Origin of the sequence: Shimia sediminis, assembly GCF_003990645.1 — a bacterium.
Classification (GTDB): Bacteria; Pseudomonadota; Alphaproteobacteria; order Rhodobacterales; family Rhodobacteraceae; genus Shimia; species Shimia sediminis.
This window is the reverse complement of sequence record NZ_RYZK01000012.1, coordinates 1-57,207: the sequence shown is the minus strand read 5'-3', so window position 1 is coordinate 57,207 and position 57,207 is coordinate 1. Positions and strand designations below refer to the sequence as shown.

The window sequence follows — 57,207 nt, the reverse complement described above, 5'->3', positions numbered from 1 at the left end:
AATCTTAGCGAAGAGGTCTTCAAGAGACTTGGATACGCCGCCCGGCATGTAGAGCATGACAAAGATCAGCAGAAGACCAAGCAGGATCATCCAGCGTGGCCAGAGCTCTGCGAAAAAATCTGATGCGACCAGGAACACTGCCGACCCCAGAACAGACCCATAGATTGAGCCCAAACCCCCGAGAATGGTCATGAACAAAATCTGTGAGCTTGTTTCGAGATCAATGTTCGAGAGCGGTGCAAACTTCAACATGAAGGCATAAAGCGCACCCGCAAGAGCGGTGACAGAGCCAGAAAAGGCAAACACCACAATTTTGTAGAGCTTCACATTGTAGCCGATGGCCTCGGCGCGTGCTTCGTTTTGCTTGATGGCGGTCAGAACGGTGCCGAGTGGCGACTTTACCAGTCGCTGCATCAGCACGAACACCACGATGAATATAGCACCGGTCAGAGCATAAAAGCTGAAGTCGCTGTCAAACTCGAACTTGGCCACAAACGGGATCGAAAGCGCAGGCCGCTGGATATCAAGCAACCCGTCTTCGCCCCCGGTGATCGGTTCGGCGAGAAAGGCGATGTAGTACCCAAGCTGCGCAAAGGCGAGCGTCAGCATGATGAAGTAGATACCAGCCCGCCGGATTGCGAACACCCCGACCAGAATGGCAATCAGTGCACCAAGAGCCATCGTGATCAGTAGTGTAGGCACAATCCCAAGGTTGAGATGTATGGACATCAGCCCTGCAAAATATGACCCCGATCCAAAAAACAGGGCCTGCCCGAACGACAAAAGGCCTGTGTAGCCCAAAAGGAGGTTGCAACCGATGACCGCCAGGCCAAACAACAGGATCTCTGTCGCCAGGACATAAGATGGCAACAGCATCGGCAGCACGGCTGCGATCGCGAACGCGGCCAGAAAGTGAACGAAAAGTGGAGTTTTGGTAAGCATTGTTCAGGCCTTTCCGAACAGGCCATTTGGGCGCAATAGGATGATGAGAGCCATAACCGAGTAGATCATGACCTTGGTGCCCTCAGGCCACAGGATTGCCGTGAAACTTTGGACGAGGCCAACGATTAGCCCTCCGAGAAGGGCGCCGGAAAAGCTGCCCATGCCGCCGATCACAACGACCACAAAGGCGATGCCAAGGGCCTCATCACCGGAAAACGCATCGGCACCACGGATGGGGGCCAGAAGGGCACCTGCGATGCCCGCAAGGGCGACCCCAAAGACGAAGGTGAGTGCAAACAGCCTGTCGGTATCAACGCCCAACAAAGAGACCATCTTTGGATTCTCACTGCCTGCGCGAATCGTGATCCCAAACCGGGTGCGTTCCAGCAAGTACCAAACGCCAAGGCCGATTCCGGCGGAAATGGCAATGATGAACAGACGGTACTTAGGATACACAAAGTCTCCGAGAAAGATGACACCCTGCAGGATCGACGGTGTTGCGACCGGTTTGGGCACTGTTCCCCAGATTATCAGGATCCCTTCACGAATGATGAGCATTAAGCCAATCGTGATGAGGATCTGCACCGCATGATCTACGCGATAGAGTTTGGTGATCAGGATTTTTTCAAGAATGTAGGCCACAGCGCCAATCAGAATTGGCGTCAGGATCAGGCCAATCCAGTAAGAGCCGGTGACCTGGATGACCTGATAGCAAATGAATGCGCCGAGAGCATAGAACACGCCGTGGGCAAAGTTTACAAAGTTCATCATCCCGAAGATGATGGTTAGCCCAACGCCCATTAGGAAATAGATCATTCCCAATCCGACGCCATTGAGCAACTGGAATAAATATAAGCTCACAGCTGACCCCCAAAAGTCTGAGTTTGCAAGATTTCAAGACCGTGGATTATCCGTGTGCTGTTGCCGAGGGCAATCGGCTCGGGTCTTGGCAATATTTTGAGAGAGCACTCCGCCGGGCCCACCAGAAGGACCACTTGGGAACGCTCTCTCGGGGAGGGAGAACCCTTACTTTACGCAGCCAGCGTCAGCCGCTGACAGGAAGAATTTCCCTTTGGACACCACGTCCGCAAAGTCGTTTTCATCGGCCTTGCTGGCAGCGTCTTTTCCAAGAAGAAGGTAAAAGTTCTTCTCGACCTGGTTGTTGTCAGCAGCCACGGTTTCGGTCCCGGTGATGCCGTCATAGGAATAACCTGCCAGATGCGCCTTGAGAGCATCGGGATCCGCACCGCCGGTTGCGTTTACCGCGTCAATCATGATCTTCGTCATCTGATAGTACGACGCCAGAGGATAGTTCGGTGCTTCTCCGAGTTTCGCCTGGGTCAGCGCAACCAGCGACTGGTTCCCGGCTGCCTCTTCCTCATGCCAGTACTGCGCCCCAAAGTAGACGCCATCCGACACGTCGGATCCCAACGACTGCATTGTGTCGAGGCCGCTGCTCCAGACCATCAGGATTTTCATTCGATCCTTCAGGCCAAAGTTGACTGCCTGCTGCATCGACGCCGCTGCCTGCGAGCCAAAATTCAGAAGGATCAAGAGATCCGGGTTTGCTGCCTGTGCCTGAGCGATGAAACCTGAGAATTCCTTGTCCTTGAGTGAATGATAGCTGTTGCCGACGTGCTCGATGCCCTGCTCTTCCAGAACAGTCTTGGCGTTTGAAAGCATGGCCTCACCAAAGACGTATTGCGGCGTGATGGTGTAAACCCGCTTGATGTCTGGGTGCGCTTCCAAAACCGGACGCAGGCTTGCGTTGACCGCACCATAGGTGGGTGCACTCCAGCGGTACATGGACGCGTTACATTTCTCGCCCGTCAGCTCGTCTGCACCACCGCCATTGATGTAGACACCCCCTGCGTCATGCACGGCCTGGCCAACGGCCAAAGCAGTAGACGACAAGGTCGTGCCAACATAGATGCCGGGACCGTGTTCACTAAGATCCGCCTGGACTTTCCGGGCACCCTTACCGGCGTTGCTTTCCGTGTCGATCACCACCATGTTCAGCGTCATTCCGGCTGCTTCACCGGCTTCTTCAATGGCAAGCCTTGCACCCTTTTCCGCTTGCAGTCCGAAATTGGCAAATGCGCCGGACATGCTGGCGACGATGTTGATGGTCAGTTCTTTGTCTTCGGCCTGCACTGCAGGAGCACCAAGCGCCACCGCACTGGCACAGCCGATCAGGAATTTACTCAGAGTGTTCATGTCATCCTCCCTTTGGATTCTCGCTTTTGGCGTCAAAAAAGGAGTGTCGTGTTACGGGGCAGCTTCACACCGGATGTCTCCGGTTCCTCCGTCAGCTGCGTAACGCAAACTCCTTAAGCCCCTCCCTGTACAACACACATCCGCTTGTGTATAAAATACAAACTTTAAGAGCATACGTTTACAAAATGTATGAGAGGGCAATTTGCGGCTTACATATAAACAAGTTACCTACATTCGTGAAATCGCACGACAGGGCAGTATTACGACCGCCTGCAAGGTCCTCAACATCTCACAATCTTCATTGCTGGCCGCAATCGAGGCCGCTGAACAGGGAACCAAAACGCGTTTGTTCCACAAAAGACGCGGCCACGGTGTCGTGACCACGCCCGCTGGCCAGACCTTCCTGAAATCAGCGCAAAAGTTCCTGGCGGCGGGTGCCGAATTTGAAAAGACCATCGATGAGTTCTCCCAGGCGCCTCCTCAAACCCTTCGGCTGGGGTGCTTTTCGCCTTTTGGCGCGCTTCTCCTGCCAGCGCTCATCAAACGGTATTCGGAAATGTACGGTCCCAGTCAAATTCTTCTCCGTGAAGGGGACCAGCGCCAACTTCGCGCATGGTTGGCCTCGGGGGATGTCGATCTCATTGTGACCTACGATATCGGTGACGAGTTTGCCGGAGAAGTGACACCAATTTGCAAGTTTCCCGCCCACGCGTTGTTGAGCGTTGAAGACGAGCATGCGAGGGAAAAGACAATTTCAATGGCCGAGCTGGCGGAAAAGCCTCTTATCCTCCTCGACCTGCCGGAAACCCGCGAATACCTTTTGGCCTTGTTTGACCTGACCGCGCGCCGGCCCAGCATCGCGCTCAGAACGCATTCCTATGAAACGATCCGATCCTCCGTGGCAAGTGGCCTGGGGGCATCGTTGTTGAACATCTGCCCGTCCGAGGCCAGCCCAGATACCGACAACATTGTCCGCCTGCCAATTTCGGACCAGCTCTTGCAACCGACCTTGGTCGTGGCTAATCCGTATGGCCCGTTAAAGCCGGACTACGTGAGCCACTTTATTGCGATTGTTTACGACTACTTTCTGCAACTGGGCCCCGAGAACTTCGCGGTTGTTGTGCCAGAGTTTGGAGACAACATGATGTACCCGGATCCGGGCACCTAGGCACTCTGTCAGGCGTAAATGCCAAGACCGACTTTGTGATGCGCCCCGTAAATTTCGTTTGGTCACAGGCTGCAAACGCGGGCTTTTCAGTTGGCGGGCCAAGCGGGAAGGCGCAGTTCGACCAGACTGCTGAACCAGTTCACACCGGTTTCAATGGCTTTGTCGTCAAAGTCATATCGCGGATCATGCAGCATTGCGCTGGCACCATTTCCCAAAAACACCAATGCGCCTGGTTTAGCCTCAAGCATATAAGAAAAATCTTCGCTCTGTAGAAGCGGGAGGGCATTGTCATCCACCGCCAAAGCGACTTGTCGCGCTGCATCCAACGCTGCACTTGTTTGCGGCTCTGCGTTTTCCGCGATGGGATACCCGGCTGTCCAGATCACTTTGGCCTCGGCCCCAAAAGTTTGGGCAACACCCGTCACGATCTCTTCGGTGCGATCTTTCATGTGTTGGCGTGTTGTCCGGTCAAGGGTGCGAATAGTGCCTTCCATCCTTACGGTCTGGGCGATGATGTTGGATGCCTTGCTGTCGGTTGAGAACATCGTAACCCCCAATGCGGCGGGCGCGTGGGGGTCAATGTTTCGCGAAACTATGGTGTTGAGCGTCAGCAGCATCTGGGCGGCCACCATGGTGGTGTCCAGCGCTTTGTGAGGACTGGCCGGATGCCCTCCGCGCCCGCTCACGGTGATGACAAACTCGTCAGAAGTCCCCATGATCGGCCCGCTGCGCGTTGCAATGTGCCCAAGTGGCAAACCCGGCAAATTGTGAAGCGCATATACTTCATCAATCCCGAACCGCTCCATCAGACCGTCGTCCAGCATTGCCTTGCCGCCCGCTGCATCCTCTTCTGCGGGTTGAAAGATGACCACGACCGAGCCATTGAAGGCGCGCGTCTGTGCAAGGTATTTGGCCGTGCCCAACAAAATCGCGGTATGACCATCGTGACCACAGGCGTGCATCTTGCCCTCAATGGATGAAGCATAGGGCGCTCCGGTCTCTTCAAGGATCGGCAAGGCATCCATGTCCGCGCGCAGGCCAATGACCTTGCCGCTTTCGTGTGCAGCGCCCCGGATGACACCGACAACACCACTTTGACCAACGCCCTCCACAACCTCATCGCACTGAAACTGCTGCAACAACTCTGCAACACGTCGCGCGGTACGGGTCACGTCGTACCCGGTTTCGGGGTGCCGATGAAAGTCCTGCCGCCAGGCCGCCGCTTCTTTCAGAATTGCGGCAAGATCCGCTTGCTTTGTCATGACGCCACCTCGCGTGTGAGATCCAAGTGATGTGGACCGCCGTGATCATGCCTTATGGCGATCTGCCGAACACCCCACATCTATAGGGTCACGCCCGAGTAAGCGTCTAGTGGGTACTGCCAACCCGGCAGATGCCGGTGGGTCGCTTTCCGCCTTCAGCCGATTGGCATCGAAGCATCACGCAGATTGCGCCTCAACTCTTCTGGGGACATTTGCACCAACGCGGTTGTTGTCGCTGTGCGCGGCCCGTTCGCCAACTCCTGTCCCGTGGCCGCTGACGCAATTTCCAGAAAAGCCGAGGCCAGGGGGGTTGGCACCCCAAGCCAACTACCCAGAGACACCATAAATGCCAGTCCGATTGCGATGTCTTCCGAGATGTAGCGGTGCCCCCGGAAATCTATCTTTTCATGCGGCGGAGGTTGATCCGTTGGCAGATCCTGCCCCAGTTTTCCGTACATCCATTGGTCGGATTCGTAAAAATCGCGCAATGGAAAGTGCGGCGAGTCATATCCCAGTGCCGTACGGACCGCGATCCTCTCTGCATCAAGGGCATCCTGCACAAGACGAATGGCGGGCTGGGTTCCCTCTGCATGAATTTCAAAGCTGTCCTGCGCCTCAATGGCGCCGGCGTTCATGAAAACCAGAGGCGGATGCAGGATTGGCCCACAGTTCAGCAATGCCGCTGACAGCGCGTCCTCCACAGGTATCCAGGAAACGTCGGGAAAGGCGCTGGCCACGACCGAACGCGCCCGGTCTGTCTGAGACGCCGGATACGCCCCCAGGGGCAGCCGGTTGGCGCGCGTTGTCACGATCAGACGATCATCGTCCGTTTTTCGGGCGATCCAGGGTAGTGTTGCCGTTTCGGCAAAGACAAAGTCCGTGTTGTTACCAGCAGCCCGAACCGCCTGTGCCATGGTCAGGCTGCCAAAGCTTCCAGGCGCCAAAAGCACGACTTGGCCGTCGCCAAGATGGGGCGCCAGAACGTCAGCAATCTCGGACTGCGCAAAAGCGGGCACAGGCACAAAGATCAGGTCTGCTCGCTTGATCACAGACTCCAGATCGCTGGTCACTCGCGTCGGGACGGCGCGTGATCCCTGATGGTCCGTAAGAGAGATTTCAGGCGGACCGGAGCCACCTCGCCGCCACCAATGCACATCGTGACCGGCTTCGGTGAAATCAGCAACAGCAGCATAAGAACCGTTGCCACCCCCGAGAACTGCTATCTTCATGACGGATATCTCCTGTCTACGAGCGGTGTTAGGCGCGGGCCTGCCATTCGGCGATGCGGGCATCCAACTCAGGCGTATCAAGTTCCGGCGTCAGCACCACATTCTCTTGCTCGCGTGCGTCATTGCGGGCGGTGATGGCCATGACATTTTCTGACGAGGACAAGTTAAAGGCCACATGCGGGACGTCACCGGGAATGAAGCAAAAGCACCCGGGCTCCAGAACACCTTCATGTTCCAGTTTGTCACCCCAGAATAGGGCAGCTCTACCCGACACGGTGTAGATCGCGGTCTCATAGTCCTTGTGATAATGCGTTTTGGCACGACCGCTTGGGCCGAAAACGGTCACGTTGAGAGACAGGTTTTTCGCACCAACTGAGTTTTCGGAAACACCGAAAAACTGAGGAATGCCTTGAACCGCTGTTTGGGTGGTGTCCGGCTTGAAGATTTTGATTTCCGTACCATCGGGATTGGTCATTTTTTTCTCCTTGAACTGTATTTTTGTGGGTGGCGATGTCGTTCGCGTCCTAGCTGCCCGTTAACGAGCGCCATGATTCCCCGGTGAAAAGCCCGGGGCCTGATTCCAGACCAGAACCCTGTACCAAGGGCGCAGCCCGGCCTTGCAATAGGGATCCTGGTCAGCCAGATCCTGAGCTTCCTCGAGCGAGTCAGCAGTGATCATCCATAATGTGCCGCAAAACGCCCCATTTGGATCATTCTTGAGCCCTCCGGCATCCGCGATGCGGTGCTTTTGCGCGCTAAGATAGTCAAAATGGGCTTTGGTAATCTCTTCTTCCACGTTTTTGGGATCAAGATCATCCAGGAAAATAGCCACATATCTCATCCATTGTCTCCTGAAGTCCGGTTTCGGGAAAAAGTCAGTTCACGCCCACCAGCGAGACCCAGAGGCCGAAACATCAGGATCAAAAGCAAGCACAGGGCCATCACGATATCGCCCAGGCCGCCTGGGATTTTGAGATCAAACTGAAGGATCGGTACTCCCCGTTCCAACTGCCGAAGGATCTCTCCTAGCAGGGACAATGCCAGCGCGCCCATAACAGCGCCCGCCAGACTTTGGGACCCTCCGACAATCAGCATTGCCAGTAAAAGGAAGGTGAGTGAGAGGTAGAAAGACTCGATGCGAACTGTACCCTGCAAGTGAGCAAACAGCGCCCCGGCGATGCCAGTGACAAAGGCGGAAAGGACAAAGGCAATCCAGCGGTGGCGGGTGATCCGGATACCGCTCGCAGCAGCAGCAACGGGATCTTCCCGAGACGCGCGCAGCATCAGAGCACCACGGCTTTCCTGATAGATAAAGGCGATTACGATGGCCCCGATCGCAAAAAGCGTCGCCTGCGGAAGCTTGACATAACCGACAAGCCCCATCAGTGACCGCTGGCCACCGGTCACCGAGTCCCAATTGCCAAAAACAATGTAGACAATCACCATCAAAGACAGGGTCGCGATGCCTGCCGAGATGCCGGACAACCGCATCAGTGGTGCACCGATGACTGCCGCAATCAGCGCAGCCATGAACCCGCCCAGCATGATACCTGCCAGCGGCGGCATGTGCTGTATCGCCAGAAAAGCCGGAAGATCGGGCAAAAACGTGGATTTCATGTTTGGCGCCATCGTCACAATCGCCGTCGTATAGGCACCGATGGCCATAAACGCTGAACTGGCAAAGCTGAGAACACCTGAATTGCCAACAAAGATGTATAGACCAACAACAGCAACCAAATAGATCAACGCCAGAATGACCCGGCGCTGCATCACAATCGCCCCCTGGCTGGCGGCCAAGCCGACAAGTACAACAATTACGATCAGCGATACCAAAGGGATCAGCCGCTTACGGCGATCACCAATCCTGTTGGGTGACGATTTGGCCAGCAGATCCAAGTTCAGACCCTTTCTTTCAAATGGCGAGCGGGGAACAGCCCATGCGGCCGTACCAGCAAGATCAGAATGACAATGCCAAAGAGAAATGCTTCGCGGAATTCACGCAATTCGAGCGGCAGGAACGTTTGCAACAGAGTGGCAATGAACCCGATCAAAAAGCCGCCGACCATGGCGCCCGTCAGGTTGCCCAGCCCTCCGATCACCGTGCCCACAAAGGATATGATGACCAGCTGCAGCCCCAGCCTGGGTTGCACGAAGCCAACCTCGGCCACAAAGAGTACACCGACAACAGCGGCCAGGATCCCGCTCAGCGCAAAGGCGATCAGGATCACGCGATCGGCACGAACCCCCAGGTTTCGGGCCATCGAGAAGTCCTGGGATGCGGCACGCATTTCAAGTCCGAGCCGCGTGAACCGCAGAAAAGAGATCAACCCGACCAGCGTGGCACCACAAACCGCAATTGTTGTCAGCTTCACCATACTGACATCCGCTCCCAGAACCGAAACCTGTCGGGCAAGCGCAGGCAGGATATCGACGCCCTTGGCACGTGAACCAGAGAAAAACACAAAGATATTCTGAATGAGGATGCTAACAGCGAAAGACGAAACCAACATCGTCGTCTGATCCACATGACGCAAAGGACGGAAGGCCAGCCTTTCGGTCGCCATTGCGACCAGAACCGAAGCTGCGGCTGCCATGAACAGAACCAGCGGTAATGGCAACCCGACACCGATCAGCAGGGCATAGCCCGCCACGGTCACCAACTCCGCATGGGCAAAGTTCGCCAATCGCAGAACCGAGAACACCAAACCTATGCCCAAAGCCGTCAGGGCATAGATACCACCCAGACTTAATGCATCCGTTATGATCTGGACTGAGTTCACGTGCGGATCTCTCCGGATACACCGAAGTATGCCGCTTCGAAGCGGGCGGCATCCCCCATTTCAGCTGGCGTGCCAGACATGCTGATTTTCCCATGGTTGAGGACATGAACCTGATCGGCCACTTCGAAGCACCGGGCCGTGCTTTGCTCTACCACCAGAACGGAAATACCTCGTTTTCGCACGTCGCGGATCAGATCGTAGACCTGATCCACAACCAATGGCGCCAAGCCAAGCGAAGGTTCATCAAGCATCAGGAGTTTCGGCTTTGCCAGCAAGGCGCGGGCGATCACCAATTGCTGCTGCTCTCCTCCCGAAAGCATCCCTGCCAGCCCATCCCGCCGTTTTCCGAGAATCGGAAACAGTTCAAGAAACTCTTCAATTTCCTGCCGTGCCTGGACGCGATCCTTGCGGGTGGTGGCGCCCAGCCATAGGTTCTCCAGAACGGAAAACCCGGAAAACACGTGCCGCCCTTCCGGAACCAGACTTATTCCCAACCTGACCCGGTCTTCAGGTTTTACACCCAGCAGTGGGGACGTCAGGAATGTCATGTCACCGCTTGTACCACGTACGTTGCCCGCGATGGCATTGACCAAGGACGACTTGCCTGCGCCGTTTGGGCCGATCAACGCGACAACCTGACCTTCGGATATGGTTAAATCAATGTTTTCGATCGCCTGAATTGCCCCATAGCGCACACTCAGATTCTGAACATTCAGCAGATCACTCATGATGTGGCCCCTAAATAGGCGGACCGAAACTCTGGCAGACCCCAGATATCCTCAGGCGCGCCAACCGCCAAAGTCGCCCCCTGCACGATCACGTGCAAACGTTCACAAAGATCGGAAATCAGCCGCATGTTATGTTCGATGACCAGTACGCCGCAGCCAAAATCCTTGCGGATTGCGTGGATTAGAACACCGAGTTCATCAACCTCCGCGGCATTCATCCCCGCAGCTGGCTCATCCATCAACAGAAACCGAGGGTTCAGTGCCAGAGCCCGAGCAATACCGACCCGACGCTCATCAGAATAATTCAGCGCGCTGGCTATAGTGTCTCTCCGCTCGGCGAGTCCCAGGTAATCAAGAAGATCTCCGGCTTTGGCCCGCGCGCTGCGACGCGAATACCCTGCAACAGTCAATGCGGCCTCGATGTTCTCTGACACGGTCAACCCCATAAACAACCGAACCGACTGAAATGTACGAACCACCCCATTTGCCGGGAACCAATGGGGTGGCTGCGCCCTGACACTTTGCCCATCAATCTGCACGTCCCCTTCGGCGGGGCGTTGAAAACCGCTGAGCACGTTCACCAGGGTTGTTTTTCCGGCACCGTTTGGGCCGACCAGACCAAGGATCTCTCCCTGGTCCAGTCGCAAACTTACATCCGTGACCGCGCGAACGCCTCCAAACCGGACGTTGACGGATTGTGCAGAGAGGGCCATTGCGGTCGTTGCCAATCAGACGATCAATCCAGATTTCCGACCGAAGCCGCGAACCTGCCGACCGCAGAAAACTTGCCGTCCTGCGCCTGCATGACCAGCATCGGTCGTGTGGTTGCGATGTGCAGGTCCTCGTTGAAAGTTGTGTTGCCGATGACCAGAGGTTCTTCATCAAACTTGTTCAGTTCGGCAGAAACAGCGTCAGCATCCAGACTTCCAGCGCGGTTGGCGGCGGTCGCATAGGCTTCGATCATACTGTACCCACGCAAGGCATAAGACACATCCGCGCGCCCACCTGTGGCCGCCTCATAACGGGTAAAGAACCCGTTCACTGCCTCACTGGGGTCATCGCCATATACCGAGCCATAGTTGACGACATAAAAGTCCGAAAGATCCGGCACAATCCCGATCCAGTAGTCACCATCCAGGGACTCTCCGGTCAGCACCGGCGAAGTCACGCCCGCCGCACGCAGCTGCCGGATCGCACTTGGCCCGCCGGGGGCGTATGAGCACATCATGATTGCCTCGGGCTGCGCCTCCAGCCCCTTGATCCGCGTGACCTGGCTCGCGATAGACGCATCATCGTTGCGGAACCTGTCTTCACCCAAGAGGCTACCTTCGGGGGCAATCTCCTTCCAGCGTTTGGCAAAGCTGTCGCACAGAGAGTTAGTGTAGGAAATCGTATTGTCCAACAGAACATAGGCGGTGTCCCATCCCTGTTCGTTAAGCGCCCACTCTGCCAGCAGAGCGCCCTGAGATTGGGCTGCATTCGAGATCGAGTAAGCATAGGGTCCAATCCCCGTGACCCCAAACTTCGGGTCAGAGGCCCCTGACAAGGCAATGACGCCATTTTGCTGAGCAACAAAGGCACCGGGTGCGCCAAAGTCGAAGTCTGATGGCAACATGACGGCCGTGGCCCCGTTTCCAATCACCTCAAGCGCGCCATCCGCCCCCAGAGGTGGTTCGGATTTGTTGTCAAAGGGCAGAATTTCGATCTGACGACCCAGGATTCCGCCGTTTTCATTGATTTCGGCGACGGCCAGTTCAGCCCCCTTGATGGTGGCGGCATCAATCTGCTGAAACCATCCGCTATAGGACATAACGAAACCGATCTTGACTGTGTCTTCTGCCTGAGCAGCGGTAACCGATGCGGCGGTGGCCAGCACGGATGCTGCGACGAACGACTGCAAATTCTTCATTTGTTTCCTCCCGTAGTGGCGCCCCATGCGGACAGGATATCCTCCAACGCGCCGGCACCAGGATCTCCCCGAGCATGGGCACGGCGGAACGATTCCCAGTGTCCAGCAAGCTTAGTGCTGATTGTTGGGCCAGTGCAGACAGATTGTTGCTAATTCAGTATAATCAAATATTATAGCAAAACGAATATACTTCCGAATTTATGTGAGCGAGATGGTGACGCGAGATCAGGATATCACCCGAATGGTCAACCGGATTCTTACCCGAGTCCGGTTCCGACAACTGAGAATGCTGATTGCAGTGGGCGAGCACCGCAGCCTGTTGCAAGCGGCGAAAGAGCTGAACGTGTCGCAACCTGCGGCAACGAATATGATTAAGGATCTTGAAGCGGAATTCGGTGTCAGCCTGATTCATCGCTCGAACAAGGGGGCCGTTCCGACAAATCACGGGGAAGTGCTGATAAAAAATGCCAAACTTATTGTGGCGCGGGTGTCGGCAACGATCCAGGAATTGGATGATTTGAGTGGGGGCGGCAGCGGACGTGTAGCCGTTGGGGCTTTGCCTGCGGCATCTTCCCAGGTTTTGCCCATGGCCATCGAGAAAACCTTGGAAAAACGTCCAAACGTGACCATCAAGGTCGTCGAGGGCACCAATGAAGTGTTGTTGCCTGCCCTTCGATCCGGTGAGATTGACATGATCTTGGGGCGCCTGCCGACGCAGACCTATCACGAAGAATTGGAACAGATAAAGCTGTTTCGGGAACAGGTGGTCGCGGTCGTACGAAAGGGGCACCCCTTGGCACAGCACTCCAAGCTGAAGATCGAAGAGTTGATGCAGTTCGGCTGGATCTTACCGCCAGCCGAAGCCATCATCCGCCCCGAATTGAACAAGCTGTTTCAGGATCATGGCGATCTGCGCCCAACGTCGGTTGTCGAATCCTTCTCTTATCTGACCAACAGGCGACTGCTGCTGAAAACAGATCTGGTTGCTCTTCTTCCCGCCCATGTCGCGGCCTTCGATCTGACCGAAGGCTATCTGAAACGCGTCGATATCGCGTTGGATATTGGCACCATCTTTGTCGGCATATCCATTCGCAAGGAACGAGCATTGTCACCGGCGGCCCGGTTCTTCCTCGATGTCCTTCAGGATGTGTCCAAAGATGTTTGAGAGCCCCGAGGATGAGCCAAGGTAGCTCCTAGTCGCGGTTCGCTTCGTAGTCACCCGTGATGATTGCTTCCAGGTCCGGCCTGCGCTGGTACAGACCAAGAACGTTTCCCTGCATGCGCACAAGGGACGACAACGTGTCGAGTGTTGGTGTGGGAATGAACAGACGGCGCGCCAATTCCTGAACCGTGCAGACAAGGGCATCCAACTCCATGGGTCTGCCTTGTTCGACATCGTGGCGGGTTGAGGGTTTGTGGCCGACAATGTCGGCACCACCCTGAATGCGCCGTTCAATGTCGACGCTAAAGCGCGCACCAGCCGCTTGACCGACCGAGCGACATTCAATCATCGCGTCTCGGATCACCGACCGGCACGCATTGTCAGCGCCGATCATATCAAGGCTTGCACCAGTCAATGCAGACACCGGATTGAAAGAACAATTGCCCCAGAGTTTGATCCACAGCTCATCCCTGATACGTGGCTTTACCGGCGCGCGAAGCCCGCCTGCACCCATCAACCTGGACAGATGTATGGCGCGTTCTGACCTCTCGCCGTTTGGCTCACCCAATGTGAATCGATTTCCGCTGATATGTTGAACAACGCCCGGTTCCACCACCTGACACGCCGGGTAAACAACACAACCAATCGCCCGTTCCGGCCCGAGCCCATTCCAGATCCGACCGCCTGGATCGACGGTTTCCACCCATTTGTCGTCAAGTTCTGTTCCGGTTTGTGCCTTGTGGAAATACCACCATGGCAACCCATTGACCGCCGAGACAATAGCTGTGTTCTCTCCTAACAACGGCGCAAAACCGTCAACCACATTGCTGATGGAATGAGCCTTGAGGCAAATGATGACATAATCCTGTTCACCCAAGTCTGCGGGGTCATCACTTGCCGGAATCCGTATGGTCTCGCTGGTGCCGTCCATCTGCAATGTCAGGCCATTTTTGCGAATGGCCTCGAGATGCGCACCCCGCGCAATCACGCTGACTTCAGCGCCCGCCTTGTGCAGACAATGCGCAAGATAGCCACCGATGGCTCCGGCGCCATAAACACAGATTTTGGTCATTCTGCCGCTCCGATACCTAGCTTCTTGTGCAAACCAATACGCTGCAGCTTGCCGGTTGCGCCCTTGGGAATTTCATCGATCACCAGGATTTGCTTGGGCACTTTGAAATTGGCGAGCCGTTCAGTAAGGAAGGACCGGATTTGCTTGGTGTCCGGGGTCACGCCCTCTTTGGCGACGATGACGGCAGCCACCTCTTCGCCCAGTTTTTCATGTGGCACCGCAAAGGTAACTGCCTGTGCCACGACCGGATGATCCAGCAGCACTTCATCAACTTCGCGTGGCGAGATTTTTTCCCCGCCACGGTTAATGATTTCTTTCAGACGGCCTGTGATTGTCAAAAACCCGTCGGCATCAAAGATTCCCTGATCGCCGGTGCGGAACCAACTGCCATTGCCATCGGGATCATTCAGAAAGGACTCTCTATTGGCGGTCTCATTGGCTTCATAGCCAGCGGTTACATTGTCTCCCCTGATGACAACCTCACCCGCCATTTCTGGCTGTTGGGTGAACCCGCTGTCGATCAACAGTTGCACGTCGGGCCCCGCTGCCACACCGACAGAGCCCGGCTTTTGAGCTCCTCGAGCAATCGGATTACAGGTCATCTGATGGGCAGCTTCGGTCATCCCATAAGCCTCAACAACCGGGCACCCAAATGTGTCCTCCAGTTCGGCCATCACCTGAGGCGGCAGCGACGAAGACGACGACCGCACCAAGCGCAGGTTAAGACTCCCGATGGTGTCCAGGTTCCGCGACTTTCGGGACAAAATTGCCTGGTGCATCGTCGGAACAGCCGTGTACCAGGTCGGGTTGGCATCAGAAAGCCAGCCAAAAACCTTGAGCGCGTTAAAGCCCGGCGTGCAGTAGATGCTAGCACCCGCGCGCAACGACGACAAAACCGCTGCAATCAGACCATGTATATGAAAAAGCGGCATCACATTCAGGCAAACGTCAGTGGCTTTCAACTCCAGACTGGTTGCAACGTTGAAAGCGGAGCTTGCCACATTGGCCTGCGAAAGCGGCACGATCTTGGGGCGGGATGTCGTCCCTGATGTGTGCAACACCAAGGCTTCATCGGCAGGCGACGCGTCGTTCAGAGGCAAAATCCCTGAGTCGGGCAGGTCCAGGGAAAAAATGCCGGCTTCCGCATTGTCTGGCGTTGAAACCCTCGCAACAGCAACGCCAAGCGCTTTTGCCGCCTCGGCTGCAGGGCCTTCGATGTCATCCGTAATCAGCAGTGCTGCCTTCAGATCCCTGAGGTAGAAATCAAATTCATCCTGCTTGTAACCCGGGTTGAGCGGAGCCGCGATACAGGCATTGGCCACCGCAAGAAAAGCAGAAGCCATCTGCGGCCCATTGGGCAAAACGATCGCTACGCGTTGATCTCGGGCGACCCCATTTTGCCGCAGTTTGCCGCCGATTTCTGCAACAAAGCGGACCAAACCGTCATATTGCAATGGAGGTTGCTCAGGGGCACGCAACGCGATTGCCTCAGCAGACGCCGCACTGATTATTTCACCGATGGTTTTCACGGGATACTAACTCACTTTTATTACTTGCGGATCAAAGCCGGGGCGTCAGTGGCTGGCTTTCGGAATGTAGTGAAGAATTCTCTTCTCTGCATAGGAAACGACGGAATACAGGACCACGCCTATGAACGTCAGCAAGATGATTGCATTGAACACCATGGCTGCGTTGGCCTGCCCTTCGCCGTATGAAATCAGAAAGCCAAGCCCGACATTGCCGCCGACAATCTCACCGACAGTGACACCGATCACAGCAAGCGTCGACCCAATGCGCAAACCGGCAAGCAAAGATGGCATGGTAGAGGGGAACTCCACCTTCCAGAAAATCTGACCACGCGTCAGATTATAGGCACGCGCTAGATTAATGATGTCCTGATCAACGGTCTTCATCGCCTGCAAGACGTTGACAAGAATGGGAAAGAACACAATCAGGATCGTCACCAGAAGTTTCGGCCAGACCGTAAAGCCGAACCACATGATGAACAGCGGTGCAAACGCAACTTTTGGCGCGATCTGAAGACCCAGAATATAGGGCGAAAGCACCCGCTCCCAGAATGGCGACATTCCTAACAAGTAGCCAATAGCCGCACCCATTGTACTGCCTGCAACAAATCCGATCAACGTCATTGTGAACGTAGACAGGGTATGGCTTGCCAGATCATCAAGACGGATCATGCGAAGAAATTCTTCAAAACATTGCGAGGCCGTCGGAATGATGTATCGCGGTACATCAAGCAAAGGAGGCAAAAACTCCCAAAGAGCAATAAGCAGCATGGCCACAAAAAAGGTGGCTATCGTCGTTCTGTCTGCCATCAAAAAATCGCCTGTACTGTTCTATCTGTGATGCCATTATCTGAGCGCCGTGCCCGTAGGCACGGCACGTTGATTATTCACCCACAAACTGCGTGGTGTAGGTGTCTTCGATCGGCACTGCTGTCTTGATGATTTCGTTTGCCAGGTAGAAATCCTGCACCTTCTGCAGCCGCTCGGGATCAAACTTGGAAAAGTTTTCCAGATCCGTGCCATAGATCAAATCGATGTATGCACGCATCACGCCCTCCATGATTTTCTCCTTGCCTTCATGCTGCGGAACCGCGGCGACATATGCGACGGCAGACCCTTCGGGGTCATTGATCACATCGTGGAACGCCCGGGTTGTCGCCTCGATAAAGGCTGCAACCATTTCCGGTCGTTCCGCAATTGTGTCGTCAGAAGCCAGAATTGATTGTGCAAATGCAGGGAAGATATCCATGATCGGAATGGTAGTGACCTCAATACCGGCACCACGGATCGCGCCCGCCCATTCCGGAACGCCGGACATGGCCTGAATATCACCCGAGATCATCAACTTGATGATACCGCCCGGCCCCAGGGCCTGAATATCCACATCGCTTTTGCTCAGGCCAGCATCCGCCAAAACCGCAAGCAGATTGTAATAGGTTGTGTCCTGGAATGACAAAACGCCGATAGATTTGCCTTTCAGATCCGCAATGGTTTCAACACCGGAATCCTTTCGGATGTTGATTTGTGTCAACGCCTTGGTACCCAGCATAGCCACAGAGCGCACGGGCAATCCATTGGCCCTGACAATGATCGGCGTGTCGCCGATACCGCCGCCAAGATCAACATTACCTACAGCAACCTGCTTGGCCACGTCTGCGCCACCCTTGCCAATCTGAAAAGTGACGTCCAGACCGGCGTCCTTATAATATCCCTTGGCCTGCGCAATCTTGAAAGGAGCAAAGGCCGGCAGAAAATCCGGCGCAGGGAACAGATAGGTTACCTTTTCCTGCGCCGTCGCGACCGTCGCAGTGATCGATAGCAGTACCGCACAAGCGATGCTTTTAACTTTTCTAATCATGTTACTCCTCCAGGTTTTCGGTACGTTTTGTTGCCAAACATCACGCGATCTCTTCCGCTTCTGCCAGCTTGAAGAGATCAAACAGTTGGGCGATGTACGGCTGCGAGTCGGGATTGCGGCGACGGGCCGTGGGATTTCCACGGTCTGGCAAATCCACGACGATTTCTTCGATGATTTCCCCCGGCCTCGAGCCCAGCACCAGAATACGATCCGACATGTAGACCGCTTCGGTCAGGTCATGGGTAATCAGAAGGGTTGTTATCCCGTTTTCCTTGATCGTCTCACCAAAATTCCTCTGAATGATGATTTTGGTTTGGGCATCCAGGGCCGAAAACGGCTCGTCCAACAGAATGACATCGGGATCAATTGCCAGCGTTCGGGCCAGCGCCGCCCGCTGGCGCATCCCACCAGACAGTTGATACGGGTAGTAACTGCCAAATCCGCCGAGGTGGCATTCTTCCAGCTTCTCTGCGGCTTTGTGTTTGCACTCCGCTCTCGAGTAACCTCTCGCTTCCAGGCCGAACGCGACATTCTGTTCGATCGACCTCCAGGGCAACAATAGGTCTTTCTGCAGCATAAAGCCGACATGCGAGTTTGGTTTGGTTACCTTTTCGCCAGAGACATAGACCTCGCCCTGACTCGGGGCATAAAGGCCCGCCGCCATGTTCAGGATCGTGCTTTTTCCGCACCCCGACTGGCCGACGACGGCGACAAACTCGCCATCCGACACCGTGAAACTGATGTCCTTGATCGCGGTGATGGCGGGGGCTTGATCCGTCCCGCCGAATGTTTTTGTTACGGATCGGAATTCAAGCGCCATGCCATCAATCTTTCAGGTTCTCGGGGCTCCTCGGCCCATGGACATACCTATCTCAGGGCCTCAACACGGATAACTGTGGCAGCTAAGTCTTTCTCCAGCAATTGTTGAGTTGCTAATCAGGTATAAGCCACTATTATATCCAAGCTACGCCCGAAGGGGTATTTGGAGACCGCTATGCCACGGGACATCAACGTCAAAGTCCAACGGATTCTCTCCCGCGTACGATTGAAACAGTTGCAGATTTTGGTAGCCGTGGCAGAACACGGAAATATCCTGAGTGCGGCGCGGGAACTGAACATCTCCCAACCGGCAGCAACCAACACAATCAAACATCTCGAAGATGATTTTGGAGTTGAACTCTTCCGCAGGACCAATCGGGGGGTTGTGCCGACCGTGTTCGGCGACGTCCTGATCCGGAACGTGAAACTGCTGTTTGCCCGCTTGTCGACAACAATGGGAGAAATTGAAGATCTCAAGGACGGCGGTGCCGGCAGAGTGGTCGTTGGAACGTTGCCCGCAGCCTCGTCTCTTTTGCTTCCGCAAGCCATAAAAAGTACTCTGGAACAGCGTCCAAACGTGACCGTCAAAGTGATTGAAGGCAACAACGAGGTTCTGCTGCCCTCTTTGAAAGCTGGCGAACTGGACATGATCGTCGGCAGGCTGCCAGAGATGAACTACAGCGATGAACTGGAACAGATCAATCTGTTCGAGGAAGAAGTCATCGCCATTGTCAAAAACGACCACCCCCTTGCGGGGAAACCGGACATTGAACTGGAAGAAATGATGGCATTTGGCTGGATACTTCCACCTTCGGAAACGATTGTCCGGGCGCAACTTGCCCAGGCGCTTCGAAAATTCGGTACATTCTCGCCCAGCTCTATTGTTGAATCGTTTTCCTATCTGACGAACCGTCGGCTTATTCAGATGACAGATCTTATCGCGGTCGTTCCATCACATGTGGCCACATTCGATCTGTCCACAAATGCGTTGACCCGCCTGAACTTCGATTTCGAAATGGACACGAGCTACATCGGTGTTTCATTGCGAAAAAGCACCACGCAGTCCCCTGCAGCAGCCTTCTTTCTGGACGCGCTGAAACAGGTCGCCGCTAGCTCGTGATCTTTGGTGCCTCTGCAAAGCTGTGAATCGTCTGGATCACGCCGTCCAGGGACATGCCTTTTTCATCTTTCAGAGCAGCCGTCCGCATGCGTCTCATCCAATCGGCGGCATCATCCCGCCCAACGAGATGGGGCACCATCGCGGTAACCTTGTCAAACTTGGAATGTCCCCGGGCGTGGGTGTCGGAGTATCCCTTGATAAGACGCTGAGTGGACAGCACTTCTGCGGCCAGCCTCCTGTCCTGACCGCTGACAGATTTTGTCAATTCCATCAGCTTGGCCAGATGCGCCATCTCAACATCATGACGGCGCAGCCGCCGCCGCCAGCGCCGCAAGAGCGATACGATCCACAGCATGGTAAATCCGCCAATACTGTCTGTTCGCACCCGCCGACCCTTGCTCAGTTTACGGTCCAGCCAGCCCAGGATCGTCTTGCGACGCTCCAGCCATGCGGCAAGACCTTCTGGCAGCGTTGACAGAAACTCCTCAAGTCGCGGGTGAAAGTATTCGGTGACCAACAGCAGCTGATCTGCTCCAGTCCCCATATCAACGTGAATGCGCTCAAATCGGGCAGCCCGGGTTTTCAGGTCCGCAACCCGGATGATGTCATCATAACACATCGCGTTTGCGATGTATTTTGCGGCCGCTGCAGACAGCTCATACGGCGCTTCGTCCTGATCCAGCATTGTACCCAGATGAGCAAGATACTCGTCGCCATAGGTCATGTCCTGATAGTCCACCACCTTGGCCAGACCTTCAGCAGCAATATGTCCCACTTCGGCGGGCAGCTGGGACACTCGTTCGGTCAGCGTCGACCAGACCTTCTGGTCCCGTTTCGAAACTGATAATTGCCGGGTTTGCGGGCTGGCCGCGGCTTCAAGTTCAACCGGGTCTCCGGCCGTGGCCTTTGCAAAGGCCGCACCAAAAGCACGAAGCGAGGCATCGACCCCGCGCCCGGACTCGCGGATAACCGCTTCAAAGCTGTCACGCGAAAACGGAAGTGCCCCGGACCCGGCCAAGGCACCAAGCATCGACGCCGAAATAAATGAGCCCGCTTCCTTCGCGATACGCTCCATATCATAGGCGATCAGCTTTTCAGCAGCACCGCCAATGGCCTCTACGATTTTTTCCGAGTCGGTCCGCCCATCACCCGGAACAATTTTCTCGAAAACCGATGCAACCCTGTGGGTTGACGCAATGACGGTGGTGCGATTTGGGCTGACAAACCCCCTCTGCACCGCACGCCCGGCCTCTGCCAGTTCCGCAGCCATCAGAATGTCAATGTCACCCTCGGCAGGCGCCAGCGAAAACACCGGGAGCTGCTCTGCGCGCGGGCACATTTCGACGTAGTAGATCGTGGCCCCCGTGCGCTGCGCAACACCTGCCACTGATGTGCTCTGCGCAACATAACCGTTGGCCTCGGCCACGGCCACGATCCAGTTCGTAAGCACACCGCCGCCCTGTCCGCCAACCGCATGCAAGGCCAGCGAGACCAGTTTGTTTTCCGTCGTGCGTTGCATGCCTGATGCGGTCTCACTTCCGACTTGTACAAGGTTGGTCATTTCGCACCCCCTTCCAGGAATGAGCGATTGCCGTCGCGCCAGGACTGCAATCTTGCGATAAACCAACCCGCCATGCGATTGCGGGTGCGTTCAAATCTACCGGGGTTGGACACCAGCCGGGTCTCATAAAATGACGGGCACAGAATGGCCGCATCAGCCACTTCTCCGCAGTTTCCGCAGCCCACACAGTTCTGGTCGATGCTGGCAACCGGATCGTCGCGCAGAATATCGCCTGTGTCCTTCACCCCCAGGGATGGACACCCGGACAACCGCATGCAGGCGTGATCGCCGGTGCATACGTCCTCGTCCACACCGAACCGTGGTTTCTCGGTACGCCCTCCATCCGCTGCCAGCTTGGCCAGCAATGGCTTTTCCCGGCGCTGACGATTGAGCATACATTCCGAAGACGCCACGATGACCTTTGGGCCGGGCACCTTGGTCGTCAGAGCCTCTTTCATGGTCTCGCGCACCTTGGAAACGTCATAGGTCCTGTCGATCTGACGAACCCATTTGACCCCCATGCCCCTGACCGCGTCGACAATCGAGTTTTGCGTGTTCTTGGTCTTGTTGACCGCACGCGACGACAGGATGTCCTGACCGCCGGTTGCCGAGGAATAATAGTTGTCAACGATGACAATCACGTTGTCATTCTTGTTGAAAACCGCGTTGCCAATGGAACTGGTCAGACCGTTGTGCCAGAAACCGCCATCCCCAATGAACGAGATCGAGCGCTTGCCATCGGGGTTTTCATTGCGAAAGGCCGACGCCGACGCGGGCCCAAGCCCATAGCCCATTGTCCCCGACCCAAGATCAAAAGGCGGCAGGACCGAAAAGAGATGGCAGCCGATATCACAAGCGATGTGATGCTCTCCCAACTCCTGCTCGACAAGCTTTGTACCGGCAAAGATGGGGCGCTCCGGGCAACCCACGCAAAATCCCGGGGGCCGCAGCGGAACCAGATCCGCCAAATCCGCATGCTTTTGTTTTTCCGGCTCGTTCGGGCTGCGCACCGCTGGCGGCAGGGCATTCGGGGCATGTTCACGGAAGAACCGGTCAATGCTGTCCAGCATGATCTGCCCGGTGTATTCGCCCGACTTCGGCAAAAAGTCCTTGCCGGCCAGAACAGTGCGCTTGCCCGCCTTGTACAGCATATGGCCGATGGCCTGCTCGATATAGTCCGGGTGGCCTTCTTCAACCACAAGAACGGCATCCTTGCCTTCGCAGAACTCCAGAATCTGCGAGGTCGCCAGCGGATACACCGCATTCAAACACAGGATATGGGCGTCGCTTGTTCCGTAGATATCCGACAGGCCAAGCCGGTGCAGTGCGCGTTGCACCCCGTTGTACATGCCGCCTTGGGTGATGATGCCGACCTTTGACTTTTCGTTGCCGAAAAACTCGTTGATCTGCTTGTCGAGAATGAACTTCTCAGCCGCTGGCCAGCGCTTTTCCAGCTTTTCCTTTTCCTGCATGAAACTGGCCGGAGGCAGAACAACCCGGCTCAGATCACGGCTCGGGTTTTCCAACGCGTCCGACACGGTCATCTGCGGCGCAACATTGTCGCTGGCCACAAAGGACCCATGCACATGGCAGCAGCGGATCCGGACCAGCAGCATCACCGGAGTGTTTGAAGCTTCCGACAATTCAAATCCGTCTTTGACGGCTTTCACGATTGACGGCACATCCGGGCGCGGGTCCAAAAGCCAAACCTGGCTTTTCATAGCAAAGGCATGGCTGCGCTCTTGCATGATCGACGACCCTTCGCCGAAGTCCTCACCGACAATGATCAGCGCCCCGCCCATCACCCCGCCCGAAGACAGGTTCGACAGCGCGTCTGAGGCGACATTTGTCCCCACGGTCGATTTGTAAGTCACCGCGCCACGGATGGGATAGTTTGCACTGGCTGCCAGCATTGCCGTTGCCGTCGCTTCCGAGGCAGAGGCCTCAAAATGCACGCCAAGCTCGCCCAGGATTTCCTGTGCATCAGCCAGAACGTCCATCAGATGGCTGATCGGCGCGCCCTGATAGCCACCGACATAGCCAACGCCATTTTCCAACAGCGCCTTGGTGATGGCCAGAATGCCTTCGCCGGTAAAGGTTTCCCCTGCACCCATGCGAAGCATTTGCACTTCTTTTACAAACGATCTTTCGGCCAATGCTCTCTCCTGGCTTCCCTACGCCGGACCCCGTCAAAGGACCTACGCCTCAACAAGTCCAACCGGCAAGTGTTTTCGCTGTTTCCAACCGCATTTGGTCCAGCCACCGCCAAGCCCGCGCGATCATCAAGCCCAGCCATTGCGTCGCAAGGCTTGTGATCGCGCGCACCCGAACTCAAGCTATTCGTCTTCCGGCTCAAAGCGGGAATCCGTTCCCAGCCAACCATATCTGGAGACGTCAAACACCACACCGTCCGGGTCTTTGTACTTGCGTTCTGCGTTTCCAGGCCCGCTGCCGGGGAACTCAAAAAAGAACGCGCCACCGGCTTCTTCGATGGCTTTTTCGGCTTCTGCAATGTCGTCTACCTGGATACCAAAGTGATTGGAGCCGATCATCTTCTCCCACTCTTCTTCGGTTTTCCCGTTCAGCTTGAGCAGGGCCAGATTGACAACGCCATCACTCAGAAAGACCCCTGTGCCGAGATCCAAAACCTCTTCTCCAACAATCTCAAATCCGAACACTTTCTTGTAGAACTCCGCAGATTTATACGGGTCTCGAACATTCAGCGCGAAATGTCTCAAACGTGCCATTTTCATTTTTCCTTCTGTTGCTTGTTTCTGAAGTCGGCGGAAATTTTCTTAACCGCCTGAAACACCTGACTGTCGTCTCGGTTCATGTCGTTTAGTATCTCGAAATGATTGACCCCGGTAATCATGGTGCAGCTGGCTTGGCTTCCCAGCGTTTTCAGTCTTTCTGCCATATAAATTGACTGCCGCTTGAACTCGGGGCTTTCGTGCTCTCCATAGTATATTTGCACCGGGCAATTTATCCTGTCGGCACGCCTGTAAGCGTTCAGCAGACCGGCAGCTTGCTCTTCCAGATGCACATACTCACGGCGCGCACTCAGCAAAACCGGCTCGAGATCATGCGGTCCACTGATCAGTATAAGCGACTTAATGATATCGGCTGGCAGCCCGAACTCGGTCCAGTCCTCTTCTGCCAGAAGCGCCGCCAGATGCGCCCCAGAGGAATGGCCAGAGACAACAATACGGCCAGTGTCGCCCCCATAATCCTTTGCCATTTCCTGCAGGGTGATGAACGCCTGGCGCAGCTGCTCATATTGCATGGTCAAGGTAACGTCGGGCAGTTGATCAAAGTCCGGAAAGACCGGCATGAACCCCAGGCTCTGCTGGGTTGGCGCAAGAAAGGCACAGTCTTCTTTTGACTGCATGCGCCACCCACCGCCATGAATGTGAAAATGGATCGGAGCAACGCCCGCAGCCGGGGCAGGATAAATGTCCATCGCTTCGCGCGGGCTGTTGCCGTACTGAACCTCAGCACAGCCAAGTACTTCACGCAAACCATGCGCGTCTCGCCACTCTGCCATGATGTCCCCGGCATTGTCAGCCCAAAGCCGCTGATCATAGGCTTTGTCGAGCTCCGCCTGCGTGTAATCAAGATATACTCGTTCCGTCATCTTCCAATGCATCCATCGGTTCTTAACTGGCAAACTGGACCCCAATTTGAGTGCCTATCAGGACAGCTTCGGAATGCTTCAAGTCAACTGGTAAGTACGTATTCTGATATATGCCAACTCTATATCTGCGCGGTTTTGGTGATCCCCATTCGCAACCAATCGCCTGACAAACCGGTGTCATGGGGGCATCTTTCACACAAAGCTCCGCAGCTAACTCAGATGTGCCGTGGCTTCGATTTCCAACTTGGCCTGATCTTCGACAAGCCCTGCAACGACAATCATCGACATGGCTGGAAAATGGCGTCCGAACACCTCACGATAGGCGCGCCCAACTTCTGCCTGAGCAGCCAGATACTCGGTCTTGTCGGTGACAAACCACGTCAATCGCGCAATGTCTTCGACGCATCCTCCGGCACTCTCTACGACTTTGCGAATGTTCATCAGAACCTGCCGCATTTGGCCGATGAAGTCCTCGCTGGCAAACCTGCCGGTGCTGCAATCCCACCCAACCTGCCCGCCAATATGCAAGGTTCCATCCGCCGCCAGTATCCCGTTGGCGTATCCCTTTGCCGGCAACCAGCCTTCCGGGTGGATCACTTTATGCACCATGTCTTTCGTTCCTCTTTGTTGCTGTGGGTCTCCACACAGTTCAGGGCCTTCACCCTCGACTATACCGCCCTCGCGCAAGTATTCTTCGCAGGTCTCAGCGCGAGAATTGCCCTTCAATCTGAGCAGAACTGGCATTGACGCGCAGGCGTTTGACCAGACCCAGAAGAATATCCATGTCGTCGGCAGAGAGCCCCGCAAAAAGACGCGAGCGCGCCTGCTCCACATCTGCGTCGGCGCGGCGCAGCACATCGCCCCCGTCCTGGGTAAGGAAGACCTGCGCATAACGACGGTCATTTTTCAGAGATTCCTTGGTGACAAGGCCACGCGCAGCCAGCCGGTCGATCAAGCGGCTTGCCACCGTCCTCTCAATCACGGCCAGTCTGGCAAGGTCGCAGATTGTCAAAGCCGGGCTGTTCAACAAAGACTGCAGCACCCGCCACTCCACTAGCTTGAGGCCATGCCTGCGCAGGACATCGTCCATCAGGCTGCGAATTTGATGGTTTAGTGACGCGATATGAAACTCTGGCGGATCAAGGTCATTTGCCGCCAGTGGGCTGGCCTGTGTGTTCGGTTGCACGCTTTGGAGCCTTTCTTTTTCCTTTACGACTGCAAATGCATCGCTATATATGTTCATAGTATGTGCATTTGCACTCATTTGCAAATAAAGTTTCCCGAAAGGACGTGTTGATGAAAATCACGGTTATTGGCGGCGGACCTGGCGGTCTTTACACGGCACTCCTGACAAAGAAGGCCAAACCAGATTGGAACGTTCAGGTTTTTGAGCGCAACCGCGCGGATGACACCTTTGGGTTTGGCGTCGTGTTTTCGGATGAATCCCTGGATGAGTTCCTGTCTCGCGACCAACCAGTTTTCGAAGCGATGAAGGGTGAATTTGCCTATTGGGACGATGTTGCGATCCACTACAAGGGCCACGAGATGCGCTGCGCCGGCAACGGCTTCTGCGGAACTTCGCGGCACACGCTTTTGCGTATCTTGCAAGCCCGCTGCGAAGAGCTGGGCGTCGAAATCACCTATGAGGCTGAAATTGATGCGGCCAACCTGAAAACCCGGTTCCCCGACTCGGATGTCATCGTGGCATCTGATGGCATCGCCTCTGCCATTCGTGATGCACATACAGAAGGCTTCAAGCCGACGACAACAATGCGGCACAACCGCTTTTGCTGGATGGGCTCAACTCGTCCCATGGACGAGTTCAACTACTTCTTCCGCGAAACAGAACATGGGATCATGGTGGCCCACTGCTATCAATATGAAGAGGGCCATTCGACGTGGGTGTTCGAAATGGACGAAGCCACGTGGCAAGGGCACGGATTCGAAGAATTCAACGAGGAAGACTCTCAGGCCAAACTGGAAGCGATCTTCACCGAAGAACTTCAGGGGCACCCACTGCTCCTGAATCGGTCTCACTGGCGCAAATTCCCGCGGATCTTCTGCGAGAATTGGCACACGGACAACATTGTCATCTTGGGCGATGCCAAGGCTTCGGCGCATTTTTCGATCGGATCCGGCACAAAGCTCGCGATGGATTGCGCGATTGCGCTGTCCGATGCGTTGGTTGACCATGCCGAGACCAGCGTTCAACAAGCTTTTCAGGCCTATGACGATGAGCGCCGCACCCCGGTTCAGATCACCCAACACAATGCCGATGTGTCGCTGGCCTGGTTTGAACACATGGGGCGTTCTTGGGATATGGAGCCCTGCCAGTTCGCAATGGTGGTAATGTGCCGGGCCAAGGCCATCACCTATGACAACCTGTTTGTCCGCGACGAAGCCTTTGTCGAAAATGCAGATACCGAATGGTATGCGCGTCACCTGCGTGAAACCGGTGAGGATCTCAGCCAGACTCGGCCAACGCCCATGTTTGCACGTTTCAAACTGCGGGACATGGAGCTGACCAATCGGGTGGTGATGTCTCCAATGGCCCAATATGCGGCGGTGGACGGTATTCCGACGGACTGGCACAAGGTCCACTACGGCGGGCATTCCATGGGGGGCATGGGGTTGATCTACACCGAAATGACCTGCCCGTCAGCGGATGCGCGGATCACCACCGGCTGCCCCGGCCTTTGGAATGACGAACAGGAAGCCGCCTGGAAAGATATCGTCGATTTTGTACATGCGAATTCCGGCGCCAAGATTGCAATGCAAATTGGCCATGCCGGGCGCAAAGGGTCCACCCAGCTGGGCTGGGAAGTGATGGATGCGCCGATTGCATCGGAAAAAGACAACTGGCCTCTGGTGTCCGCCTCCCCTCTTTCCTGGGAACCGGGGGTCAACCAGGTGCCCACCCCATTGGACCGCGCGGGGATGGAGCGCATTAAGTCCGAGTTTGTCCAGTCCACCGAAAGAGCCGCCCGCGCCGGGTTCGATATGATCGAACTGCACTGCGCTCACGGGTATCTTTTGGCCTCTTTCCTGTCCCCGCTTACCAACCAACGTACCGACGCATATGGCGGCAGTCTTGAGAATCGACTGCGCTATCCCCTGGAAGTTTTTTCCGCCATGCGCGCTGTGTGGCCCAAGGAGCGGCCCATGGCGATACGTGTGTCGGGCACAGACTGGAAACAAGGCGGCCTGACCGAGGCCGATCTGATCGGCATCACCGAAGCCTTCCGCGACGCGGGCTGCGATCTGATTGATGTCTCGGCGGGGCAAACAGTGATTGATCAGGAACCCGTCTATGGCCGGATGTTCCAGACGCATCTGGCCGAGGCCGTGCGCAACCTGACCGGAATTGCGACCATGGCCGTGGGCGCCGTGACCGAGGCAGCACAGGTCAACACGATCCTGCATACCCGCCGGGCCGATCTTGTCGCTCTGGGGCGGCCACACATGTGGAACCCGTATTTCACACACCAGGCCGCGGCTTGGTACGCGGCACGCAATGAACGCATGTGGCCAAAGCAGTACATCAGCGGTGCCATGCAGGCCTTCAGAGAAGCTGAAAAGGCAAAAGAAAAAACTCTGGATCTTCAGCGCAAAGCCCGCCCGGGCCGGCACAAGGTTGCAGGATGATGATCCCAAGAGCCGCGCAATGACCTCTGAACTCAGAGATGGCACTCTCACCGGCTGGCTGGCCCATCACGCCGCGGCCAGACCCGAGGCGCCTGCGCTGATTGATACAGAAGGAACACTCACCTACCGCGACCTTCAACATGCGGTTGCGCTTCTGGCCTCGGGTCTGGCGCGGCTCGGACTTGCCAAAGGAGATGTCCTTGCCGTGCAGTTGCCCAATACCCGAAGCTACTTGATTGCTTTTTTAGCCGCTGCTGCCCGTGGCCTCGTGTTTCAGACCCTACACATGCCCTATCGCAAGAGCGAGTTGCAGGGCCTGCTCCGCGACTCCGGAGCCAAGGCAGTCATTGTAACCCATCAGGGCACCGACAGCCGGGCCCACGACGTTCTGTCTGTACGCGACTCTCTGTCGGCGCTGCAAACTGTGATCGTTGCCGGTGCCCCCCTTGAGGGGTGCTCAGAACTCGCCGCGTTGATGCAACACGCAGCCGACGAAGATGCGCGGATCCAGACCGGTACGGACGACCGGTATCTCCTGCTCTACACCTCGGGCACGACCTCCTCACCAAAAGGGGTCCCGCATCCCTATCGTGGGTTCCTCAACAACGCCCTCGACGCAACCGCTGAACTGGGCATCACATCTCAGTCCCGTGTGCTGTCGCTTGCCCCCATGACGCACCTCTACGGGCTCTTTACCATGAACCTGGCACTTGCTGCCGGGGCCGCGATGGTGCTGGTTCCGATGTTCAACCCAAAGACCCTGCTACAGGATCTCCAGCAGGCCAGGGCCAGCCATGTTTTCTCGGCCCCGGCGCATTTCGCGCCCCTGGTGGGACAGGCCCTACTAAAATCCGAACATTTGGTAGGCATTCAGGGGCTGTGCCTGTCCGGTGCGCCTGTTCCCTTCACCCTGGCGCAAACCATTGATGGCTTGATGCCGGACGGTGGCGTGTTCCAGCTGTGGGGAATGAGCGAGTTGCAGGCGGGCACCTATGGCCGTCCCGATGATCCGGCGGAAACGCGCTTTGGGACCGCGGGCACCCCTGCGCCCGGAACACACTTGCGGGTGGTGGATGAAACCGGTGCTACGCTCCCTGCCGACACAGAAGGATCTCTGCAGGTGCGTGGCCCCTCGGTTTTTAAGGGCTATCTGGACCGCCCTTCCGAAACACAAGACTCATTTGACTCAGAAGGTTGGTTCGTGACCGGCGATCTTGCGGTGATAGACGCTGCGGGATTTGTGTCCATCACCGGGCGCACAAAGGAAATCATCAACAGAGGGGGCGTCAAATTCAACCCGGTGGAAGTCGAAGAGATTCTGCTCGCGCTTCCGGCCATCCAGCAGTGCGCCATCGTCCCGGTTCCGGATTCCGATCTGGGCGAGCGTGGGTGCCTGTGTGTGGAACTGGCGCCGGGCGCCACGCTGAGTTTGAACGAGGCGCTGGAACCTCTCTCGAACGCTGGTCTGGCCAAGTACAAATGGCCTGAACGGCTGGAAATCATAGATCAATTGCCGATGACACCCACCAAAAAGGTCATGCGTGGTCGGCTTGGTGACATCATATCAAAAAGGAAAGTCTGAGACATGAAAGTAGACCTGCACACTCCCGAAACCGCCCCCGAGGCCGCACGCGACATGCTGACCAGTTCCCAAGAGAAAATGGGCGGCTTCCTACCAAACCTGTACCGTCAAATGGCCGAAACACCGGTTGTTCTGGAAACGTATTTTACTCTGCAGTCTCTGTTCGGGAAAACCCGCTTTACCCCTGCCGAGCAGCAGCTGATTCTGCTGACCACAAGCGTTGAAAACGAATGCCGCTACTGTGTTCCGGCTCACTCTTCCGGTGCCCGGATGGCCAAACTCGACAAACAGGCGATTGAGGCGATCCGCACAGGCGCAGAGGCCGACGATTCCAAACTTCAGGCCCTGCGTGCTTTTACCGAAGAGGCGTTGAAGACCCGCGGTCAGGTCAGCCAGGCTGCGCTCGACCGCTTTGTGGCGGCGGGGTATGAAGAAAGCCAGGCAATGGAACTGCTGATCGGTCTTTCGATGAAAACACTGTCCAACTACTTTGCACGCCTTGTCGACACGCCCCTTGAAGACATCATGGCCAGGATGGCGTGGGACGGCAAAACCGGCAGCTAAACCCTTCACACAATCAACGAAAAGAAGCGTTCGGGCCGCAACGGCCGAGCGCTTCTTGTTCTCCGCCTCGTCACAGGGCGATGCGCAAAGCCAGGTAACATTCGAGTGATGTTCCAACCGATTAGCGGCCTGTTTCAGAAGGTCATACGGGACAAATGCACCCTGAACCACCCGCACAGGCAGCCGGTTCCCTAAACACCCAGCCGGCTGCGGAGCAATTCGGGATCATCCCTTAGGTCAGCCGCGCCTATCGTCTGCACGTCTTTGCCGTTTTCGACAAAGGTCACCTTGTCGGCGATCGACAGGACCGCGTCGACACGTTGTTCCACCAGAACGATGGCAATGCCTTCCTGCTTCATCCTGACAACGACCTGCCGGATCTGCTCGATCATCGACGGCTGAAGACCCTCTGTCGGCTCATCCAGCAGCAGAACCTTGGGGCGCACACACAAGGCCCGCGCCGTGGCCAGCATCTGTTGTTCCCCACCGGACAGGGTGCCCGCCTGTTGTCTGAGCCTGTCCTTGAGACGGGGAAACAGATCCAGCACCCAGTCCCGCGTATCGGCACCTTCATTGCGCACCATCAGACCCATTTCGATGTTCTCACTCACCGTGAGTTCCGGGAACAGCCGACGCCCCTGCGGGATGTAGCCCACTCCCATCCTGGGCACCCTATGCGTAGGCAGGCTGTGCAGCGGCTGCCCCTCCAGCGACACACTGCCCCGGGTAATCGGAACCAGCCCCATAATGGATTTCATGATCGTTGTCTTACCAGCCCCGTTGCGACCCAAAAGGCACAAGATTTCCGAGGCATTTACCGACAGCGACACGCCAAACAGCACCTGTACAGGACCATAGCCCGAGTGGATGTTCTTGACCTCAAGCATCGACAGCTGTCCCCAGATACGCGGCCTGAACCGCGGCGTTTGCGTGGATTTCCGCCGGGGTCCCCTCGGCCAGCAACATGCCCTGATCCAACACCGTGATATAGTCCGCCGCTTCCATGACAACTTTCATGTTGTGCTCGATCAGCAGGATTGTTGTCTCGCCCGCCAGCGTGCGGATCAGGTTGATGAAATCTGCCACCTCGCTTTCCGCCAGCCCCTGTGTCGGCTCATCCAGAATGAACAGCTCGGGGTCCTGCGCGAGACCCATGGCAATCTCAAGAATCCGTTGGTGACCATAACTCAGGTCGCCCGCGATTTGCCGCGACCGGTCCTTGATGCCAACCCGTTCCAGCACCGCAGTGATGCGCCGGTCCAGCGCCTCAGGGTCGGCCGACAGGGTACGACCAGCCGCCAGTGCCACGTTTTCATAAACGCTGAGACCGCGAAACACAGACGTGATCTGAAACGTATAGGCCATCCCCAGCTGGATGCGTTTGTGCGCCGGCAGGGCGCTGATGTCGCGGCCTTCAAAAAACACCTGTCCACGCGTCGCCGGGATGCGTCCGCTCACCATGCCGACAAAGGTCGATTTACCCGCGCCGTTCGGGCCGATCAGCGCGGTGATCTGGCCGCGCCTCAGCGTGAAATCCACATCGGCGTTGGCCACGACGCCGCCATAGACCTTGGTCAGCCCCTTGGTTTCGAGAATGTTCATGGAAGCCACGGCATGACCCTCAGACGAAGAATTCCGGCAATGCCTTTTGGCGCAAACATCGTCAGCAGCACCAGAACCAGCCCCGCGATCAGCATGTAAGAATTGGTATAAGCACTCGAGGCATCAATCAGATAGAACATGAACATGACGCCAATCAGCGGTCCGATGGTTGTCCCGGCCCCGCCCAGCAACACCCAGAGCAAGGGCAGGATCGAGTACTGGACCGAGGCAAACGTCGCCCCGACATAGCCAAACAACAGCGCGTATAACGCCCCGGCGCAGCCCGAAATCGTGCCCGAAACGATCAGCGCAAGCAGCTTGTAGCGGCCCACGTCGTAGCCCAGCATACGGGCGCGCTCTTCGTTTTCCCGGATTGCGATCAGGCGTTTGCCAAAGGGCGTCTGAACCAACCGGGCAAACCCGAGGAAACAAATGGCAAAGACGCTGAACGCCACAAAATACCGACCCGTTTCCGATGTGACGTCAAATCCCAGCAATAGCCGTTCGGCCTGCTGCAGGACAAACCCCTCGTCACCCCGGGTGAACTCCCCAAAGTACAAAACCACGAGGTACGCGGTCTGGGCGAACATCAGAGTGACGATCATGAACGCCACCCCCGCCGTTCGCAACGCCAACAGCCCCACAACAAGACTGAGCGCCGCAGCCGCAATCAGCGCGAGGACAAAGGCCAGCAAAACCGGCGCAGCCATGAACTTGATCGCCAGCCCGAACCCGTACATGCCCGCTGCAAAGAACATCGCATGCCCGAGGCTCAAGAGCCCCGTGTACCCGAACAGCAGGTTCAGACCGATGGCATAGACCGCCAAAACCATGATCCGCGACACGGCACCAACGTGATAGGTCGGCAGCACAAAAAACGCGATGACCAGCATCGCCAGGATGCCCAGGTGCAGCGCGTCAGCCTTGGAAAACCGCGTCATGTCGAAGTCCTGCCAAGCAGGCCCTGCGGCCGGAACACCAGCACCATCGCAACCAGGAACGTTGCGATGATCTTTGCCAGCGTGGGCGAGAAGAACACCGAAATGATCCCGTCGCTCATGCCAATCAGGATGGCGGCAATCACCGTTCCGGGCAGGCTGCCCAGGCCGCCGATGATCACCACGATGAACGACAGCAACAGCGGGTCCGCCCCCATCAGGTAATGCGCCTGCTGGATCGGCACCACCAGCACCGCGCCCAGGGCCGCCAGCGCCGCACCCAGTCCGAAGACACAGGAATAAACCAACCCGACAGGCACTCCAAAGGCCTGAGCGGTTTCACTGTCCTGCTGGGTCGCGCGCATGATCAGACCGATCCGCGTGCGTGTCAGGAACAGCCACAGCGCCACCAGCACTGTCAGCGCGGCGGCAATGACAAACAGCTTGTAACTCGTGATGCTCAGCCCCCAGGGCCAGAACATCTCGAATCCATTGTCGGTAAACTCGAACCACGGCAGCGCAAGACGTTGGTTGAACGGCGCCGCCACGGGCCGCGCCTCGGGGCCAAAGGTCATCAGGGTGGTCTGCTGGATGATGAACAGAATGCCGATTGTGCCGACAATCGTGCGATCCGGATCATAGTCGATGTGTTTCAGCACCAGTTGGTCCGCCGCCGCCGCGATCAGCCCGACAAGAAGCGGGGCAATCAGGATGGCGGCGACAAACCCAATGGCCGGGTGCCCCCCGAGAAAGGATGTCACGAACCATGCCAGCACGGCCCCCAACATGTAGAACTCGCCATGCGCGACATTGACGACGCGCATGACACCAAACACAATGCTCAACCCCATGGCCGTCAGCACAAGGATGGCGGCGATGACCGCGCCCTCAAGGGTCGCGAGCATCAAATGCGGACCAAAATCCATTGGCGCTCTTTCTCTCTCTTCGGCTGGCTCTGCTTAGAACGCCTGGGTCGTATAGTCGACTTCGTCTTCGTACAGACCGTCCTCGATCGAGGCGACATGCTCAACAACCAGTTTGCCGTCCGTCACCTTCGAGATGTACTGCGAGCCAAAGGTCTGGTGCGTCTTGCCGTTAAACCGTTTCGCACCCTGCGGGTGATCCTCGGATTCCGGCATGTCCGACATCGCCTCGACCGCTTCAATCAGCTTGGTGCGATCCTGCGGCCCCTGATAATCGGCGCTTTCCATGCCCCGTTTGATGATGTTGAGCGTCTCCCAACAGCCAAACATATGCGCATAAGTGGCCACATCAGCCGGATCATCCAGCGAGGCCCCATTGTCATCCACCCCGACCGCAGCGCGATACGCTTTTTCTGCGTCCGTCTGATTGGCCTGCGCATAACGCGGCATGCCCTCCCAGAAGTATGTGCCATCCAGGAATTCCAGACCGGTGCTGTTGATGTCGACCGCCTCCAGGCTGTCGATAAACCCAAAAAGCTCCGGGCGGTTCGGGCCAAAGAACTCACCCAGTTCCTTGACAAAGGTCAGAACGGCAGGCCCCACCATCACGTGATAGATAACCTCGGTTTCCCGCGGAATGCTTGGGAAATAGCGGGTAAAGGTCGTCTCGGTGGGCGGAATGGCGATCTTTGCAACAACTTCACCCCCCTGCGCTTCAATCGCCTCGCTGAAAAAGTCGCGGTGGTCGTGGCCAAAGGCAAAGTCGGGGAAGATCATCGTGACCTTCTTGCCAAGATTGTCCGCCACAAAGGGCGCCATCGAGATCACCTGGCTTTTAACATCCGTGATGCCCGGCTGCAGCGTATAGCGATTGAGCATGCCACTGGCCACGTGGTGGCCTTCCGAGACCACGAAATACGGCAGTTTCAATTCACCCGCACGCGGGGCGGACCCGATTACGACGTGGCTGAACAGGGTGCCAAAGGCGACGTCACATTCATGCTGGTTGGCGAATTTCTCAAGCACCTCGGCACCGCGGCTGGGGTCCGTTCCGTCATCTTCGGTGATAACCTCAACCGGACGGCCGTTGATACCACCGGCGTCATTGATCCGCTTGACCGCCGCCGTTGTGGTCGCGTCATACCACCGGCCATAGGCCGCGCCGATGCCGGTTGCGTGTTTCTGAAAGCCAATTCTGATCGGCGCCGAGCTCTGGGCCTGTGCAAAACCGAGTGATCCGGGCAGCACGCCAGTCGCGGCCATTGCTCCGGCGCTGGCACCCAAACCCAACAAGGCACCGCGCCGGGAAATCTGAGTCTTACCATTTTCAGTCTTGGGCATAACGTTCTCCATTGGTTGCAAAAACGGTGTGACGCCGCTTCAATCGCTCCAGTATCCAGTGCCCGCCAATCGGCTGTCCACCTTTTTCTGCATCACGCCCCGCGCGGGCTGGCCAAAAGCCACAGGCCGAACACCGTGTAGGCAATCATCAGGATCGATATCCCTGCCTGGATCAGAATGACCCCTTTGGCTGATCTGCATGTCCGCTCGGCGATCTGGTGGCACATCAAGACCGCCAGGATATGCGACAGGATCACAACGCCCGCCTGTGACAGCCAGATGACCTTGACGGTCTCGGGTGTGTTCAGGAACCCAGTGGTGACCTTGACCGCACTTAATCCAAACAGATCCCACCCCCTGGCCAGCGGATCCGCCGCCGTCGACAGCGTCACCCGGATCTGCACCAGAAAGCTGACCAGATAGTGCGCCACATGATACCCCAGAGCGATGGGCAGCAACGTGATGGCAAAGGCCCGGAAACTTTCAGCAAAGGACACGTCCGTTTCCTTGGCCAAGCCGCGCGCGGCCCTCACCCCCACCCAGACAGCCACCGCATAAACCGCCACAAGCAGGGCAATCGAGGCACCCAGACCGAACAGGGTGACATTCACGACAGCGGATCGACCGGGAAACTCAAGCGGGTTGATGCCAATCTGTACAAGCCACCAGAACGTCTCGTTCACACCGTCAAAACTCCCGGCAGCAAGAACCGTGAGGCAAAGCAAAGACAGGCTCAGCCCGGTCCGGCGATCCTGCACCGCGCGCCACCCCGGCAGCCCGATCCGCACCTGCTCGGTGATCTCCAGGGGCCTGAGCAGGGACAGCAGGTTGAACAACACCGTGATGCATTCCACATGGCGCAACCAAAACCGACGCCCAAACAGCGCGATCCCGATAAAGGTCAGCCCCCAATAGACCAGCACGATATAGGCCAGGCGCTTGGGGTCACTCGGCGCGATATCCGCCAGCAGAAACCCCTGGAACAACACGAACAGACCGATTGCCGGCCAAACACCCGGATCACCGGCCACCCGGATCGGCGGGTCATCCCCGACCCCAATCAGTTTGGCGATCCCCGTCCACGGATTGATCCACCGCCAAACGTCAAAAAGCGTCCCCTGCACGGTGTAGAGCATCATCCACCACAGGGTCCAGAACGTCAGCGGCAACAAGTTGTTCTGAGGGTCATTCGGCCCCCATAGCCCAATACCGATCAGCACCATCAAAAACACTGTGGCAAACACGGATGTCAGCCCAACCACCCGAAACTCCGGCGCGCTCGGCAGGCGCAACACACTGCGCGGCGTGAACATCCAGGCCGCCACTCCCCGGCGCAGACAGGTGACAAGCACCATGGATGCCACAACACTCAGCGTCCCGGTGATCGTGTAGAACGTGGTTGGCAACAGCAATACAAACCCCTGATCCCCTGCATGGGCCGCTGCCGTCTCGGGCCAACAGGCCAGAGCGGCAACAAGAACCGGGGTGAGGCTGTTGAAAAATCGCGTCATATCAGTACTATACACACGAACCCGCGCACGGAGGCAACACACATATGAAACGTATCCTGGCACTTGTTCTGGTGGTCATGGCTGCGCTCATCGGAGTTTTCCTGTTTGCGCCGCCCAAGACAAACGTCATCGTGACCCAGGTCGAGGCCCGCGAGGTCGCAGGCCGTCCAAACCTGTTCATGATGACCCTCACGGTCGAGAACCACGGCGACGCCATCGCCCTGACCGGCGCGAGTTCTCCTGATGGCCATGCCCTGTCCATCATGAATCCGGGCCACATGGGCGCACCGCTGGTGATCCCCGCCAAGGGCAAGGGCATCTTTGCCATGGATGGTGCGCATTTCATGCTCATGACCAACGAAACGCCCTTTGACCAAGGCTCGCTGTTGCCCATTACCTTGACCTTTGGGGATCAGGGGCGCGTTACAACACGGGTGCTGAACGTCGGCGCCGTCTCAGACGACATGGACCATGGCGCGGACGCGGGGGTCGAGGTCACGAAGGCACCGCAGATCACGCTGTCCCAAACCTCTGCGATGACACCAGAGGGCGGCACCTTTGCGCTAAAGGTCGCCAACTTCGACTTTGTGGCCGACGCTGAGGCGCCGCATGTCGACAATCAGGGCCATGCCCATCTCTACCTCAATGGACTCAAGCTTTCGCGCCTCTATGACACGACCTTTTCGATTGGCGGGCTGTTGCCCGGAACCTATGACCTCAAGGTCTCGCTCAACACAAACGACCACCGCACCTATCTGCGCCAAGGGCAGCCCGTCGAAGCCACTCTGCACCTCGAAATTCCGGACAGTTAGCCGACCGCCCACCCAGCGCTAGTCCACAAAGGCCCGTTCCACGACAAACGTCGCAGGCTGGCTGTTGGACCCCTCTTTCAGGCCGAAACCTTCCAGAGCTGCCTTGGTGTCTCTCAGCATGGCCATCGACCCGCAGATCATGCCGCGATCATCATCCGGGCATATGGGGGGCAGACCAAGATCGTCAAACACCTTGCCCGAGGCCATCAGGTCAGTAATCCGCCCGCGAAAGCCATAGTCTTCGCGCGTGACGGTGCAATAGTGCCGCAACCCTTTGGCCGCATCCCCCACCAAGGGGTCATCTTTCAGTTCTGCGACCAGGGTCTGACCGTATTTGAGCTCGGCAACATCCCGGCACGTGTGGGTCAGAATGACCTCTTCAAACTTTTCATAGGTTTCCGGATCACGGATCAGGCTGGCAAAGGGCGCAATGCCCGTCCCCGTCGAGAACATCCAAAGCCGCTTGCCCGGCAACAGGGCATCGTTCACCAGTGTGCCCGTCGGTTTTCTCCGCAAGAGCACGGTGTCCCCCACCCTGATCTTCTGGAGATGCTCGGTCAGCGGCCCATCCGGCACCTTGATCGAATAGAACTCAAGCTCTTCATCCCAACTGGGTGATGCAACGGAATAGGCACGAAACACAGGTTTTTCGGCATTGGGCAAGCCAATCATCACAAACTCGCCTGACCGAAACCGGAACGCGGCCGGTCGTGTAATGCGAAATCTGAACAACCGGTCCGTATAATGCTCGACCAATGTCACCTGTTCCGCATAAACACCTGCCGGAACCGGAAAGTTTCCCTGGGTCTCTTTTGCCTTATCAAATGCCATCGCGGCCCCCTTTGGTAATATGTTGCGGTCCTTCAGAGCAACGCGTTTGCGGTATCTGCCCCCTGCCCCGGCTTCCGGCGACCTTGTTGCCGGCCATGGCCGATAAAACTGGACCGGGTCCGGGTAAAAGGGGCTGGTACAGCGCCCATCACGACACATGTCTCAAGGTTTTCGAATCGTTTGTACACTAATGATTAATACCACAGACCTGTCCCGGTCAAGAGGGCAAGAAACGTCACCGCAACCGGGAATTTCTCTTGACCAAAGCGGGCAAATTATATTCGTATACTAACGATAATCACGGAGGTTCAGATGGAAAAGCTCGTTATCCGCAACATTGGACAAATCCTGTCCGGAAAGCTGGAAGACCCCATCTTTGACGGCGACTGCCTCATCGCCATTGACGGCAAGATCGACGCCTGGGGATATGAAAAGGATCTCGATTGCGACGGGGCCACCACCGAAGTCGACGCCAAGGGCGTCACCCTCGCGCCGGGACTGATCGACAGCCACGTCCACCCCGTTGTCGGCGACTACACCCCGCGACAGCAACAGCTGCATTGGATCGACTCCACCCTGCACGGTGGTGTTACCACCCTGATCTCTGCGGGCGAGGTGCACATGCCGGGGCGGCCCAAGGATGTCGTGGGGCTCAAGGCCATGGCCATCGCGTCACAGCGTTGGTACGAAAATTTCCGCCCCTCCGGCGTCAAGGTCCACGCCGGGGCACCGGTGATCGAACACGGCATGGTCGAGCAAGACTTCAAAGACATGGCAGATGCCGGCGTCAAACTGATTGGCGAAGTGGGTCTCGGCACGGTCAAGGACGGCAAGACCGCGCAACAGATGGTGGGCTGGGCCCGCAAATACGGCATGCAAAGCACGATCCACACCGGTGGCCCTTCGATTCCCGGCTCGGGACTGATTGACGCCGACATGGTCATGGAAACCGGCACGGATGTGATCGGCCACATCAACGGCGGGCATTCTGCCCTGCCGGACGATCAGATCGTCTGCCTCTGCGAAAGCTGTCAGGCCGCGTTCGAGATCGTCCACAACGGCAACGAACGCGCCGCCGTTCTGACCGTGAACACCGCGCGCGAGCTGGGCAAACTGGATCAGGTGATCCTTGGCACCGATGGGCCGGCCGGCTCGGGCGTGCAGCCGCTTGGCATCCTGCGCATGATCGCCATGTTATCCGCGTTCGGCAATGTCCCGGCGGAACAGGCCTTTTGCTTTGGCAACGGCAACACCGCCCGCCAGCGAGAGCTGGACGCAGGTCTCATTGAAAAGGGCTACAGCGCTGATTTTGTCCTTTTGGACCAGGCGCAACATGCGCCGGGCAAAACCATGCTCGAATCCGTGCAGCTTGGAAACCTGCCGGGTGTGGGGATGACGATCATTGACGGCATCGTCCGCACGGAACGCTCGCGCAACACGCCTCCGGCAGAGCGGTTCCCGGAAAAGATCACATAAACAACCGGCGCGCTAAGACAGCTTCTGCAGCAGCTCCAACAGCGTTTTCTGTTCGGCCTTGGTCAGCGGCGCCAGGGTCTCGGCGGAAATCTGTTTGCCGTCCTGAACCAGCTTGTCGATCATCTCGGCGCCTTGTTCGGACAGGGAGATGATGGTCCTGCGCTTGTCGTTGGGGTCCGGTGACGACACCACAAGCCCCTTGCTCTTAAGTCGATCCACAACCCCTTTGACCGTGGCAACATCCATCGCGGCCAAACGGCCCAGGTGGTTTTGCGACGTATCGCCATGTTCGGCAATGCGGATCAGCGTCGAGAACTGCGTGGGGGTCAAAGCTTCAGAGATGGTCTTCTGAAAGATCACGGCATGTCTTTGGCTGGCCAACCGGAGAAGATAGCCAACCTGTTTTCCAAGCCGGTACTGGTGTTTTTTTCGGATGTGATCGACGGCGTCAGGCATAAATCTACCTAACGCCATCCCGGTGTATTGAAAAGGTCTTCATCAGCTTGGTTCGCCCTACCGCAAACCGTCCTTGCCCTCGGCCTCGTCATGGGTCAGCCCCCCCACCCGCGGCAGTGGGCGTCCGCTGTCGGTGACAGCAACGGCCACCATGATCTCGTCGCGGCGGGGCGCGTCATTCAGCCTGACCTCGATGCCGTCGAAATGGCTGCGCACATAAGCGGCATCCTTGTGACCAAGAGGCACGTCCAGGACCTGACCCGGGCTGCCCATCTTCTTGGACGACGGCACCAGGGCTGCGCCCTTTTCGACCTCGGCCCGCAGTGGCGCGCCAAGTTTGGGGTGCAGCAGCGCTGCAGCATGTTCCAGCTCGCCATTTTCACCGACCATTGCCGATTTGCCGTAGCTCTCCGCCTCAGCCGGGGTGATCCCCAGCGCATCAACGCATTTCTTGCCCAGAAGCGCGCCCAGCTCGGCGCCAATCTCCATCAGGTCCGACAGATCCTCCTGATAGGATCCGGCAAAGGGGTTCTCGATCACCGCAACGGCAACCGCCTTGCGCGTTGCCGGGGAAATCGCCTTGCCGATCTCCATGTGGGTTTCTTCCACGTTGACCGCGATCTTTCTGATCTTCGCACTCATCTCAATCCATCCTCCCCGACAATATCTTTCGCTGCCAGACCGCCCGCGCGGTCATGAATACGCGCGCCGGTGCTCATCACCAGAACCAGCGCCATCTCGTTGGCCCTTGGCGCATCGTTCAACCCCACTTCCATCGAGTCAAAGTGGCTGCGCACGTATGACGCGTTGATATGCGTGATCGGCACGTCCAGCCGCCCACCGACGCCCGTGACCTTCTTGGTCGACGGCACGATGGCGTTCGAATTGTCCAAAAGCGCGCGCATCGCATAGCCGCCCGGCGCATGCCACAGCGCGCCGTGCTCCAGCTCTCCGGCTTCACCAACCAGCGCGCCCTTGCCATAGCCTTCCACGTTCTGAGGCCCGCCCAAAAGCGCGACCAGCCGTGCCGCCATCGACAGGCCCAGCGGTTTGAGATCCTCCATGAACCACTGGATGTCAGGCTCATAGCGCCCCGCAAACGGGTTTTCGATCACCGCGATGGCCGCCGCGCGTTGCAGGGTTTTTTCCGGCCTCGGACCGCCCTCGTGAAAAATCTCTTCAACGGAATACGCGGTCTTGCGCACGATAAGTTCAGGCATATGCGTCCTCTCTGTTCCGGAGCGCAAAGAGCCGCGCACCAGTTGTCCTTACCCGACCTTGCAGGAACAAGGCCGCACTGTGAATACGGGTCTGATCGCAGTAGGTCTGCGCGCGCTGAACGCCCCGACCCAACGCGACGTCACAGGCCTGATCTGTCAGTGGTCCACAACCGACAACAACCGGCAGATCGCCCAAATCCCCCTGATCGCCCAGCTCTGACGCCGGGCGGCGTGTCACCGCCGCATGGTCTGGCAGATCAACGGCATTTGCACAAAGGGTGGCCGCCACATCTGCAATCGCCGCGGTTTTGGCCAGAACAGTCACGCTGTCTGCAATCCCCAGACTGTGACTGCGCCCATGCCGGCCACTCGTCGCGATACCCCCCACACCATCACCTGCCGATACCTCGATCCGGCCCAGCGGGTTGCCCGCGTGGTCCTGCATCGCCGTCCCGAACGTGGCGCCATCCCCCAGGAACAGCGCGATATCGCCGCCGTTGTTGACATAAGCCCGCTCGCAAATCGCATTGGCCAGCATGGCGTGCAACATCTCATCGGCCACCGCACCCGCCACCGCGATCATGCGCGTCATGAAACCCGCGTCGACAAAGGGCATCGCCGCCCTGTGCATGCGCTGTGCCACCGGCCCGCCGGGGGGCCGGGTCTCGGCGCCCAATGGCGCGCGCAACTCTGTAAGCTCATCAACCAGCTCCTGCAGAACCGTTTGAAACCGCTCGGTTGCGGCGGCAAAGGCCCGGTCACGTTGCCCGTCGACCCCGATAATCAGATCAATAGGCCCGTGCTGCAGATGCAACCTGCGCCCGTCCGGCAGGATATGTGCTGTGGGCTGCATCACGGGTCCTTCTTGGACCAGCGAAAGTTTCCACGCGCCATCGGGTCATGCGCGCTGGGGTTTTGCGCCACGTGGCGCGCCGCCTCCCTGTTGATCTGGTCAACCGGTCTGACCTCATCCATATGCCCGCCCAGCGTTTGATAATCGCTGACCCGCAGGGTGAACTCGATCGGCGCCACCAGCGCGGGCGTCGGCACATAGCCAAAGGACTGCGTCGGCATGTCCAGAACGTCCACCATCACCGTGATCCCGCCACCGGGCCAGACATAGGTGTCGGCCCCGCCACAGGACACATGGGTCAGCGACTCTTTCACCGAGCGTGTCAGGCGCACGGGGTTTTCCGTCACCCCCGCCCTCAGACTGCCCCCTGCCCCGGCCATGAACAGGACCGAGCACACCGAGGGTTCGCAGTTTTCCGCAATCAGCTCGGAGGCGGCAACCAAGGCCTTTGGCGCAGGTTTGGGCTGCGGCACCAGATCAGCATCCAGCTCGTAATAGGCGTATTGCTCGCCCGTCGTTGAAACCATCAACACGCGCAGCCCTTCCCAGGCCACCGCGGGCTTGAACGGTCCAAGGATCTTCAGGGGGTCTTCGATATCCGTTCCGCCCCATCCGGTGCCCGGATTGGCCACCTGAAAATAGCGACCGGGAGTCGACCGGCGACCCAGCAACTTGATGCCCGTGGGCGGCACGTCCAGCTGTTTGCCGGCCTCATGCTCGGACAACACGCCGGTGATGTGATCGTCCACCACCACCACTTCGTCTGCGTGATCCAGCCATTGCATGGCAAACATGCCAATCGTCGCCGAGCCACAACCGACGCGCATCAGCTTTTCTTCCTCGCCATTGATGATGGGCGCCTTGCCTGCTTCGACCACCACGTCGGTCTGATGATCCTCTTCACCGATCTGCATCGTGACCGCCTCGCGGTTGCACAGACGCATCAGCGCGTCGCAGGTGACGCGGCCCTCTTTCTTGCTGCCGCCGGTCAGGTGTTCAACACCCCCCAATGACAACATCTTCGAGCCGTATTCCGAGGTCATCACATGACCAATCGGTTCGCCATCGACATAAACGATATCGCGCTCATGCCCGATGTGACGATCCGTGTCGATTTTCACCTTCACGCCGCAATAGCTGAATATCCCCTCGGTGACGACCGTCACCATGTCCACGCCCTCGACATCCTGGCTGACGATAAAGGGCGCAGGTTTATAATCCGGATAGGTCGTGCCCGCCCCCACCGCGGTGACAAAGGGGCGCTCGCCCTGAATGATGTCGCCATCCCAGCTGTCTTCCGCGCCTTCGGGCATAAAGGGCACAAGCTTCTGACTGCCGCCCTGGATGATGGTCAACGGATCAAGCCGCACCAGCTGTCCATCGTGGTTGGCATAGCGGTCACAGGCCCCGGCATTGCCATCGGCGATGTAGCACATCACCGGGCAGGCATCGCAGCGGATCTTGGCGGGTTTCACACGTTCAGTCATGACAGCGCCTTTACAATTTCCATGCGCACCAAGGATGGCGTCGCTGGCACTTTGGTGATCCGCACGCCGGTCGCTGACTTGATCGCATTCAGGATCGCGGGCGCGGTGGGGATCAGCACATGTTCCCCCAGACCCTTGGCACCATAGGGGCCATGCGCATCGGGTTCTTCGATGATGATCGTCTCAATCGGGGGAATGTCCCCGATGGTGGGGATCAGATAGTCATGCAGGTTCTCGGTGCGTACGGGGATGTATTCCTCCATCAGCGCCATCCCAAGACCCTGGGCAATCCCGCCATGGACCTGGCCCTCGACCAGCATGGGGTTGATGGCCTGCCCCACATCATGAGCCGCCACAAACTTTGTCGGAGTCACCGTGCCCATGGCGATATCCACGTCCACCACCACCAGATGCGCGGCATAGCCGAACTGCGCATAAGGCACGCCCTGCCCATTGGCATCCAGGGGCACCGTTGGCGGGTCATAGGTTTCCTCGGCCCGGAACACATAGCCCTCAGCATCCGGCGCCAACTGCGCCAGATCCAGAACGTGCCGCCCTTGGGCGTCCTCGGCCACCAGTGTTGCACCCTCCAGGCTCAGCGTGGCATCCGAGCCCACGTTGATCTTTTCCAGCACCTGCGCGCGCAGCGCCTCGCCAGACAGCCGCGCCGCATTGCCCGACACATAAGTCTGCCGCGAGGCCGAGGTTTTCCCCGCATCCGGCGTCACATCCGTGTCCGCCCCGACAATGCAGATTTCAGAGATGGGCAGACCCAAAGCCGTGGCAAAGATCTGTGTGATGACCGTATTGGCCCCCTGCCCGATGTCCATGGCCCCCTGGTGCAAGACCACGCGACCTTGTGCATCAATGCCCGACTTGATCGTCGAGGGGTTCGGCAACGAGGTATTGCCACAGCCATACCAGCCCGCCGCAACACCCACACCGCGCCGGATACTGTCCTGTGGCGCGTTAAACGCCTCGGCTTTTGCGCGTTCGCGTCCCCAGGCAGGCCGCAACGCCTCCAGACAGGCCCTGATCCCGACGCCCTGCTGAAAAACCTGACCGCAGACCGTGGGCACGCCATTGTCCAGCGCATTGGCGATCCGGAACTCCAGCGGATCCAGCCCCAGCTTGTCCGCCAGCTCGTCAAACAGGCTTTCCTGGGCAATCGCGGCCTGTGGCACCCCAAAACCCCGAAACGCGCCCGCCGGAGGGTTGTTGGTGTGAATGCCCTTGGATTCCGCCCGGTAATCACTGATCGCATAAGGACCCGAAGCATGCACCGGCACCCGATTGGCAACGGTCGGTCCCCAGCTTGCATAAGCCCCGGTGTCGAACTCACCGTAAAAATCGAACCCGGTGATCTTGCCCTCTTTCGAAGCCCCGATCCGCAGGGTGATGTCCGACGGGTGGCGCTTGGTCGAACTTTGCATCGACTCGCTGCGCGAATAGCACAAACGCACCGGCTGCCCGGTCTTCAGCGCCGCAAGCGCCAGATAGGGCTGCACCGTCAGATCAAGCTTGGCGCCAAAGCCCCCGCCAACAGCCGTTGGCACGATGCGGATTTGACTGCGATCCATGCCCAGAATGATCTGAAGGCTTTCCAGATCCATCACCGGTGCCTGCGTGCAGGCATGTACCTCGACCCGCCCGTTGACCATTTCCGCAAACCCGGCTTCCGGCTCGATATAGCCATGTTCAACAAAGCCGCTCTGATACCGGGCTTGCACCGTGACGTCAGCTCGCTCCAGCGCAGTTTGCGGATCGCCACAGGTCACAAAGCCCCCGCACATCACATTGCGCGCGCGCTCAGCGTGCAACTGTGCCGCCTGCGCCTCTTGCGCCGCAACGATATCCGTGGCCGCGGGCAACTCTGTCCAAACCACCGGAAAGGTGTCCGGATCGAAATCAACCAGAAACCCCGGCTCTGCCACGATCGCGGCCACGGCCTCACCGCGAAACCGTGCCTCGCCTTCGGCAAAGACCGGCTGATCGGCGAATTGCGGGATCACCCCAAAGACATTCTGCCCGGGAATATCCGCCGCCGTCAGAACCGCTTCGACCCCCTCTTTCGCTGCGAATGCGTCAAGCGCCCCAAAGGCAAACGCCGCGCGGGCAAACGGCGACCGGATGACAAAGACCTCAAGACACCCCGCCGGGGCAACATCGTCGCCAAAGATTTCCCCGCCGGAAACCTTGGGGCCCCCGTCCAGCTTGCGCACCGACGTGCCAACCGCGCCGCCGCCATCCATGGCAATGGCCGGTGCCCCCATGACCGCATCAATGATCTTCCGGTACCCGGTACACCGACACAGCACACCCCCAAGGGCATCCTGAACCTGCGCTTCGCTTGGCGCGTCGGTCTCCCGCAACAGCGCCACCGCCGACACCATCATGCCCGGCGTGCAGATCCCGCACTGCGCCGCTCCGTGATTCTGGAACCTGTCAGCCAGCTTTTTCGTGTCGGGATCGCTCTGATACAGACCGGCAAGTGTTTCGACTGTCTTTGCCTCGGCCTGATGCGCCGGGGTCAGGCAGGCGCAAACCGGCTTGCCGTCCAGCAGAACCGTACAGGCCCCGCAATCCCCCGCATCACAGCCGATCTTGACGTCCCGCGCGCCCAGATCTTCCCTCAGCACTTCGGACAGACGCTGACCGGGATAGGGCGCAGCCGTCACGGGCGCGTTGTTCAATGTGAACTTCAAAGGTGCCTGCCGCAGATGATCTTTCATGTCCCTGCCGCCTTTATGATGGCCCGTCTGATCTGTTCGCCCACCGCATCAAGCCGATACGCCGATGTCCCGCGCACATCGTCAATCGGTGACAACGGCGCCAGATGTGCGGGCGTCACGGTGACCCTGTCAGGCGCCAAACCAACCACATCCTGTTCAAGCGCGGTCAGCCGTTGGGCAACCGCCGAGCATGCCCCAACCGCGATCCGTGCCGAGGCAATGCGCCTATCCCGATCCAGCACAATATTGACCGCCGTCATGCAGATCGAAATGACCAGGTACCTGCGGCTCCCCAGCTTTTCGAATGCCGACTGGCTGGCGGCCTCCTGCGGCGGGATCCAGATGCCCGAAACCATCTCATCCGGGGCAAGGTCGGTCTGACGCACGCCGGTGATGAAATCCGCCAGCTTCACATCGCGCCGCCCGCGCCTTGCACTTTCGATTTCAACCCTTGCATCCAGCGCCAAAAGAGCCGGCACACCGTCCGCCGCAGGCGAGGCATTGCAGATATTGCCCACCACGGTTCCGGCGTTCTGTATCTGGATACTGCCAACCTCTCTGGCTGCAGCCTTCAGGGCATCAAACGCCGCCGGAAGCTCTGCGGCCACCACATCGCTCCATGTCACCGCGGCCCCTAAACGCGTTCCCCCGTCGGACTGCGACACCAGCGACAGCCCCTCGATCCGCTTTACATCCAGATAGACCTCCGGCGCCCGGCCCTGTTTGGCCGCCGGGTACACATCCGTACCACCGGCAACAATCCTTGCACCGCCCTGCGCAAGAATCTCCAACGCTTCGGAAAGAGCATTCGGCATATGGTAACTCACCGTGCACCTCGGTTTTTGTTTGCACACAAATGATATTTCGACAAATCAAACCCTGTCAACAAGGTTTCAGGCGAATTGCGGGGTTTCTCATGGGACCGGCGTCCAGCGCCAACCCGATTCTACGTGCCTTGTGTGACCGTGTTCAAAACACCTGCGTCATGCAGCTGTTCCCGATCCGGCAGGTCCTGCAGGCTTTCAAGCCCAAAGGCCTCAAGAAACTTCTCTGTCGTCACAAACGTATAGGGCGCACCGCGCCGCGGGCTCCGAGGGCCGGTGGTGATCAGTTCGAGACTATTCAGCCGCCCGATCAGGTCGCGGCTGATGTTCCTGCCAAAGATGTCGCGCAAACCGTCCCGGGTAATGGGCTGGGAATAGGCAATCGCCGTCAGAACCGCGACATCAAACTCGCGCAGCCCCAGATCCTGCCGTGAAACATCCGCCGCCGCGCGGATCACGTCGCCATAGGCCGGACGGGTGTGCAATGTCCAACCCTCCTGTATCGCCACAACCGTGTAGGGCCGATCGATCAACGCGGCCTTCACGTCTTCGACCAGCACATCCACCACGACCCCCTGCCCCACGATCCTGGCAAGGTCCTCGCGTGAGACCGGCGACGCGCTGGCGAACAGAACCGCCTCGACGCGGCGCATCCATTCCCGCCAGCGCAAATCCTGCGGCAAATCCTCCAGCTCCCGGTCAATCACGACGTCGCCCCGGCTCATCGCTACACCCCATAGAGCCGGAACGTATCCCGCCCGGTCAACTCGCGCACCGCCCCCAACTCGACCAGCCGATCACACAGGCGCCGGGCGGCCCGGTCTGACCGCAACGAGGTCAGCGCCGAGGGCGCCACCGCATCCTGCGTCAGGAAAAGCTGCACGGCCGCCTCCGCCCCCCTGGCGCGCAGCTTTGGTGCGGCGGTCTGCAATCGCATCCTGCGCCGCGCCAGATCCGTGGCCAGCGCACCAACCTGCGGCACCGCCTTCAGGATCGCCTGATGACACGCCAGCCCTAGCTCTGATCCGGTCTCTCGCGGCGCTCGGGTCCCAAACCCCAGCGTCAGGATCGGCGTGATCCGATCCCACCCAAGCGCCCGCGCCAAGGCCGCCTCTGCCAGGATCAGCGCAAACGCCTGTTGCCTTGGCATATCCGCCAGCACGGCCTCCAAAACACCAGCCGCCTGCGACACCGGTGACCCCCGGCCCGCATCCAACCACATGGCGATCCGGTCCGGTGCGTGGTCTCCCAGCGTGCGGGACAATGATGCAACCGTCCCCTTTCGATCCACCGCATGCTGCCAGGCAAGATAGGTTTTGCCCGCCGGACCGGGTTGATCGCCGGGGCGCAGGAAATGGACTTCGTCGCGCAAGTCCGCCGCCCTTTCCGGCCTGCCAGAATAGGCAAGACAGGCCTCTGCGGACAGCAGCGCAAGACGCTGCCGCAGCAGGGATGCAGGCACGAGACCGGACGCCAACACATGGTCGAGATGAGACACCGCAGCCCCGGACAAAAACGCAATGTCCGCATCAGACTGACCCCGACCAGACCTGATCCACGCAGGAAGCCTGGGCACAGTGTCGGAAAACTCCACGATCGGGGCGTCAGAAAAACTCATAGGCTTCCATAACAACAGGCGGCGCTATGCGCCACTGTTTGCGGCAAAAACCGCCGCTCTTCAGAGCGGCACCCAATCCGCGCCCCTACCCTTGGCAGGCGCTGTATCCTCGGCGGTATTTTCGCGCTGACAACCGGTCCAGCGCCGCCTCGGCCTCTTCGCGGGTCGCGGCATAGTCGACCATGCGCTGCCCGCCCGCCGCTCCGATCCGCCCCCATTCGCGGATCAGGCACCACTCGCCAAACAGCGTCTGCGCGACATGCATCGCGTAGAACCGCCATTGATGGGCTTCGGGATTGATCTTTTCCAGCCGGACAAACATCAGGGCCTCCTGATGTGAATCCTAGGGGACTCTGGGTCCAAAGTGAATCCTCTGGACAGCAAAAAACAGTCTCTAACACAGGGGGTTTTGCTGTTTTTCAGGTCAGACCTTCAAAAATGTCCGGGTCCATTTCGGCCCAAAAGGCAAAGATCGCCTGGATGTTCAGCGGCGAAACCCAGCCAAAGCGCTCAAAGTTCGCCCGTGCCACGTCGTCGTCCAACAGGCTCAGGAACAGCCGCTTGTCGGCATCGCGTTGCGTGGGCGAGCGGGCTTCGATCGCCGCCTGCACCCGGCGCAGACGCTCGGCCTTGTCGGTCAGCGGCGCCGAGGTCTCGCGCCCCTGCCCCTCTTCGCGGTAATCCTCTTTCAGCGCGGCACTCAGATAGCCGACCTTGCTTTTGACGTCCTTGCGCTGTTCGACATACTCCAGCTTTGCCGCCACCTGGTCTTCGCCATAGGCCCCCAGCCATTGCCGCGCCAGCCGGTCGCTGACGCCCAGATCGCGCAGGCGGCCATAGATCGCCCCGTGCCGCAGCGCACCGCCATCGTCCAGATCCAGAATCGCCAGCTGCGGGTTTTCCTTGATGCGGAACCGGATTTCCGTCACCACCCTGCCCTTCTTGCGGGTCTCCGGTTCGATCACGATGTTGCTGGTCTTGTTGACCTCGGCCACTGCCGGTTTGATGACCTTGGCATTGAGGTGCTTGTAGCTCTCGTAATAGCTCGACCCATCCAGCCCCATCAGCCGCCGGAACAGCTCCATCGGCCACCAGCCCGTGCTGCCGGTACGGATGAACCGGTAACAGTTTTCATACAGCGCCAGTGCGTGCCCCGAGGTGAACTTGCGCTGAATGTTAAGGTTGATCAGCGCAAAGACCTTGGGGTCGTGCAGCTTTTCCGCCAGCGCCGGGGAATAGGCGTATTCACATACGCCGCCCTTTAGCTTGGCATAACTCAACAGGCTCGACACGCCCCACTCCTGCTGTCCCTTTTCGTCCAGCATGTCCCACTCGGCCACCGTCTCGGCCAGCCCGCGCAGCGACGCCTTGAGCGTGTCCATGTCGTTCGAGTTGTAGCCGATCATCAGACACAAGGTGCGCGCGTCGATCGCGTGTTTGTTCTGACTGGTCAGCGTGTCATAGGCGTTCAGCAACAGAACATTCGACAGCTTGCGCTGCAGCAATGTCAGCTTGCCCGAGACGTGGATCGCCGCCACGTGTTTCTTTACCGCCCCGCGCCGCAATGCGCCGGTCAACTGATCGCGTGGAATATCGTCCATCGCCCTGCCCTTTTTCTTTTTATTATGCGCTGAAAGGCACCTGAAATCAACGGCCCTTTGGGTGCCCTAATTTGCAGCCGAGTGATCCCGTAAACGGGTGCCCTTTGTGGATAAGTGCCCGGCCACGCGGTCATTCGGGTACCCATTTACAGGAGGGTTTCATTCCGATTATCGCAAAGACCGCTGGTTTAGGGTCTAATACACCTCTAACCGGACTCTGGCGCCCGTCTTCCCGCGAATCGGCACCTGAGCGCCTGTTGACGGGTACCCTTGATCCTGTATCCGGGTGCCTTTCGTCCTGTAAGCGGGCACCTAAATCATCCTAGGTATCTGATTTACAAGGGTTTTCTACTGGTAAAGATTCCAAAGACTCTAAAGATTCTACAATCTATCTGTCGTTGTTTTCTTTGAATGAGATCAGGTTTCGCGGCGAAACCGCCCTGGATGATTCCAATTTGCCTTGTGATGTGCGATAGTTTCGGCAAAATCACAAATCAAGCAGAACATCGCATTGGAACCAAGATGACCGCAGGCAAAGACCCCCTCCCCCCTTACTTCAACATCGACCCCGCGGCGGCGGCGGCCAAGTTGTCTGATCCTATCGACACCGCCCGATTCGCGAAAGCGGCGGCTTTCGCTGCGAAAGGGCGCGAGGATCTGGCCCGTCGCGGTTATGCCCCAGACGGCAAAAAACGCCTGCGTCGGTTTTCCACCTGGGAGATCTGCAAGTTCCTGATCCCCGTCGCCCCGGCCCATTTCCGGCGCGTGCTCAAGAAATACCCCGATCTGCCGCAGGGCGTGGGCGAGGGCAATTCCAAGTGGTTCTCGCTCGACGATGTCCTGAAGCTCCGCGCGCATTTCGCCGCCGAGGGCGCGCAGGACCGCGAGTACCAGCCCTGGCGCCCCGAGGGCCTGCCGGCCAAGATCGTTGCCGTCTCGAACTTCAAGGGCGGCACGTCCAAGACCACCACCACCGCTCACCTCGCCATGTCCGCCGCGCTGGACGGGTACAAGGTGCTGGTGATCGACCTCGACAGCCAGGGATCGCTCACCTCGATTATGGGCGGCGATGTGCCCGACGAATGGTCCACCGCCTTTCCGCTCATGGCCAAGGATTACGCCCAGGCCGTCCTGTCCGAAAACAGCGTCCGCGAGGCGTCCGGCGCGACCCCCCTGCCCTTTGACGAGACCCTGACCGAGGCGCTGAACGTCTCGGCCCGCGACATCATCCAGCCGACCCACTGGCCCAACATCGACCTGCTCGGCGCGCAGCTCAATCTCTACTGGGCCGAGTTCCAGATCCCCGTCTGGCGTATGGGCCTGCGCAGCTGGCCACTGTGGGACGCGCTGACCAATGCGCTGACCAACGAACGCATCGTTGACGATTACGATATCATCCTCTTGGATACTCCCCCGGCCCTTGGCTATCTCACCATCAACGCCCTGGCCGCCGCCGACATCCTGCTGGTGCCGCTCGGGGCCTCGTTCCTCGAGTTCGACTCAACAGGCCGGTTTTTCGACATGCTCTATTCGACATTTGCCAGCGTGGAAGAAGGCGAAAACGCCGCCCGCCGTCGCGATGGCTTGCCCGAGGTCAAGTTCGAATGGGACGCCGTGCGCGCGCTGATCACCCGCTTTGATGCCGGGCAGCAGACCGATCTGGCGAACGTGATCCAGGCCTATTTTGGCGACTTCATGACCACCTATCGTCAGGACATGACCGCCATGGTGGGTCAGGCCGGCGAACAGGTGAACGGGATCTACGAGGCGGATTATCGCGAGTTCAACCGTGACACCTATGTTCGGGGCCGCGAGACTTTTGACCGGACCTGGGCCGAGGTGAAAGAGATCATCCTCGGGACCTGGTGGCGGGACCTGCAACAGGCCAAGGAAGATCAGGCAAACGAGGAGAGCACAAATGGCTAAACGCAGAAAGCTCGAAGCCCCCAGCACCGCTGACATCGACAAGCTGGAACAGGAGTTTCGCCGCGAAACCTCTGCGCCCGCCGCGCCTTCGGGGCGTGGCCTCGCACCCATCGCGCAGGTTGCCGCCGACAGCGCAGCGCTTGCGCAGCCCATGGGCACCGCCGACCGTGCCCGTCAGGCCGAGCTGGAAGCCAGCGAAGGCCAGCTCAAGGCCGCCAAAGCAGATGGTCGCCTGCTGGTCGATCTGCCCGTGGGCGAGATCGACGCCGACGCCATGGTCCGCGACCGTTCGACGTTGGACCCCGACGAAATGCTTGAGTTGCGCCTGTCGATTTCCGCCAATGGCCTGCGCCTGCCGGTCGAGGTCTTTGAACTGCCCCAGGGCGCAGACGGTCCGCGCTATGGACTGTTGTCGGGCTATCGCCGCCTGATGGCCGTGCGCGAGCTTCTGGGTCTGACCGAGCAGGACAAATACAAGACCATCCGCGCCATTATCCGTCCCATGGCCGAGGCCGATGCTGCCTTTGTCGCCATGGTGGAAGAGAACGAGGTGCGCTCGGAACTCAGCCAGTTTGAGCGCGGCCGCATCGCCGTGATCTCGGCGCAGCAGGGGGCCTTTCTGAATGTCGAGGATGCGGTCAACAAATTGTTTGCCACCGGCTCCAAGGCCAAGCGCTCCAAAGTGCGCAGTTTTGCCCTGATCTTTGAAGAGCTGGGCGACATGCTCGAGTTTCCCGATGCCCTCAGCGAGCGTCGCGGCCTGCGTCTGGCCCAGGCACTGCGGCAGGGGGCCGAGGCCCGTATCCGCGACGCGCTGGCCTTGGCCACACCCGCCAACGCCGACGAGGAATGGGCCGAGGTCGAGACGGTGATTGCCAAGCTGGACGACGTCGAACACGATCCCAAACGCGGCGGGCGACCGAAAAAGCCCAAGCCGATTTCCGGCTGGCAGAATGCCGATACGCTGGTCACATCCTCGGGCATCACGATCCGCCAGACCCACGATTCCAAGGGGTACATCCTGCGGTTCGAGGGCGGAAGGCTCGACAAGGATCTGATGGACAGTCTGGTGGCCGAGATCCAGCATCTGCTGGAAAAGCCATAATCCCGCACCTGAATGACCACGAGGGCAGGGGAGGTTTCGCCGCGAAACCTCCCTTTTCTTTTGCCGGGTTTCGCAGGCCATCATTGCCCGGCGGCGGCCATTGGCATATATTGCCAACCAAGGAGGCCCCACCATGGTCACACGCAATGTCGTTCTTACCGATGCTCAGGATCAGCTGGTTCAGGCTCTGGTCGCCTCTGGCCGCTATCAGAACGCCAGCGAGGCTTTGCGCGCGGGTCTGCGCCTGTTGGAGCAGGAAGAGGCACAGGTGCTGAGCATTCAACAGGGTCTGCGCGAGGGGCTGGAACAGGCCGCGCGCGATGATCTGGCACCGGGCAGCGGTGCCGAGGCCATCCGGCGCGCCTTTGCCAGAGCCCGCACCGCCTCATGAGTCGAAGCTTTCGGCTGACCCGCCGCGCCGAGGACAGCCTGACCGGGATTGCCCGGTGGACGATTGACACCTTTGGCCCGCGGCAGGCTGATCTCTACCAGGCCGAGCTGATCGCCCGCTGCGAGGCCATCGTTGCCGGGCGGGTCCACAGCCGCAGTTGTGCGGTGCTGGTGGATGGGGCCGAGGACCTGCGGTTTCTCAGGGCAGGCGAACACTTTCTGGTGTTTCTGGAGCGCCCGGAAGAGGTCATCATCGTCGACATCCTGCATTCCCGCAGCGATCTGCCGCGCCATGTTCAGGCGCTCGCGGTGTTGCGCGGGCAGGGGGGCTAAAGCCCCGCGGCTTTGGTCAGGTTGACCCGGAACCGATCCCGGCGACGTTGGTAGCGGCGGGTCATTTCGGCCGAGGCATGGCCAAGCTGTTTCTGGACATAGCGTTCGTCGACTTCTGCGCTGCTGGCCAGCCCGGCGCGCAAACTGTGGCCCGAGAACAGCGCAAGACGTTCCGCCTCGGGCAGCTCGGCACGGATGCCCGATGTCCTCACGGTCTGCTTGATCAGCCGGGCGACATGCTTGTCGCTCAGCCGGGCGTCCAGGGCCTTCTTGCCATCACGAGAGGTGCGCACGAAGACCGGCCCAAAGTCGATCTTGGCAAAGTGCAACCATTGCTCCAGGGCGTGCACAGGGCAGGTCTGATCGCTGGACCCGCGCCCGATCTCGACCTCGCGCCAGCCGGTCTTGGCGTTGAGCGTCAGGAGGGCGCCGTCATCGAAGAGGTCAATCCAGCCGCCCGAGTCGGGGCTGTCGTCCTTGCCGTGGTCCAGACCCACAATTTCCGACCGCCTGAGACCTCCGGCATATCCCACAAGCAGGATCGCCCGGTCACGCAGGCCGCGCAGGTCATAGGGCAGGGTGGCCACCATGGCGAGGATGTCCTCGGGCAGGATGGCCGCTTTCTGAACTGGTGGGCGTGCATGCTTGCGCTTGATCCCGGCGAGCACGGCGGCGATGTGGCGATCCCTGCGATCGAGGGTGAAACCCCGCTGCGTGACGTTCCACGCGAGGCCAGAGAGGCGGCGCTCGATCGTGCTGACCGAGAGGGCAGGGGAGGGGCCCGTACCAGAGGCCAGATCGGCAAGGTAGAGACCGATCATCTCGGGCGATGGGGGCAGGGGGTCTGTTCCCTTCAGACGGCACCAGCGGGCAAAATGCGCCCAGTCCGCGGCATAGGCTCTGTTGGTGTTCTCGGCCGTCGCGGCGCGGGCATAGTCGCGGGCGGTGTCGACGAGGCGATTAAGGGTGCCGGAGCCGGCAATATGGACGGGCAGGGCGATTGGATCGCTCTCGTCCAGCGGAGCAGAGGAGGATGCCTGAGGCGAGGTTGAGCGGGAAATCCCGGCCTCTGAAGGCGTGTTTGGGGGTGTATGGGCCATGTTTCGCAACGAAACCACATTATGTCCGATAATGCAAACTTATTGGACATAGCGAGGAACGGCAAGTGGCGGCGGTTAGGGTATTGAAACTCGGTGGAAAGCGCCGCTATGGGTAAAGCGCCGCTGTGGGAAAGAGTTGCGATGTTCCCGACACCCCTGGTCCCGCATTGTTTCACTTTTTAAGTTTCTTGGACCTTTTTCTAAGTTTGCTTGGATTGTTAACAAACTTCTGCTTAACGTGACGAGCGCGGTTTGGATGAGGCCAATTCTTCTATGTAAGCGAAACGCTTAGGTGAAAGTTCCTCATCCGGCAATTGAATGGGACATCGCAGTCTGGAGTGAGCGATAAAAGCTCGACCAAGGACTTGCGGCAAGAAGGCTGGCAGGATGTACAAGAAACTTTTCACTTTGTGTGCAGCAATGGCAACTGGGTTGGCGGGTGTTGTGGCAACACCCTCGCCTGCGGCGGCGGCTACCTTTTCCGGCCCGATCACAACTGCCTTGAGCGGGACGTGCACAAGCGCCAGCAATACACTTCTGCAACAATTGATCGTAATCGGCTCCAGCGAGTTTACCACAACAGACCGCGTTGTGACGTTTCCGGGTGGCTCGACACTCGCGCAGGACGATTTTGCAATCTACCTTGTGGACAGTGCCGGTATCATCATCGGGGCAGGAGGTGGCGGTGTTGAACCCTCAATCGCACTGCCGGCAAACCAGTTTTTTCTTATCGCGCAGATGCCGCTGACAGCGGCGGGCAATGTCACCGCCTATATGGTCGATGAACTCGACACGTTTCCCGACCAATCCCTTGGTGCCACTTTTTCCAATCCCGGTGCTGCGGTCAAAGGGTCAAACAGCTTTAACCTTGTTGCGATCGAGCCCGATTGCGCCTTTGTGGCCGGGGACACCACTGCGCCGCGCATCTCATCCGTTTCGCGCCAGACACCGTCCGGTTCGCCGACCAATGCCGATAGTTTGACATGGCGGATCGTCTTTGACGAGACCGTGCAAAACGTCAGCTCCGGGGACTTCACGCTCGCCGGGCCAACCGGAGCTGCCATCTCAACATCCGGCTCGGGGACGACTTATGACATTACCGCCAGCGGTGGAAATCTGGCCGGCTACAACGGCACGGTGACGCTGGGCTTTGCAGGCGGGCAGAATATTCAGGATGCTTCCAGCAATGCGCTGAGCAACACCACACCAACCGGGACAAACGAAAACACCTTTGATCTTGACAACGCGGCCCCCAGTTTCGTCACCGCCGTTCGGCAAAACCCGACCGCGGAAGACACCAGTGCCGATACGCTGACATTCCGTGTGACGTTCAGCGAGGCAGTGGCAAGC

55 protein-coding genes (1 of these 55 only partly in view) are annotated in these 57,207 nt (G+C 58.3%); 13 read left to right on the top strand and 42 right to left on the bottom strand.

Annotation, left to right across the window (positions count from 1 at the left end; translation table 11 throughout):
• The 3 genes from EK369_RS18875 to EK369_RS18865 form a co-directional block, all read right to left on the bottom strand.
• Positions 1–942 carry the 5' portion of a branched-chain amino acid ABC transporter permease gene (locus EK369_RS18875; protein WP_127115829.1) on the bottom strand. 36 nt of this gene lie to the left of the window's left edge, so 942 of the gene's 978 nt are visible here — the first part of the coding sequence; it begins with the start codon at positions 940–942; the stop codon falls past the left edge of the window.
• A 3-nt stretch (positions 943–945) separates the two neighbouring features.
• Positions 946–1,803, bottom strand: a complete 858-nt coding sequence (locus EK369_RS18870; protein WP_127115828.1) for a branched-chain amino acid ABC transporter permease — start codon at positions 1,801–1,803, stop codon at positions 946–948.
• A gap of 165 nt (positions 1,804–1,968) precedes the next feature.
• Positions 1,969–3,159, bottom strand: a complete 1,191-nt coding sequence (locus EK369_RS18865) for an ABC transporter substrate-binding protein (protein WP_127115827.1) — start codon at positions 3,157–3,159, stop codon at positions 1,969–1,971.
• 202 nt (positions 3,160–3,361) lie between these two features.
• On the opposite strand from EK369_RS18865, the gene EK369_RS18860 reads away from it, so the two are divergent.
• The gene (locus tag EK369_RS18860) at positions 3,362–4,327 is read left to right on the top strand and encodes a LysR family transcriptional regulator (protein ID WP_127115826.1); all 966 of its coding nucleotides are present in this window, start codon (positions 3,362–3,364) and stop codon (positions 4,325–4,327) included.
• An 86-nt stretch (positions 4,328–4,413) separates the two neighbouring features.
• Here the strand turns inward: EK369_RS18860 and EK369_RS18855 are convergent, their stop codons facing one another.
• The 9 genes from EK369_RS18855 to EK369_RS18815 all read right to left on the bottom strand — a co-directional run bounded on the left by EK369_RS18855 (position 4,414) and on the right by EK369_RS18815 (position 12,235).
• A complete protein-coding gene (locus EK369_RS18855; protein ID WP_127115825.1) occupies positions 4,414–5,589 on the bottom strand; it encodes an amidohydrolase in 1,176 nt (391 codons plus the stop codon).
• Positions 5,590–5,744: 155 nt separating this feature from the next.
• Positions 5,745–6,818, bottom strand: a complete 1,074-nt coding sequence (locus EK369_RS18850; RefSeq protein ID WP_127115824.1) for an NAD/NADP-dependent octopine/nopaline dehydrogenase family protein — start codon at positions 6,816–6,818, stop codon at positions 5,745–5,747.
• A gap of 28 nt (positions 6,819–6,846) precedes the next feature.
• Positions 6,847–7,293 (bottom strand): cupin domain-containing protein, encoded by a 447-nt coding sequence (locus EK369_RS18845; RefSeq protein WP_127115823.1) that lies wholly within the window; start codon positions 7,291–7,293, stop codon positions 6,847–6,849.
• A 60-nt stretch (positions 7,294–7,353) separates the two neighbouring features.
• Positions 7,354–7,659, bottom strand: a complete 306-nt coding sequence (locus EK369_RS18840; RefSeq protein WP_127115822.1) for a YciI family protein — start codon at positions 7,657–7,659, stop codon at positions 7,354–7,356.
• Positions 7,656–8,714, bottom strand: coding sequence for a branched-chain amino acid ABC transporter permease (locus EK369_RS18835; RefSeq protein ID WP_127115821.1), 1,059 nt, complete (start codon positions 8,712–8,714; stop codon positions 7,656–7,658). Before EK369_RS18835 ends, EK369_RS18840 begins: the two co-directional genes overlap by 4 nt.
• 2 nt (positions 8,715–8,716) lie before the next feature.
• Positions 8,717–9,598 (bottom strand): branched-chain amino acid ABC transporter permease, encoded by an 882-nt coding sequence (locus tag EK369_RS18830; protein WP_164727046.1) that lies wholly within the window; start codon positions 9,596–9,598, stop codon positions 8,717–8,719.
• The gene (locus EK369_RS18825) at positions 9,595–10,326 is read right to left on the bottom strand and encodes an ABC transporter ATP-binding protein (protein ID WP_206198120.1); all 732 of its coding nucleotides are present in this window, start codon (positions 10,324–10,326) and stop codon (positions 9,595–9,597) included. Before EK369_RS18825 ends, EK369_RS18830 begins: the two co-directional genes overlap by 4 nt.
• Positions 10,323–11,039 carry an ABC transporter ATP-binding protein gene (locus EK369_RS18820; RefSeq protein ID WP_127115819.1) on the bottom strand — a complete coding sequence of 239 codons (717 nt, stop codon included), beginning with the start codon at positions 11,037–11,039 and terminating at the stop codon, positions 10,323–10,325. Before EK369_RS18820 ends, EK369_RS18825 begins: the two co-directional genes overlap by 4 nt.
• Before the next feature lie 23 nt (positions 11,040–11,062).
• Positions 11,063–12,235 (bottom strand): ABC transporter substrate-binding protein, encoded by a 1,173-nt coding sequence (locus EK369_RS18815; RefSeq protein WP_164727045.1) that lies wholly within the window; start codon positions 12,233–12,235, stop codon positions 11,063–11,065.
• 211 nt (positions 12,236–12,446) lie between these two features.
• Between EK369_RS18815 and EK369_RS18810 the strand changes: the two genes are divergently transcribed.
• Entirely contained in the window at positions 12,447–13,400 is a 954-nt protein-coding gene (locus EK369_RS18810) for a LysR substrate-binding domain-containing protein (RefSeq protein WP_127115874.1), read from the top strand.
• Positions 13,401–13,428: 28 nt separating this feature from the next.
• Here the strand turns inward: EK369_RS18810 and EK369_RS18805 are convergent, their stop codons facing one another.
• The 5 genes from EK369_RS18805 to EK369_RS18785 all read right to left on the bottom strand — a co-directional run bounded on the left by EK369_RS18805 (position 13,429) and on the right by EK369_RS18785 (position 18,673).
• Positions 13,429–14,469, bottom strand: coding sequence for a ketopantoate reductase family protein (locus EK369_RS18805; protein ID WP_127115817.1), 1,041 nt, complete (start codon positions 14,467–14,469; stop codon positions 13,429–13,431).
• Entirely contained in the window at positions 14,466–15,998 is a 1,533-nt protein-coding gene (locus EK369_RS18800; RefSeq protein ID WP_127115816.1) for an AMP-binding protein, read from the bottom strand. The genes EK369_RS18805 and EK369_RS18800 overlap by 4 nt, the downstream gene beginning before the upstream one ends.
• A gap of 45 nt (positions 15,999–16,043) precedes the next feature.
• Positions 16,044–16,805: an ABC transporter permease gene (locus EK369_RS18795; RefSeq protein WP_127115815.1), complete on the bottom strand. Its 762-nt coding sequence runs from the start codon at positions 16,803–16,805 to the stop codon at positions 16,044–16,046.
• A 73-nt stretch (positions 16,806–16,878) separates the two neighbouring features.
• Complete coding sequence (locus EK369_RS18790) at positions 16,879–17,853, bottom strand: ABC transporter substrate-binding protein (RefSeq protein WP_127115814.1); 975 nt, start codon at positions 17,851–17,853, stop codon at positions 16,879–16,881.
• Between the two features lie 40 nt (positions 17,854–17,893).
• Positions 17,894–18,673, bottom strand: a complete 780-nt coding sequence (locus tag EK369_RS18785) for an ABC transporter ATP-binding protein (protein ID WP_127115813.1) — start codon at positions 18,671–18,673, stop codon at positions 17,894–17,896.
• Positions 18,674–18,847: 174 nt separating this feature from the next.
• Here EK369_RS18785 and EK369_RS18780 point away from each other — a divergent pair, with 174 nt between their 5' ends.
• On the top strand, positions 18,848–19,792 hold the full coding sequence (locus EK369_RS18780; RefSeq protein ID WP_127115812.1) for a LysR substrate-binding domain-containing protein: 945 nt from the start codon (positions 18,848–18,850) through the stop codon (positions 19,790–19,792).
• On the opposite strand, the gene EK369_RS18775 is transcribed toward EK369_RS18780, so the two are convergent.
• The 6 genes from EK369_RS18775 to EK369_RS18750 form a co-directional block, all read right to left on the bottom strand.
• Positions 19,782–21,353, bottom strand: coding sequence for an indolepyruvate oxidoreductase subunit beta family protein (locus EK369_RS18775; RefSeq protein WP_235871479.1), 1,572 nt, complete (start codon positions 21,351–21,353; stop codon positions 19,782–19,784). The genes EK369_RS18780 and EK369_RS18775 overlap by 11 nt on opposite strands.
• Positions 21,350–23,509 carry a thiamine pyrophosphate-dependent enzyme gene (locus tag EK369_RS18770; RefSeq protein ID WP_127115811.1) on the bottom strand — a complete coding sequence of 720 codons (2,160 nt, stop codon included), beginning with the start codon at positions 23,507–23,509 and terminating at the stop codon, positions 21,350–21,352. Before EK369_RS18770 ends, EK369_RS18775 begins: the two co-directional genes overlap by 4 nt.
• Before the next feature lie 180 nt (positions 23,510–23,689).
• Positions 23,690–24,100 (bottom strand): VOC family protein, encoded by a 411-nt coding sequence (locus EK369_RS18765; protein WP_164727044.1) that lies wholly within the window; start codon positions 24,098–24,100, stop codon positions 23,690–23,692.
• A 2-nt stretch (positions 24,101–24,102) separates the two neighbouring features.
• On the bottom strand, positions 24,103–24,999 hold the full coding sequence (locus EK369_RS18760; protein WP_127115809.1) for an alpha/beta hydrolase: 897 nt from the start codon (positions 24,997–24,999) through the stop codon (positions 24,103–24,105).
• A gap of 198 nt (positions 25,000–25,197) precedes the next feature.
• On the bottom strand, positions 25,198–25,596 hold the full coding sequence (locus EK369_RS18755) for a RidA family protein (protein ID WP_127115808.1): 399 nt from the start codon (positions 25,594–25,596) through the stop codon (positions 25,198–25,200).
• 94 nt (positions 25,597–25,690) lie between these two features.
• Entirely contained in the window at positions 25,691–26,173 is a 483-nt protein-coding gene (locus tag EK369_RS18750) for a MarR family winged helix-turn-helix transcriptional regulator (RefSeq protein ID WP_164727043.1), read from the bottom strand.
• A gap of 110 nt (positions 26,174–26,283) precedes the next feature.
• Here EK369_RS18750 and EK369_RS18745 point away from each other — a divergent pair, with 110 nt between their 5' ends.
• From EK369_RS18745 to EK369_RS18735, 3 genes are read left to right on the top strand one after another with little or no spacing between them, the layout of a single operon-like run.
• On the top strand, positions 26,284–28,632 hold the full coding sequence (locus tag EK369_RS18745) for an oxidoreductase (RefSeq protein WP_127115806.1): 2,349 nt from the start codon (positions 26,284–26,286) through the stop codon (positions 28,630–28,632).
• A 19-nt stretch (positions 28,633–28,651) separates the two neighbouring features.
• Positions 28,652–30,214, top strand: coding sequence for a class I adenylate-forming enzyme family protein (locus tag EK369_RS18740; protein ID WP_127115805.1), 1,563 nt, complete (start codon positions 28,652–28,654; stop codon positions 30,212–30,214).
• 3 nt (positions 30,215–30,217) lie between these two features.
• The gene (locus tag EK369_RS18735; RefSeq protein WP_127115804.1) at positions 30,218–30,778 is read left to right on the top strand and encodes a carboxymuconolactone decarboxylase family protein; all 561 of its coding nucleotides are present in this window, start codon (positions 30,218–30,220) and stop codon (positions 30,776–30,778) included.
• 191 nt (positions 30,779–30,969) lie between these two features.
• Here EK369_RS18735 and EK369_RS18730 read toward each other — a convergent pair whose 3' ends face one another.
• From EK369_RS18730 to EK369_RS18705, 6 genes are all read right to left on the bottom strand, one after another.
• Complete coding sequence (locus EK369_RS18730; RefSeq protein WP_127115803.1) at positions 30,970–31,665, bottom strand: ABC transporter ATP-binding protein; 696 nt, start codon at positions 31,663–31,665, stop codon at positions 30,970–30,972.
• Entirely contained in the window at positions 31,658–32,380 is a 723-nt protein-coding gene (locus EK369_RS18725) for an ABC transporter ATP-binding protein (protein ID WP_127115802.1), read from the bottom strand. Before EK369_RS18725 ends, EK369_RS18730 begins: the two co-directional genes overlap by 8 nt.
• Complete coding sequence (locus EK369_RS18720; protein ID WP_127115801.1) at positions 32,377–33,321, bottom strand: branched-chain amino acid ABC transporter permease; 945 nt, start codon at positions 33,319–33,321, stop codon at positions 32,377–32,379. Before EK369_RS18720 ends, EK369_RS18725 begins: the two co-directional genes overlap by 4 nt.
• A complete protein-coding gene (locus tag EK369_RS18715; RefSeq protein ID WP_127115800.1) occupies positions 33,318–34,244 on the bottom strand; it encodes a branched-chain amino acid ABC transporter permease in 927 nt (308 codons plus the stop codon). Before EK369_RS18715 ends, EK369_RS18720 begins: the two co-directional genes overlap by 4 nt.
• Positions 34,245–34,277: 33 nt before the next feature.
• Positions 34,278–35,582, bottom strand: coding sequence for an ABC transporter substrate-binding protein (locus EK369_RS18710; protein ID WP_127115799.1), 1,305 nt, complete (start codon positions 35,580–35,582; stop codon positions 34,278–34,280).
• 92 nt (positions 35,583–35,674) lie between these two features.
• Complete coding sequence (locus EK369_RS18705; protein WP_127115798.1) at positions 35,675–37,093, bottom strand: hypothetical protein; 1,419 nt, start codon at positions 37,091–37,093, stop codon at positions 35,675–35,677.
• Between the two features lie 44 nt (positions 37,094–37,137).
• Here EK369_RS18705 and EK369_RS18700 point away from each other — a divergent pair, with 44 nt between their 5' ends.
• Positions 37,138–37,905 carry a copper chaperone PCu(A)C domain-containing protein gene (locus EK369_RS18700; protein WP_127115797.1) on the top strand — a complete coding sequence of 256 codons (768 nt, stop codon included), beginning with the start codon at positions 37,138–37,140 and terminating at the stop codon, positions 37,903–37,905.
• A gap of 18 nt (positions 37,906–37,923) precedes the next feature.
• Here the strand turns inward: EK369_RS18700 and EK369_RS18695 are convergent, their stop codons facing one another.
• The gene (locus EK369_RS18695) at positions 37,924–38,736 is read right to left on the bottom strand and encodes a ferredoxin--NADP reductase (RefSeq protein ID WP_127115796.1); all 813 of its coding nucleotides are present in this window, start codon (positions 38,734–38,736) and stop codon (positions 37,924–37,926) included.
• A gap of 312 nt (positions 38,737–39,048) precedes the next feature.
• On the opposite strand from EK369_RS18695, the gene EK369_RS18690 reads away from it, so the two are divergent.
• Positions 39,049–40,212, top strand: a complete 1,164-nt coding sequence (locus EK369_RS18690) for an amidohydrolase family protein (protein WP_127115795.1) — start codon at positions 39,049–39,051, stop codon at positions 40,210–40,212.
• Positions 40,213–40,224: 12 nt separating this feature from the next.
• Here the strand turns inward: EK369_RS18690 and EK369_RS18685 are convergent, their stop codons facing one another.
• The 11 genes from EK369_RS18685 to EK369_RS18635 form a co-directional block, all read right to left on the bottom strand.
• The gene (locus EK369_RS18685; RefSeq protein ID WP_127115794.1) at positions 40,225–40,668 is read right to left on the bottom strand and encodes a MarR family winged helix-turn-helix transcriptional regulator; all 444 of its coding nucleotides are present in this window, start codon (positions 40,666–40,668) and stop codon (positions 40,225–40,227) included.
• A 57-nt stretch (positions 40,669–40,725) separates the two neighbouring features.
• A complete protein-coding gene (locus tag EK369_RS18680) occupies positions 40,726–41,310 on the bottom strand; it encodes an amino acid synthesis family protein (RefSeq protein ID WP_127115793.1) in 585 nt (194 codons plus the stop codon).
• Positions 41,307–41,888, bottom strand: a complete 582-nt coding sequence (locus tag EK369_RS18675; RefSeq protein ID WP_127115792.1) for an amino acid synthesis family protein — start codon at positions 41,886–41,888, stop codon at positions 41,307–41,309. The genes EK369_RS18680 and EK369_RS18675 overlap by 4 nt, the downstream gene beginning before the upstream one ends.
• Positions 41,881–42,741, bottom strand: coding sequence for a UPF0280 family protein (locus EK369_RS18670; protein WP_127115791.1), 861 nt, complete (start codon positions 42,739–42,741; stop codon positions 41,881–41,883). Before EK369_RS18670 ends, EK369_RS18675 begins: the two co-directional genes overlap by 8 nt.
• A complete protein-coding gene (locus tag EK369_RS18665; protein ID WP_127115790.1) occupies positions 42,741–44,228 on the bottom strand; it encodes a 6-hydroxynicotinate reductase in 1,488 nt (495 codons plus the stop codon). The genes EK369_RS18670 and EK369_RS18665 overlap by 1 nt, the downstream gene beginning before the upstream one ends.
• Positions 44,225–46,960 carry a molybdopterin-dependent oxidoreductase gene (locus tag EK369_RS18660; protein ID WP_127115789.1) on the bottom strand — a complete coding sequence of 912 codons (2,736 nt, stop codon included), beginning with the start codon at positions 46,958–46,960 and terminating at the stop codon, positions 44,225–44,227. The genes EK369_RS18665 and EK369_RS18660 overlap by 4 nt, the downstream gene beginning before the upstream one ends.
• Positions 46,957–47,775 carry an FAD binding domain-containing protein gene (locus tag EK369_RS18655; protein ID WP_127115788.1) on the bottom strand — a complete coding sequence of 273 codons (819 nt, stop codon included), beginning with the start codon at positions 47,773–47,775 and terminating at the stop codon, positions 46,957–46,959. The genes EK369_RS18660 and EK369_RS18655 overlap by 4 nt, the downstream gene beginning before the upstream one ends.
• A gap of 131 nt (positions 47,776–47,906) precedes the next feature.
• The gene (scpB, locus tag EK369_RS18650; RefSeq protein WP_127115787.1) at positions 47,907–48,509 is read right to left on the bottom strand and encodes an SMC-Scp complex subunit ScpB; all 603 of its coding nucleotides are present in this window, start codon (positions 48,507–48,509) and stop codon (positions 47,907–47,909) included.
• 2 nt (positions 48,510–48,511) lie between these two features.
• Positions 48,512–49,402, bottom strand: coding sequence for a DUF1403 family protein (locus EK369_RS18645; protein ID WP_127115786.1), 891 nt, complete (start codon positions 49,400–49,402; stop codon positions 48,512–48,514).
• An 85-nt stretch (positions 49,403–49,487) separates the two neighbouring features.
• Positions 49,488–49,724 (bottom strand): WGR domain-containing protein, encoded by a 237-nt coding sequence (locus EK369_RS18640; RefSeq protein WP_127115785.1) that lies wholly within the window; start codon positions 49,722–49,724, stop codon positions 49,488–49,490.
• A gap of 97 nt (positions 49,725–49,821) precedes the next feature.
• Positions 49,822–51,003, bottom strand: a complete 1,182-nt coding sequence (locus EK369_RS18635) for a replication initiation protein (protein ID WP_127115784.1) — start codon at positions 51,001–51,003, stop codon at positions 49,822–49,824.
• Positions 51,004–51,525: 522 nt separating this feature from the next.
• On the opposite strand from EK369_RS18635, the gene EK369_RS18630 reads away from it, so the two are divergent.
• The 4 genes from EK369_RS18630 to EK369_RS18615 all read left to right on the top strand — a co-directional run bounded on the left by EK369_RS18630 (position 51,526) and on the right by EK369_RS18615 (position 54,757).
• Positions 51,526–52,929, top strand: a complete 1,404-nt coding sequence (locus EK369_RS18630) for an AAA family ATPase (RefSeq protein ID WP_127115783.1) — start codon at positions 51,526–51,528, stop codon at positions 52,927–52,929.
• Positions 52,922–54,034: a ParB N-terminal domain-containing protein gene (locus EK369_RS18625; protein WP_127115782.1), complete on the top strand. Its 1,113-nt coding sequence runs from the start codon at positions 52,922–52,924 to the stop codon at positions 54,032–54,034. Before EK369_RS18630 ends, EK369_RS18625 begins: the two co-directional genes overlap by 8 nt.
• A gap of 133 nt (positions 54,035–54,167) precedes the next feature.
• Positions 54,168–54,425: a type II toxin-antitoxin system ParD family antitoxin gene (locus EK369_RS18620; protein ID WP_127115781.1), complete on the top strand. Its 258-nt coding sequence runs from the start codon at positions 54,168–54,170 to the stop codon at positions 54,423–54,425.
• Positions 54,422–54,757 (top strand): type II toxin-antitoxin system RelE/ParE family toxin, encoded by a 336-nt coding sequence (locus EK369_RS18615; protein ID WP_127115780.1) that lies wholly within the window; start codon positions 54,422–54,424, stop codon positions 54,755–54,757. The genes EK369_RS18620 and EK369_RS18615 overlap by 4 nt, the downstream gene beginning before the upstream one ends.
• On the opposite strand, the gene EK369_RS18610 is transcribed toward EK369_RS18615, so the two are convergent.
• Positions 54,754–55,857 carry a tyrosine-type recombinase/integrase gene (locus EK369_RS18610; RefSeq protein WP_127115779.1) on the bottom strand — a complete coding sequence of 368 codons (1,104 nt, stop codon included), beginning with the start codon at positions 55,855–55,857 and terminating at the stop codon, positions 54,754–54,756. The genes EK369_RS18615 and EK369_RS18610 overlap by 4 nt on opposite strands.
• Before the next feature lie 387 nt (positions 55,858–56,244).
• Here EK369_RS18610 and EK369_RS18605 point away from each other — a divergent pair.
• The coding region (locus tag EK369_RS18605) for a hypothetical protein (RefSeq protein WP_206198119.1) at positions 56,245–57,207 on the top strand (963 nt) is incomplete at its 3' end.

What these genes read in the sequence shown, in the direction of transcription:
- EK369_RS18655 (WP_127115788.1), bottom strand. Translation starts at nt 47,775, where the DNA reads ATGCCGAATGCTCTTTCCGAAGCGTTGGAGATTCTTGCGCAGGGCGGT.
- EK369_RS18685 (WP_127115794.1), bottom strand. Translation starts at nt 40,668, where the DNA reads ATGCCTGACGCCGTCGATCACATCCGAAAAAAACACCAGTACCGGCTT.
- EK369_RS18785 (WP_127115813.1), bottom strand. Translation starts at nt 18,673, where the DNA reads ATGGCGCTTGAATTCCGATCCGTAACAAAAACATTCGGCGGGACGGAT.
- EK369_RS18665 (WP_127115790.1), bottom strand. Translation starts at nt 44,228, where the DNA reads ATGACTGAACGTGTGAAACCCGCCAAGATCCGCTGCGATGCCTGCCCG.
- EK369_RS18630 (WP_127115783.1), top strand. Translation starts at nt 51,526, where the DNA reads ATGACCGCAGGCAAAGACCCCCTCCCCCCTTACTTCAACATCGACCCC.
- EK369_RS18775 (WP_235871479.1), bottom strand. Translation starts at nt 21,353, where the DNA reads ATGACCAACCTTGTACAAGTCGGAAGTGAGACCGCATCAGGCATGCAA.
- EK369_RS18645 (WP_127115786.1), bottom strand. Translation starts at nt 49,402, where the DNA reads ATGAGTTTTTCTGACGCCCCGATCGTGGAGTTTTCCGACACTGTGCCC.
- EK369_RS18820 (WP_127115819.1), bottom strand. Translation starts at nt 11,039, where the DNA reads ATGGCCCTCTCTGCACAATCCGTCAACGTCCGGTTTGGAGGCGTTCGC.
- EK369_RS18740 (WP_127115805.1), top strand. Translation starts at nt 28,652, where the DNA reads ATGACCTCTGAACTCAGAGATGGCACTCTCACCGGCTGGCTGGCCCAT.
- EK369_RS18845 (WP_127115823.1), bottom strand. Translation starts at nt 7,293, where the DNA reads ATGACCAATCCCGATGGTACGGAAATCAAAATCTTCAAGCCGGACACC.
- EK369_RS18695 (WP_127115796.1), bottom strand. Translation starts at nt 38,736, where the DNA reads ATGGCATTTGATAAGGCAAAAGAGACCCAGGGAAACTTTCCGGTTCCG.
- EK369_RS18755 (WP_127115808.1), bottom strand. Translation starts at nt 25,596, where the DNA reads ATGGTGCATAAAGTGATCCACCCGGAAGGCTGGTTGCCGGCAAAGGGA.
- EK369_RS18625 (WP_127115782.1), top strand. Translation starts at nt 52,922, where the DNA reads ATGGCTAAACGCAGAAAGCTCGAAGCCCCCAGCACCGCTGACATCGAC.
- EK369_RS18675 (WP_127115792.1), bottom strand. Translation starts at nt 41,888, where the DNA reads ATGCCTGAACTTATCGTGCGCAAGACCGCGTATTCCGTTGAAGAGATT.
- EK369_RS18660 (WP_127115789.1), bottom strand. Translation starts at nt 46,960, where the DNA reads ATGAAAGATCATCTGCGGCAGGCACCTTTGAAGTTCACATTGAACAAC.
- EK369_RS18725 (WP_127115802.1), bottom strand. Translation starts at nt 32,380, where the DNA reads ATGAACATTCTCGAAACCAAGGGGCTGACCAAGGTCTATGGCGGCGTC.
- EK369_RS18700 (WP_127115797.1), top strand. Translation starts at nt 37,138, where the DNA reads ATGAAACGTATCCTGGCACTTGTTCTGGTGGTCATGGCTGCGCTCATC.
- EK369_RS18720 (WP_127115801.1), bottom strand. Translation starts at nt 33,321, where the DNA reads ATGACGCGGTTTTCCAAGGCTGACGCGCTGCACCTGGGCATCCTGGCG.
- EK369_RS18640 (WP_127115785.1), bottom strand. Translation starts at nt 49,724, where the DNA reads ATGTTTGTCCGGCTGGAAAAGATCAATCCCGAAGCCCATCAATGGCGG.
- EK369_RS18865 (WP_127115827.1), bottom strand. Translation starts at nt 3,159, where the DNA reads ATGAACACTCTGAGTAAATTCCTGATCGGCTGTGCCAGTGCGGTGGCG.
- EK369_RS18810 (WP_127115874.1), top strand. Translation starts at nt 12,447, where the DNA reads ATGGTGACGCGAGATCAGGATATCACCCGAATGGTCAACCGGATTCTT.
- EK369_RS18825 (WP_206198120.1), bottom strand. Translation starts at nt 10,326, where the DNA reads ATGAGTGATCTGCTGAATGTTCAGAATCTGAGTGTGCGCTATGGGGCA.
- EK369_RS18680 (WP_127115793.1), bottom strand. Translation starts at nt 41,310, where the DNA reads ATGAGTGCGAAGATCAGAAAGATCGCGGTCAACGTGGAAGAAACCCAC.
- EK369_RS18790 (WP_127115814.1), bottom strand. Translation starts at nt 17,853, where the DNA reads ATGATTAGAAAAGTTAAAAGCATCGCTTGTGCGGTACTGCTATCGATC.
- EK369_RS18705 (WP_127115798.1), bottom strand. Translation starts at nt 37,093, where the DNA reads ATGACGCGATTTTTCAACAGCCTCACCCCGGTTCTTGTTGCCGCTCTG.
- EK369_RS18850 (WP_127115824.1), bottom strand. Translation starts at nt 6,818, where the DNA reads ATGAAGATAGCAGTTCTCGGGGGTGGCAACGGTTCTTATGCTGCTGTT.
- EK369_RS18670 (WP_127115791.1), bottom strand. Translation starts at nt 42,741, where the DNA reads ATGCAGCCCACAGCACATATCCTGCCGGACGGGCGCAGGTTGCATCTG.
- EK369_RS18690 (WP_127115795.1), top strand. Translation starts at nt 39,049, where the DNA reads ATGGAAAAGCTCGTTATCCGCAACATTGGACAAATCCTGTCCGGAAAG.
- EK369_RS18795 (WP_127115815.1), bottom strand. Translation starts at nt 16,805, where the DNA reads ATGGCAGACAGAACGACGATAGCCACCTTTTTTGTGGCCATGCTGCTT.
- EK369_RS18745 (WP_127115806.1), top strand. Translation starts at nt 26,284, where the DNA reads ATGAAAATCACGGTTATTGGCGGCGGACCTGGCGGTCTTTACACGGCA.
- EK369_RS18710 (WP_127115799.1), bottom strand. Translation starts at nt 35,582, where the DNA reads ATGCCCAAGACTGAAAATGGTAAGACTCAGATTTCCCGGCGCGGTGCC.
- EK369_RS18615 (WP_127115780.1), top strand. Translation starts at nt 54,422, where the DNA reads ATGAGTCGAAGCTTTCGGCTGACCCGCCGCGCCGAGGACAGCCTGACC.
- EK369_RS18735 (WP_127115804.1), top strand. Translation starts at nt 30,218, where the DNA reads ATGAAAGTAGACCTGCACACTCCCGAAACCGCCCCCGAGGCCGCACGC.
- EK369_RS18855 (WP_127115825.1), bottom strand. Translation starts at nt 5,589, where the DNA reads ATGACAAAGCAAGCGGATCTTGCCGCAATTCTGAAAGAAGCGGCGGCC.
- EK369_RS18815 (WP_164727045.1), bottom strand. Translation starts at nt 12,235, where the DNA reads ATGAAGAATTTGCAGTCGTTCGTCGCAGCATCCGTGCTGGCCACCGCC.
- EK369_RS18715 (WP_127115800.1), bottom strand. Translation starts at nt 34,244, where the DNA reads ATGGATTTTGGTCCGCATTTGATGCTCGCGACCCTTGAGGGCGCGGTC.
- EK369_RS18610 (WP_127115779.1), bottom strand. Translation starts at nt 55,857, where the DNA reads ATGGCCCATACACCCCCAAACACGCCTTCAGAGGCCGGGATTTCCCGC.
- EK369_RS18730 (WP_127115803.1), bottom strand. Translation starts at nt 31,665, where the DNA reads ATGCTTGAGGTCAAGAACATCCACTCGGGCTATGGTCCTGTACAGGTG.
- EK369_RS18765 (WP_164727044.1), bottom strand. Translation starts at nt 24,100, where the DNA reads ATGGCACGTTTGAGACATTTCGCGCTGAATGTTCGAGACCCGTATAAA.
- scpB (WP_127115787.1), bottom strand. Translation starts at nt 48,509, where the DNA reads ATGAGCCGGGGCGACGTCGTGATTGACCGGGAGCTGGAGGATTTGCCG.
- EK369_RS18635 (WP_127115784.1), bottom strand. Translation starts at nt 51,003, where the DNA reads ATGGACGATATTCCACGCGATCAGTTGACCGGCGCATTGCGGCGCGGG.
- EK369_RS18780 (WP_127115812.1), top strand. Translation starts at nt 18,848, where the DNA reads ATGCCACGGGACATCAACGTCAAAGTCCAACGGATTCTCTCCCGCGTA.
- EK369_RS18620 (WP_127115781.1), top strand. Translation starts at nt 54,168, where the DNA reads ATGGTCACACGCAATGTCGTTCTTACCGATGCTCAGGATCAGCTGGTT.
- EK369_RS18805 (WP_127115817.1), bottom strand. Translation starts at nt 14,469, where the DNA reads ATGACCAAAATCTGTGTTTATGGCGCCGGAGCCATCGGTGGCTATCTT.
- EK369_RS18760 (WP_127115809.1), bottom strand. Translation starts at nt 24,999, where the DNA reads ATGCATTGGAAGATGACGGAACGAGTATATCTTGATTACACGCAGGCG.
- EK369_RS18840 (WP_127115822.1), bottom strand. Translation starts at nt 7,659, where the DNA reads ATGAGATATGTGGCTATTTTCCTGGATGATCTTGATCCCAAAAACGTG.